This is a genomic window from Leptospira sp. B5-022, assembly GCF_000347035.1.
GTDB lineage: Bacteria > Spirochaetota > Leptospiria > Leptospirales > Leptospiraceae > Leptospira_B > Leptospira_B cinconiae.
Map to the genome: position 1 here is coordinate 57,672 of NZ_ANIJ01000018.1, position 56,667 is coordinate 114,338.

The 56,667-nt window shown below is 40.7% G+C and carries 55 protein-coding genes and 3 tRNA genes (2 of these 58 running past the window's edge); 25 read left to right on the top strand and 33 right to left on the bottom strand.

Translation table 11 applies throughout. The annotated features are described in order from the left end of the window. Positions 1-2,402: the 3' portion of a SpoIIE family protein phosphatase gene (locus LEP1GSC192_RS08205; RefSeq protein ID WP_020769819.1), read on the top strand. It extends 793 nt beyond the left edge of the window; the window shows 2,402 of its 3,195 coding nt (coding positions 794-3,195); its start codon lies off the left edge, out of view; its stop codon occupies positions 2,400-2,402. Positions 2,403-2,409: 7 nt separating this feature from the next. Here LEP1GSC192_RS08205 and dcd read toward each other — a convergent pair whose 3' ends face one another. Together dcd and LEP1GSC192_RS08215 are read right to left on the bottom strand one after the other, a co-directional pair. Beyond that, on the bottom strand, positions 2,410-2,940 hold the full coding sequence (dcd, locus tag LEP1GSC192_RS08210) for a dCTP deaminase (protein WP_020769458.1): 531 nt from the start codon (positions 2,938-2,940) through the stop codon (positions 2,410-2,412). 71 nt (positions 2,941-3,011) lie between these two features. Further along, the gene (locus LEP1GSC192_RS08215; RefSeq protein ID WP_020769651.1) at positions 3,012-3,785 is read right to left on the bottom strand and encodes an enoyl-CoA hydratase/isomerase family protein; all 774 of its coding nucleotides are present in this window, start codon (positions 3,783-3,785) and stop codon (positions 3,012-3,014) included. 124 nt (positions 3,786-3,909) lie between these two features. On the opposite strand from LEP1GSC192_RS08215, the gene LEP1GSC192_RS08220 reads away from it, so the two are divergent. Beyond that, a complete protein-coding gene (locus tag LEP1GSC192_RS08220; protein WP_020769874.1) occupies positions 3,910-4,638 on the top strand; it encodes an IPT/TIG domain-containing protein in 729 nt (242 codons plus the stop codon). Between the two features lie 68 nt (positions 4,639-4,706). Then, positions 4,707-4,907, top strand: a complete 201-nt coding sequence (locus tag LEP1GSC192_RS08225) for a hypothetical protein (protein WP_020769524.1) — start codon at positions 4,707-4,709, stop codon at positions 4,905-4,907. Positions 4,908-4,991: 84 nt separating this feature from the next. On the opposite strand, the gene LEP1GSC192_RS08230 is transcribed toward LEP1GSC192_RS08225, so the two are convergent. The 3 genes from LEP1GSC192_RS08230 to LEP1GSC192_RS08240 all read right to left on the bottom strand — a co-directional run bounded on the left by LEP1GSC192_RS08230 (position 4,992) and on the right by LEP1GSC192_RS08240 (position 8,218). Further along, positions 4,992-5,363: a VOC family protein gene (locus tag LEP1GSC192_RS08230; RefSeq protein ID WP_008589759.1), complete on the bottom strand. Its 372-nt coding sequence runs from the start codon at positions 5,361-5,363 to the stop codon at positions 4,992-4,994. A 99-nt stretch (positions 5,364-5,462) separates the two neighbouring features. Continuing rightward, entirely contained in the window at positions 5,463-6,608 is a 1,146-nt protein-coding gene (locus LEP1GSC192_RS08235; protein ID WP_020769748.1) for a hypothetical protein, read from the bottom strand. Further along, a complete protein-coding gene (locus LEP1GSC192_RS08240) occupies positions 6,608-8,218 on the bottom strand; it encodes an NAD(P)-binding protein (protein WP_369750084.1) in 1,611 nt (536 codons plus the stop codon). Before LEP1GSC192_RS08240 ends, LEP1GSC192_RS08235 begins: the two co-directional genes overlap by 1 nt. A gap of 109 nt (positions 8,219-8,327) precedes the next feature. Between LEP1GSC192_RS08240 and LEP1GSC192_RS08245 the strand changes: the two genes are divergently transcribed. Further along, on the top strand, positions 8,328-9,080 hold the full coding sequence (locus LEP1GSC192_RS08245; protein ID WP_020769534.1) for an HAD family hydrolase: 753 nt from the start codon (positions 8,328-8,330) through the stop codon (positions 9,078-9,080). Here the strand turns inward: LEP1GSC192_RS08245 and LEP1GSC192_RS08250 are convergent, their stop codons facing one another. Beyond that, positions 9,081-9,941: a bifunctional 2-polyprenyl-6-hydroxyphenol methylase/3-demethylubiquinol 3-O-methyltransferase UbiG gene (locus tag LEP1GSC192_RS08250; RefSeq protein WP_020769652.1), complete on the bottom strand. Its 861-nt coding sequence runs from the start codon at positions 9,939-9,941 to the stop codon at positions 9,081-9,083. A gap of 233 nt (positions 9,942-10,174) precedes the next feature. On the opposite strand from LEP1GSC192_RS08250, the gene dapF reads away from it, so the two are divergent. Further along, complete coding sequence (gene dapF, locus LEP1GSC192_RS08255; RefSeq protein WP_020769498.1) at positions 10,175-11,044, top strand: diaminopimelate epimerase; 870 nt, start codon at positions 10,175-10,177, stop codon at positions 11,042-11,044. Here the strand turns inward: dapF and LEP1GSC192_RS08260 are convergent. Then, a complete protein-coding gene (locus tag LEP1GSC192_RS08260) occupies positions 11,041-11,751 on the bottom strand; it encodes a lysophospholipid acyltransferase family protein (RefSeq protein ID WP_020769826.1) in 711 nt (236 codons plus the stop codon). The genes dapF and LEP1GSC192_RS08260 overlap by 4 nt on opposite strands. A 19-nt stretch (positions 11,752-11,770) precedes the next feature. Further along, positions 11,771-12,049, bottom strand: coding sequence for a hypothetical protein (locus LEP1GSC192_RS08265; protein WP_020769868.1), 279 nt, complete (start codon positions 12,047-12,049; stop codon positions 11,771-11,773). A 210-nt stretch (positions 12,050-12,259) separates the two neighbouring features. On the opposite strand from LEP1GSC192_RS08265, the gene LEP1GSC192_RS19930 reads away from it, so the two are divergent. After that, positions 12,260-12,436, top strand: coding sequence for a hypothetical protein (locus LEP1GSC192_RS19930; protein ID WP_020769546.1), 177 nt, complete (start codon positions 12,260-12,262; stop codon positions 12,434-12,436). A 50-nt stretch (positions 12,437-12,486) separates the two neighbouring features. Here LEP1GSC192_RS19930 and LEP1GSC192_RS08270 read toward each other — a convergent pair whose 3' ends face one another. The 6 genes from LEP1GSC192_RS08270 to LEP1GSC192_RS08300 all read right to left on the bottom strand — a co-directional run bounded on the left by LEP1GSC192_RS08270 (position 12,487) and on the right by LEP1GSC192_RS08300 (position 14,406). After that, the gene (locus tag LEP1GSC192_RS08270) at positions 12,487-12,963 is read right to left on the bottom strand and encodes a WbuC family cupin fold metalloprotein (protein WP_020769433.1); all 477 of its coding nucleotides are present in this window, start codon (positions 12,961-12,963) and stop codon (positions 12,487-12,489) included. 298 nt (positions 12,964-13,261) lie between these two features. After that, positions 13,262-13,338, bottom strand: a tRNA-Arg gene (locus LEP1GSC192_RS08280). A gap of 6 nt (positions 13,339-13,344) precedes the next feature. Further along, entirely contained in the window at positions 13,345-13,776 is a 432-nt protein-coding gene (locus LEP1GSC192_RS08285; RefSeq protein WP_020769480.1) for a hypothetical protein, read from the bottom strand. After that, a complete protein-coding gene (locus LEP1GSC192_RS08290) occupies positions 13,730-14,176 on the bottom strand; it encodes a Tic20-like protein (protein ID WP_020769897.1) in 447 nt (148 codons plus the stop codon). The genes LEP1GSC192_RS08285 and LEP1GSC192_RS08290 overlap by 47 nt, the downstream gene beginning before the upstream one ends. A 39-nt stretch (positions 14,177-14,215) precedes the next feature. Then, positions 14,216-14,304: transfer RNA gene (locus LEP1GSC192_RS08295), tRNA-Ser, on the bottom strand. Positions 14,305-14,320: 16 nt separating this feature from the next. Further along, positions 14,321-14,406, bottom strand: a tRNA-Ser gene (locus tag LEP1GSC192_RS08300). Positions 14,407-14,460: 54 nt separating this feature from the next. Between LEP1GSC192_RS08300 and LEP1GSC192_RS08305 the strand changes: the two genes are divergently transcribed. Continuing rightward, the gene (locus LEP1GSC192_RS08305; RefSeq protein ID WP_020769719.1) at positions 14,461-15,648 is read left to right on the top strand and encodes a class I SAM-dependent RNA methyltransferase; all 1,188 of its coding nucleotides are present in this window, start codon (positions 14,461-14,463) and stop codon (positions 15,646-15,648) included. Between the two features lie 71 nt (positions 15,649-15,719). Beyond that, positions 15,720-16,721, top strand: coding sequence for a patatin-like phospholipase family protein (locus tag LEP1GSC192_RS08310; protein WP_020769542.1), 1,002 nt, complete (start codon positions 15,720-15,722; stop codon positions 16,719-16,721). Positions 16,722-16,723: 2 nt separating this feature from the next. Here the strand turns inward: LEP1GSC192_RS08310 and LEP1GSC192_RS08315 are convergent, their stop codons facing one another. From LEP1GSC192_RS08315 to LEP1GSC192_RS08325, 3 genes are read right to left on the bottom strand one after another with little or no spacing between them, the layout of a single operon-like run. After that, positions 16,724-17,176, bottom strand: coding sequence for a hypothetical protein (locus tag LEP1GSC192_RS08315; protein ID WP_020769858.1), 453 nt, complete (start codon positions 17,174-17,176; stop codon positions 16,724-16,726). Continuing rightward, positions 17,173-18,639 (bottom strand): GMC oxidoreductase, encoded by a 1,467-nt coding sequence (locus tag LEP1GSC192_RS08320; RefSeq protein WP_020769816.1) that lies wholly within the window; start codon positions 18,637-18,639, stop codon positions 17,173-17,175. Before LEP1GSC192_RS08320 ends, LEP1GSC192_RS08315 begins: the two co-directional genes overlap by 4 nt. Then, positions 18,636-20,165: a hypothetical protein gene (locus LEP1GSC192_RS08325; RefSeq protein WP_020769610.1), complete on the bottom strand. Its 1,530-nt coding sequence runs from the start codon at positions 20,163-20,165 to the stop codon at positions 18,636-18,638. Before LEP1GSC192_RS08325 ends, LEP1GSC192_RS08320 begins: the two co-directional genes overlap by 4 nt. 135 nt (positions 20,166-20,300) lie before the next feature. Here LEP1GSC192_RS08325 and LEP1GSC192_RS08330 point away from each other — a divergent pair, with 135 nt between their 5' ends. The 3 genes from LEP1GSC192_RS08330 to LEP1GSC192_RS08340 are packed head-to-tail and all read left to right on the top strand — an operon-like array spanning position 20,301 to position 23,405. After that, the gene (locus tag LEP1GSC192_RS08330; RefSeq protein WP_369750124.1) at positions 20,301-21,218 is read left to right on the top strand and encodes an ABC transporter ATP-binding protein; all 918 of its coding nucleotides are present in this window, start codon (positions 20,301-20,303) and stop codon (positions 21,216-21,218) included. Next, complete coding sequence (locus LEP1GSC192_RS08335; protein WP_020769851.1) at positions 21,215-22,282, top strand: ABC transporter permease; 1,068 nt, start codon at positions 21,215-21,217, stop codon at positions 22,280-22,282. The genes LEP1GSC192_RS08330 and LEP1GSC192_RS08335 overlap by 4 nt, the downstream gene beginning before the upstream one ends. A 25-nt stretch (positions 22,283-22,307) precedes the next feature. Further along, on the top strand, positions 22,308-23,405 hold the full coding sequence (locus LEP1GSC192_RS08340) for a quinone-dependent dihydroorotate dehydrogenase (protein ID WP_020769728.1): 1,098 nt from the start codon (positions 22,308-22,310) through the stop codon (positions 23,403-23,405). A gap of 2 nt (positions 23,406-23,407) precedes the next feature. Here LEP1GSC192_RS08340 and LEP1GSC192_RS08345 read toward each other — a convergent pair whose 3' ends face one another. Continuing rightward, on the bottom strand, positions 23,408-24,070 hold the full coding sequence (locus LEP1GSC192_RS08345; protein ID WP_020769519.1) for a hypothetical protein: 663 nt from the start codon (positions 24,068-24,070) through the stop codon (positions 23,408-23,410). An 89-nt stretch (positions 24,071-24,159) separates the two neighbouring features. Here LEP1GSC192_RS08345 and LEP1GSC192_RS08350 point away from each other — a divergent pair, with 89 nt between their 5' ends. Then, positions 24,160-24,654, top strand: coding sequence for a histidine phosphatase family protein (locus tag LEP1GSC192_RS08350; RefSeq protein ID WP_020769853.1), 495 nt, complete (start codon positions 24,160-24,162; stop codon positions 24,652-24,654). Further along, complete coding sequence (gene hpt / locus LEP1GSC192_RS08355) at positions 24,651-25,196, top strand: hypoxanthine phosphoribosyltransferase (RefSeq protein ID WP_020769565.1); 546 nt, start codon at positions 24,651-24,653, stop codon at positions 25,194-25,196. The genes LEP1GSC192_RS08350 and hpt overlap by 4 nt, the downstream gene beginning before the upstream one ends. Here the strand turns inward: hpt and LEP1GSC192_RS08360 are convergent. After that, positions 25,181-25,795 (bottom strand): hypothetical protein, encoded by a 615-nt coding sequence (locus tag LEP1GSC192_RS08360; protein ID WP_020769900.1) that lies wholly within the window; start codon positions 25,793-25,795, stop codon positions 25,181-25,183. The two genes, hpt and LEP1GSC192_RS08360, sit on opposite strands and share 16 nt — an antisense overlap. Between LEP1GSC192_RS08360 and LEP1GSC192_RS08365 the strand changes: the two genes are divergently transcribed. Further along, positions 25,794-26,882, top strand: a complete 1,089-nt coding sequence (locus LEP1GSC192_RS08365) for a hypothetical protein (protein WP_198289308.1) — start codon at positions 25,794-25,796, stop codon at positions 26,880-26,882. The two genes, LEP1GSC192_RS08360 and LEP1GSC192_RS08365, sit on opposite strands and share 2 nt — an antisense overlap. A gap of 5 nt (positions 26,883-26,887) precedes the next feature. Here the strand turns inward: LEP1GSC192_RS08365 and LEP1GSC192_RS08370 are convergent, their stop codons facing one another. Then, complete coding sequence (locus LEP1GSC192_RS08370) at positions 26,888-27,457, bottom strand: DUF1569 domain-containing protein (RefSeq protein WP_020769459.1); 570 nt, start codon at positions 27,455-27,457, stop codon at positions 26,888-26,890. 65 nt (positions 27,458-27,522) lie between these two features. Continuing rightward, the gene (locus LEP1GSC192_RS08375) at positions 27,523-28,770 is read right to left on the bottom strand and encodes a citrate synthase family protein (RefSeq protein WP_020769553.1); all 1,248 of its coding nucleotides are present in this window, start codon (positions 28,768-28,770) and stop codon (positions 27,523-27,525) included. A gap of 74 nt (positions 28,771-28,844) precedes the next feature. On the opposite strand from LEP1GSC192_RS08375, the gene LEP1GSC192_RS08380 reads away from it, so the two are divergent. Next, positions 28,845-29,978 carry a citrate synthase/methylcitrate synthase gene (locus tag LEP1GSC192_RS08380; RefSeq protein ID WP_020769786.1) on the top strand — a complete coding sequence of 378 codons (1,134 nt, stop codon included), beginning with the start codon at positions 28,845-28,847 and terminating at the stop codon, positions 29,976-29,978. Positions 29,979-30,167: 189 nt separating this feature from the next. On the opposite strand, the gene LEP1GSC192_RS08385 is transcribed toward LEP1GSC192_RS08380, so the two are convergent. After that, positions 30,168-31,265 (bottom strand): M23 family metallopeptidase, encoded by a 1,098-nt coding sequence (locus tag LEP1GSC192_RS08385; RefSeq protein WP_020769712.1) that lies wholly within the window; start codon positions 31,263-31,265, stop codon positions 30,168-30,170. Positions 31,266-31,354: 89 nt separating this feature from the next. Continuing rightward, on the bottom strand, positions 31,355-32,269 hold the full coding sequence (locus LEP1GSC192_RS08390; protein ID WP_020769582.1) for an alpha/beta fold hydrolase: 915 nt from the start codon (positions 32,267-32,269) through the stop codon (positions 31,355-31,357). A 115-nt stretch (positions 32,270-32,384) separates the two neighbouring features. Between LEP1GSC192_RS08390 and LEP1GSC192_RS08395 the strand changes: the two genes are divergently transcribed. Then, a complete protein-coding gene (locus LEP1GSC192_RS08395) occupies positions 32,385-32,963 on the top strand; it encodes a hypothetical protein (RefSeq protein ID WP_020769822.1) in 579 nt (192 codons plus the stop codon). 8 nt (positions 32,964-32,971) lie between these two features. Here the strand turns inward: LEP1GSC192_RS08395 and LEP1GSC192_RS08400 are convergent, their stop codons facing one another. Genes LEP1GSC192_RS08400 through LEP1GSC192_RS08410 form a run of 3 tightly spaced genes read right to left on the bottom strand, consistent with a single transcriptional unit; the run spans position 32,972 to position 34,618 of the window. Next, the gene (locus LEP1GSC192_RS08400) at positions 32,972-33,385 is read right to left on the bottom strand and encodes a thioesterase family protein (protein ID WP_036089454.1); all 414 of its coding nucleotides are present in this window, start codon (positions 33,383-33,385) and stop codon (positions 32,972-32,974) included. Positions 33,386-33,395: 10 nt separating this feature from the next. Further along, positions 33,396-33,851 (bottom strand): hypothetical protein, encoded by a 456-nt coding sequence (locus LEP1GSC192_RS08405; protein ID WP_020769529.1) that lies wholly within the window; start codon positions 33,849-33,851, stop codon positions 33,396-33,398. Between the two features lie 50 nt (positions 33,852-33,901). Further along, positions 33,902-34,618 carry a GH25 family lysozyme gene (locus LEP1GSC192_RS08410; RefSeq protein WP_020769801.1) on the bottom strand — a complete coding sequence of 239 codons (717 nt, stop codon included), beginning with the start codon at positions 34,616-34,618 and terminating at the stop codon, positions 33,902-33,904. Positions 34,619-34,872: 254 nt separating this feature from the next. Here LEP1GSC192_RS08410 and LEP1GSC192_RS08415 point away from each other — a divergent pair, with 254 nt between their 5' ends. The 6 genes from LEP1GSC192_RS08415 (at position 34,873) to LEP1GSC192_RS08440 (ending at position 40,284) form a co-directional block, all read left to right on the top strand. Further along, on the top strand, positions 34,873-35,409 hold the full coding sequence (locus LEP1GSC192_RS08415; protein WP_036089457.1) for a flagellar protein FlgN: 537 nt from the start codon (positions 34,873-34,875) through the stop codon (positions 35,407-35,409). 23 nt (positions 35,410-35,432) lie between these two features. After that, on the top strand, positions 35,433-37,343 hold the full coding sequence (flgK, locus tag LEP1GSC192_RS08420) for a flagellar hook-associated protein FlgK (RefSeq protein WP_020769622.1): 1,911 nt from the start codon (positions 35,433-35,435) through the stop codon (positions 37,341-37,343). 32 nt (positions 37,344-37,375) lie between these two features. After that, positions 37,376-38,641, top strand: coding sequence for a flagellar hook-associated protein 3 (locus tag LEP1GSC192_RS08425; RefSeq protein WP_020769503.1), 1,266 nt, complete (start codon positions 37,376-37,378; stop codon positions 38,639-38,641). A 97-nt stretch (positions 38,642-38,738) separates the two neighbouring features. After that, positions 38,739-39,188 carry a flagellar assembly protein FliW gene (gene fliW, locus LEP1GSC192_RS08430; RefSeq protein ID WP_020769770.1) on the top strand — a complete coding sequence of 150 codons (450 nt, stop codon included), beginning with the start codon at positions 38,739-38,741 and terminating at the stop codon, positions 39,186-39,188. Further along, on the top strand, positions 39,189-39,449 hold the full coding sequence (gene csrA / locus LEP1GSC192_RS08435) for a carbon storage regulator CsrA (RefSeq protein ID WP_020769544.1): 261 nt from the start codon (positions 39,189-39,191) through the stop codon (positions 39,447-39,449). Further along, positions 39,400-40,284, top strand: coding sequence for an SHOCT domain-containing protein (locus tag LEP1GSC192_RS08440; protein ID WP_020769549.1), 885 nt, complete (start codon positions 39,400-39,402; stop codon positions 40,282-40,284). The genes csrA and LEP1GSC192_RS08440 overlap by 50 nt, the downstream gene beginning before the upstream one ends. A gap of 174 nt (positions 40,285-40,458) precedes the next feature. Here LEP1GSC192_RS08440 and LEP1GSC192_RS08445 read toward each other — a convergent pair whose 3' ends face one another. From LEP1GSC192_RS08445 to LEP1GSC192_RS08460, 4 genes are all read right to left on the bottom strand, one after another. Then, the gene (locus tag LEP1GSC192_RS08445; protein WP_020769578.1) at positions 40,459-41,619 is read right to left on the bottom strand and encodes a hypothetical protein; all 1,161 of its coding nucleotides are present in this window, start codon (positions 41,617-41,619) and stop codon (positions 40,459-40,461) included. A gap of 238 nt (positions 41,620-41,857) precedes the next feature. Beyond that, positions 41,858-42,541, bottom strand: a complete 684-nt coding sequence (locus tag LEP1GSC192_RS08450; RefSeq protein ID WP_020769449.1) for an SIMPL domain-containing protein — start codon at positions 42,539-42,541, stop codon at positions 41,858-41,860. A gap of 108 nt (positions 42,542-42,649) precedes the next feature. Further along, positions 42,650-43,534, bottom strand: coding sequence for a M48 family metallopeptidase (locus LEP1GSC192_RS08455; RefSeq protein ID WP_036089460.1), 885 nt, complete (start codon positions 43,532-43,534; stop codon positions 42,650-42,652). Next, complete coding sequence (locus LEP1GSC192_RS08460; RefSeq protein ID WP_020769671.1) at positions 43,524-46,517, bottom strand: DUF2339 domain-containing protein; 2,994 nt, start codon at positions 46,515-46,517, stop codon at positions 43,524-43,526. Before LEP1GSC192_RS08460 ends, LEP1GSC192_RS08455 begins: the two co-directional genes overlap by 11 nt. A gap of 210 nt (positions 46,518-46,727) precedes the next feature. Here LEP1GSC192_RS08460 and LEP1GSC192_RS08465 point away from each other — a divergent pair, with 210 nt between their 5' ends. Further along, positions 46,728-50,657 carry a PAS domain S-box protein gene (locus LEP1GSC192_RS08465; protein ID WP_036089594.1) on the top strand — a complete coding sequence of 1,310 codons (3,930 nt, stop codon included), beginning with the start codon at positions 46,728-46,730 and terminating at the stop codon, positions 50,655-50,657. A gap of 3 nt (positions 50,658-50,660) precedes the next feature. Here LEP1GSC192_RS08465 and LEP1GSC192_RS08470 read toward each other — a convergent pair whose 3' ends face one another. Continuing rightward, complete coding sequence (locus LEP1GSC192_RS08470; RefSeq protein WP_036089597.1) at positions 50,661-52,463, bottom strand: methyl-accepting chemotaxis protein; 1,803 nt, start codon at positions 52,461-52,463, stop codon at positions 50,661-50,663. A 61-nt stretch (positions 52,464-52,524) separates the two neighbouring features. On the opposite strand from LEP1GSC192_RS08470, the gene LEP1GSC192_RS08475 reads away from it, so the two are divergent. Together LEP1GSC192_RS08475 and LEP1GSC192_RS08480 are read left to right on the top strand one after the other, a co-directional pair. Beyond that, positions 52,525-53,886, top strand: a complete 1,362-nt coding sequence (locus LEP1GSC192_RS08475) for an alkaline phosphatase D family protein (protein WP_036089600.1) — start codon at positions 52,525-52,527, stop codon at positions 53,884-53,886. Continuing rightward, positions 53,883-54,740 (top strand): alpha/beta hydrolase, encoded by an 858-nt coding sequence (locus LEP1GSC192_RS08480; protein WP_020769494.1) that lies wholly within the window; start codon positions 53,883-53,885, stop codon positions 54,738-54,740. The genes LEP1GSC192_RS08475 and LEP1GSC192_RS08480 overlap by 4 nt, the downstream gene beginning before the upstream one ends. Here LEP1GSC192_RS08480 and mtnP read toward each other — a convergent pair. Continuing rightward, positions 54,731-55,594, bottom strand: coding sequence for an S-methyl-5'-thioadenosine phosphorylase (gene mtnP, locus LEP1GSC192_RS08485; RefSeq protein ID WP_020769841.1), 864 nt, complete (start codon positions 55,592-55,594; stop codon positions 54,731-54,733). The two genes, LEP1GSC192_RS08480 and mtnP, sit on opposite strands and share 10 nt — an antisense overlap. Before the next feature lie 82 nt (positions 55,595-55,676). Beyond that, on the bottom strand, positions 55,677-56,667 hold the 3' portion of the coding sequence (locus tag LEP1GSC192_RS08490; RefSeq protein ID WP_020769705.1) for a methyl-accepting chemotaxis protein. It continues 599 nt past the right edge of the window; 991 of the gene's 1,590 nt are visible here — the last part of the coding sequence; the start codon falls outside the window, past its right edge — the gene reads right to left on this strand; the stop codon is at positions 55,677-55,679.

Sequence of the window (56,667 nt, forward strand, 5' to 3'; positions counted from 1 at the left end):
TCATTTCCAACCGAGATAAGGAGTCTGAATATGATACAAAAAGTATCGTAAACATGGCAAGAGCCTTAGAAGGCGGAAAACAGATCCCGGAAATGCAATATATAGTCCAATGGGAAGGCGGATCCAAGAACGTGGATTATTCCCGCTACGATAATCAGTACGATTTGAGACTTCCCCAATTGGAGATAGACTTTAAGAATACAATCATCTACGAACATATAAAACTACTGGCGGAAGAAGGTTTTAGAAATTCCGTTAAAAAAAATCTAAAAGATACGCACGAATATTTCAGCGGCTATAAGGCTTCTATCCTAAAGTTTTTGGATGATAATCCTAATTTGGAAGGAAAAGAATTAAAAACAAAATTATTAGATCATTTGAATTCATTAAACACCGCAGTATTCGTAACTTCTAACAAGTTGGATTATATCTTTCCCAAAGATTTCTGCGTGGACGGTAGAAATTATCTAAAAGGTATCAATACCAAAGGTGTCATTCCTTTCAAAGAACATCTTCTCCAAAAATGGAAGGAGAAGAACGGGACTTGTACCTTTGATGAAAAGGATCTGTTAATCGGTCATTTAAAGGCGGAAATCCTTTTGTATTTCCGTCCATTCCAACCTGCGTTGTATCGACATTACCGAAAAAGTTTGGATGAACATCAACACTTCGTAACATATATACATTATGATGTGAAAAAAGATGTGGTCAGTGAAGTAGGTTACTCGTATCGCAAATATAGGGAATTTATGCATCCAACTGCGGCCAAACAAACCCTTATTTTGGGCTTAGTTTTGGTGGTTGTATTTTTCATATTCCCTCTCTTCTTCCGACAAAGTTTGATCACTCCGCTGAACAGACTTTTATCCGGGGTGGAAAAAGTTAACTTGGGTGCCTTGGACGTACAGGTTAGAGTAGACTTAAAAGACGAGATCGGTTTCCTATCCGAATCATTCAATAACATGGTGACTTCCATTCGAAAAGCTAGGGGAGAACTCCAAGACTATGCGGAACACTTAGCTACCAAGGTAAGAGAAAGAACCAGAGAACTTTCCGAAAAAATAGATGAATTACAGCGCCTAAAAGTACAACAGGACGGCGATTATTTCCTTACTTCCTTATTGGCAAAACCGCTTTTTTATAATGCGAATAAATCTTCAAAAGTAAGTACTAATTTTATTCTTCGTCAAAAGAAACAATTCGAGTTCAAAGGCAAACGTGCGGACTTGGGTGGAGATCTTTGCGTAACTGGAAATCTTCGTCTCGGAAAGGAGAACGATTATAAACGTTATACCTTCGCCATGAACGGAGATGCAATGGGTAAGTCCATGCAAGGAGCGGGAGGATCGCTTGTCATGGGAGTTGTGATCAACTCTATTCTCGCAAGATCCGCTGCAAATGATAGAGTGTTGGATACCACTCCTTCCGAATTTTTAACCGAAATATATAAAGAGATGCAGTCCGTTTTCAAATCTTTCAACGGATCAATGGTAATCTCTGGGACGTTTATCATCATAGAGGATGAAACAGGCAAATTTTGGTATTTCAACGCAGAACACCCATTCTCCGTTATGTATAGGGATGGTAGAGCCGGTTTCTTAGAAACAGGACTTACTCTTAGAAAGATAGGATTGGATTCCGAATACGAATTTAAGGTCCACTCCGGAAGACTAGAACCTGGTGACGTATTGATCATAGGTTCGGACGGTAAAGATGATTTGGACCTTACTCCCGAAAAAGAAGTCCGTACCATCAATGAAGATGAGATGCTCTTTTTACAAATGGTGGAAAAAGGCCAAGGTGACCTGGAAAGGATAGAGGAAGAGATCTTAAAAGTTGGAGAATTAACCGACGACCTTTCTCTTTTAAGAGTGGAATATTCCCCTGTAGCTTCTCCGGAAAATGACGGAAAGGAAGACGAGCTTTCGGATCCTTTCGATTGGAAGTTCATCTACAAAAAAGCAAAAGAAGATTATATGGGCGGCCGTTTGAGCGAAGCTCTCGGAGCGTTGGAAGGACTGTATAAATCGGATCCTCAGAATACTAAGGTGACTAAGCTACTTGGGCTTTTAAGCTTTAAAGGTAAAAATTACGGCAAAGCAGTAGAGGTCCTAAATAAATATTTGGGATCTGATCCCGACTTGGTAGAATACTGGTATTATCTCTCATTGGCGAATCGCAGGATCGGTAGAATGGACGAAGCCATCTTGGCTGCAAAAAGAATGGAGGAACTCCAACCGGACAATTCCATGAATCTGATCAATCTTTCCGACTTATACCGTCAGACGGAACAATTCGATTTGGCTTTGGAATATGCTCATTTGGCCCTCGAAAAGGATCCGGAAGACGAGAACGCTCAAAAATTAGTAAGACTTATCGAAAGAGATAGAAAAGCTTCTTAATAGAAGTTTAATATTTTCCGTTCTCAAAATCCTTATAAAGCATAGAGGTTTGGATCCCTTTATTGCCTTGGTATTTGCCTGATTTGTATTCAGTGATCTCTCCTTCGACAGTATGGTAGAAGATCTGGCAAATTTCCACATTCGGATAGATGATTAAAGGTTGGATGACGGAAATTTCGAGGGTCCAGAATCCTTTGAATCCAACATCCCCGAAACCCGCAGTCACATGGACATACATTCCTAATCTACCGATAGAAGAACGTCCTTCTAACATTGGGACCAGATTATGTGTTTCAGTGTATTCTAAAGTTCTGCCCAGATAGAGAACTCCGGGTTGCAAAAGTAGTCCGGTCTCCGGGATGATCAGGTTTTCGGAAGGATTGGACTTTTTCATATCCAGTGGACTTTCCGTATAACGAACCAACTCATTATGAAGCCGTAGATTATAAGAGTTTGGATTTAAGTTATTGTCGGAGTAAGGATCTATGATGATATCCTTCTCTAATCTTTTTTTAATTTCCTTACCCGTTAGGATCATTTCGTATTCCAGCTTCCTTGTTTTGCCTATTTTCGGGTCGGCCTTGTGTCTCGCCTCCCTTTTTCGGAGTTCTATCTTCCTTTAAATTCCGGTTTTCTTTTTTCTCGGAAAGCCTTTAAGGCTTCCAGTCTATCTTCCGTTTTTAGGGTTTTATTATAATGTTTTCTCTCTATCTTTAGAGCAGCTTGGATATCTTTTCCTTCTCCTTCTCTGATCGCTTCTTTTGCAAGTCTTAAAGAGATGGGTGCCTTTTCGGAAAGTAGAGAGGCTAATTTTTTTCCGGCTATAAATGCCGAGTCATGCCAGACTGAATTCACAAGTTGAATATCCAACGCGGTTTGAGCATCTATTACGGATGCCGTTAAAATAAGTTCTAACGCTTTTGTTTTTCCAACTCTTCTTGGAAGTCTTTGGGTTCCGCCGGCACCGGGAATAATACCAAGCCCTGTTTCCGTAAGACCTAGTTTTGCTTCGGCGCTCATCAGAATAAAATCACAGCAGAGAGCCATTTCCAATCCGCCACCATATGCATCTCCGTCCAAAGCAGCTATGGTTGGGAATGGAAGATTTTCCAAGGCAAGGAAACATTTTCCGACTTGGTCTAAAAATTTATGTACTTCTTTCTCCGACATATCTGCTCTTTCTTTTAGATCGGCCCCCGCGCAAAATACGGAACCTTCTCCCTTGAGTACCAAAGCTCGGATTTTAGGGTCCTTGCTCGCTCTTTCTACATGGGACATAAGCTGATAGAGTAATTCTCTAGAGATCGCATTCCTTTTTTCGGGTCGATTTAAACTAATTATGCACGTATAATCTTCGATGGAATAAAGAACAGTCTCGCTCATATTTGCCTTCTAAAAAATCTTTCCCGGATAGGCCGGATCTTTCCGATAATTGGGTAGATTCTGCGGTTTTTTAAAAACGGCAAGCAAAAGCGCTGTATACGAACGGTTCTAGGTTAAAGAAAAAATGCGATTTCAGACTCAGATCTTAGCTTTTATGTTATCTCTATCCATTTTCGGACTCGGTTGTTCTACGGGTAAAGACTCGGACCTTGCTTCTCAATTAGGATTGGGAAATCCTGTGATAACCGAGATTGATCCTCCCAGCGGATCTCCTCCTATCGGGTCAAATCCAGGCACAACTGTTACGATTAAGGGCCGTTTATTTTCCGCGGATACGAATCTAACAACGGTTAAATTTAACGGTGTATCTGCAAGCGTCCTAAGTGCGACAAGCACAGAGATCATTACGGTGGTTCCGGCAGGAGCTTCCACCGGTACGTTATTTGTGACTAAAGACGGTCCTGTCTATTGTGATGAGAATAACGGAAGCGCGGCGACGAACTGTTACGGTACTAGGTTCTATATTGATTGTTATAAATCTTTCGACAATTTGTATGGGGATGAGGTCGGGGTGTCTTATCCGGACTCCAAAACTTTCGAAATTACTGGTCAGACCGGGACAAAGGCACTGCGGATCGATCTGAATCCGGAAGGTCCTACCAACGTTAAGATTGCCTGTGATACATATCTGATCTATTCCAAGTTTTCCAAAACCTGTGGTCGGACGGACGTTGGGACTTTTTCGGATACGAATACTTGGGTTTATGAACCTACTTTGACATTCTCCAGTTATTATACCGTGCAGATGTTCGTTACCGCTGGAAAGGGTAACTGCACCGTATCTTTTCCCTAATTTTCAGGGCAAAAAATACTTGGTTTATTATCCGATTTGGATTAGGATCTGAAGGGAGGGAATACTGAATGGCAACAATAACCTCTATCTATCTCGGACTGGCTGAAAAAGCTTCCTCCGATCCGCGCAAAATGCCTAAGGTGGAAGGAATTCCAAATAAACCTTACGAAAACAAGCAGGCGGAAATTTTTGATCAGAAGGCAATGAATCCTAGTTATGCGGGCGATATTTATAAAACTAAGGGAGCATTTGTAGACAAGATCTCCTAACTTTTTTTGGTCCGATTGTCTAAACACAATAAAAAAGCCCTCAAATTGAGGGCTTTTCTTTATTAAGGCCGAAAGTTTTAAGTCTTAATCTTCTTTGTAATTGATCTCTAATATATTACCGGACGGATCCAAGAAATGGAGAAACTCTCCTCCGTCTCTGGCTTCCGGACCTCTTACGATCTGAACTGATTTAGATTCGAGTTCTACGATCGCTTCGGTAAAATCATCCACATCCAATACGAAACTGAGGACAGGAGATTTAACTTCGGTTAAAGAACTTTTAACTCCGTTGGTATTGAGGAGTTTAATGTTCACAGAATCCAAGCCGATGATTGCGAATTCGTTTCCTTTTTCCTCGATCGTCTCGAAATCAAATAGTTCGGAATAGAATTTTACAGAGGCTTCTATATCCCCGGTAGGTATTACAATATAATCGATTCCTTCTACGATGATCATTGAGGTAGATCCTGTTTTCCTTTTTCGTCATTATGAGAAGAAAACCGGGCTTGTCTATCGGAAAACCGTAAGATACTCGTTTTTCAAGTCGAATTGGCTTTATGAGCCCAAATTCCGAATGCCCAGAAAGCCTTCCAGTTCCGAGTTGTTCTTTCCTCCCTTCCATAGGAACCCATCCAAGATATAATGAGTGAACTGGGGAAGAAAGAAGAGAGGCACTAGGATTCCCTCAAGGCCCTGTCCTAATTCCGCTTTTATTACGGAAGAGTTTCCGAATAAATACGGATGCTCCCTCCATACAAAACTATCCCAAAGCCATTCTTCCGAAAAGGCAAGGGCCAATAATACTAACGAAAAGCTAAGGATTGCCAAGGCTCCATTACGAAAACTATTATAAAATACGGAGGGAAGCTCTTTCTTTCTGAAATTGGAATATGCGAATACCAGGGCCATATAAGGAACCCCGTGGTTGATCACATTCGTAAGAGTAAACGCAAAATCGTCGTTTAGTAATACGATACCGACATACCAAACGGAGGCAGTATTTAATAGGAGTAAAAGTTTTCCCGAACTTATTCTTTTTCCTTTAATAGAAAGGTAGACTTGGATCGAAGAGTATCCTATCACCCAAACCCAAAATAGTATGTGAATGAAGTCTGAAAGTGAACGATTCGGATATTGATAAAAGTCGCCTTCCATAAACCATTCGAAATGCCTCCCTCCCGGAATTAGATGCCAGTACAAAACAGGTAAACCGGTCACTATATACAAAGTCATCTTATCTAAGAGAAACGGAATTTTGCTTTCGACTTTAAGTTCCCTTCTCGCATACAGACTCAAAAAACCGTATTGTTGTCTGATAAAATGAAACACCGCTAGATAAGCCATCGCTCCCCAGAAGAATAATTTTCCGAAAGAGTAAAGTACGAGCGCCGATATAAAACATAAAAATGGAACCAAGCTTAGAAGGACTTTTTTCCGATTCCAAACTTCTCTATCCCAATATGCTCTGAACAAAGTGGAATATACATGAGACACATCCACACCTGGGATAAGAAGTAGCCAAAGCCAAGGAGGCAAAGCATTTCCGCTTGTTCTAGAGGAACCAAAGGAAGAATTTTCCGGGAATCCGAAGTAGTGCGCGAGGAGCACAACCATTACGGAAATCAATCCGGGCGTGATAAACCAAGTAAGATCGAATCTTTTGGAGATGATCCAAGGACTAGGAGTTATTTTCTCTTCCATCAACTTCTCTTGGCAACGGTTTGGACTTTTTTAGAAGCTTCGAATCCTCTATACAATGCTTCTTCAAATATGGAAATCCCACTTAGGTCGCAATGAGCGAAATGAATTCCTGATTCGGATTTTGCCAATTTTTCTCTTTCTCCTCCCCAAAGAAAACCGGGAACAGGACGCACCATTGCATGTGCATGGGTCATGATATCGATTCGAGAAACTAAACTTTCAATATTGGGATGAGGCCTTTTTAGATCGGAAAGTATCTCTTCCTTCCAGGTATCCCAGGTTTTAGGAAGAATGGATCTTCTTGAAGCAAGAGTATCTTTTTCTCCAAAGGCAAGATAATAAGTAAGAACTGATTGGGGTCGAAGCGCTCTTAGATCTTGGTGAGTAGATACCACGTAACCGAGAGATTTACTCTTATAAATTACGTTTTCCCAAGCGGGGGGATGTCCTTTTCCTTGGGGTAGTTCGTCTACAAATAGGTTCGCAACCAGCCAAGGAGAATATTCCAATCTTTGTAGAATTGAATCCTTCTCTCCTAAAATATATTTTCGAGTGAAAGAAGGTAGAGCATAGATCACTTGCTCCGCCTTGATGAGCAGATCTTTTTTTGTTTTTATATCGTAAGCATTGATCTCCCAGGTTGCCGAATTCTTACGAATTCTTTCTACAAGACTGGAAGTTCTGATCTTATCCTTAGAAGGCTTTTGTAGGAGCTCTAATAGGAATCCGTTTCCTTCCGGCCAGGTCAGGACCGGAGGAGAATCTTCCTCTTCTCTTAATCTAGAACAGAAATAATGAAGTCCTGCCCAGGCAGAGATATTGTCGGAATTCCCACCGTAATCGTCTCGCGTGCAATAATCGGCATACCAAAGGATCTCGGGCGATTGGATACCTGATGTTTTTAGATAATCTGAAAAACTGATCCGATCTAATTTTAAAATTTCAGGGTCTCTGGAAGAACGATCTATCGGAATGCAGAACGCCTTTTGTCCGTCTCTTCCTTTCTTGTTTTGCCACGAGTTTATAATTTTACGAAATAATAATTCTTGCTCATCAGGTTCTCCTGTTCTTCTCGGAACTAAACCTGCTTGCCATCTTCCTTGGTAAAAGAGTCTTTCTTCCGGATCGAAACATAGATACTTTTCCGGATAGATTGGATTTCCATCGGAGTCTTTACCTTGGACCAGTCCGTTCTCTTCTAAAAATTTCCGGACTAATACCGACTCTGGTCCCGGTTGGGGAAGATAATGTGCACCCCAAGGATATTTTAAGGAATCGGTTTCCGAATATCTGGAGTTGCCTCCCACTTGATTCTCCAGGTCCAAGATCAAATAATCCGAGATCCCGAATTGGGATAGATAATATCCGGAAGAAAGTCCCGAGATACCTCCTCCGGCGATCAGAACCTTTGTTTGGATCGTACTAACGGGAGAAAAATCCGTTCTGACTTGTCTGATCCGATGCCCTGTTTCTCTGTCCGGTCCTAGGATATTTCCTTGGATATTTTTTTTTCTGAATCTAAAATAAGAACCAATCCCCAAAAGGGCTGCGCAGAATGCCAAAGCGGATAGGAATACTTTTCTGGAAAAACGATCTTCGGACATAAACAAACGGATTGCAGATTAGTTTTTAGGTAAGAAGAAGCAAGGAAAAAGAAATTTCCTATACATTTTCCAAAACTCTCCTTGGCTTTCCGATCGGTCCGAGGATTTTAGAGTTATGGCTGTTCTTTTGGATTTGGATAATACGGTTTTCGATTCCGTAGGGATCTATGAGTTTACGATCCGAGAAATGGAAAAAAAGGCAAAGACCCTGGGCTTCTCCTCTTCTAAAGAATTCAAAAAGACTTACGATACTGTCCGAGCAGAAGTTAAAAAAGAACTTCCGAACAATCCGGTCAATCGACTACGCATTCTTTATTTTAAGAAGATGTCGGAACTTCTATTCGGGAGATTGGATCCTTCTTTTGTCCTAAAACTGGACTCCGTTTATTTTGGATTTTTTCTGCAAGGGATCAAAGATTGGAAAAAGAAAAACTTTAAAGAGTTTAAAAGGATTTTGTCTCTGCTCAGAGCTTTACAAGAAGTCCAGGATATAGTCATAATCACGAACGAGTCTCTCAGGACCCAATTGCTGAAATTATCAGTCCTGTTTCCAAAAGACTTTAAATACAAATTAGTCACTTCAGAAGAAAGCGGAGCGGAAAAACCTTCTGCCTTGATCTTTAATAAGGCGTTATTGACTGCCGACCCTAAAAAGTCGTATATCATTGGAGACTCATTACAAGACGATATTGGTGGAGGACTTGCTTTCGGGTTAGAAGCTTTTTATCTGAAAAGTCCCATCTCTTCTTCCAAAACCAAATCAGTTCTGGAAAAGAAATCGTTAGAAGGAAAAGAATATTGGGAATCTCCCGATCTATCCTCCGCTTTAAATTATATCTTAAGTTTGGAAAAAGGGATCGTACTTTGATTACTTCTTTTTCAGCAGAGCAAATAAGGTCAGATTTAGGTTCACTTGCTTGAATGTCAGATACCAAAGCATTAAGGTTCCGTAATAGAAGGCTTTCTTTAAGAAGATCCCTAATTTCGCTTTCGGGCCGGAAACTCCGGACACGGAAGCGATCGGTTTTAGGATCGAAAACTCGACGGAAGAAAATCCGCATTGTTTCGCCAGAAGTCCTAAAGTTTTTTCCGTATAATCGTTAATATGATCTTTTGCTTCTAGGTAATGTCCGCCTTCTTGCATACCTTTTAAAGCAACTTTCAGTTTTGCTTTGAATAGCTGAACAGGGAAATTCGGAGTTTGAACGAACAAAAATCCGCCGGGTTTCAAAAGTCCGAATAAATATTGGATGAGACTATGCGGTTTAGGGATATGTTCGATTACGTCCCAAAGAGTGATGATATCAAAACTTTCTTTCGGAAGGCCACTGTCCTGAACGATACCTGGGAATACTTGTTTGAGACCGTTTTTTTCTCTCGCGAATTTGACCGCTTTTTCGGAGATCTCGTAACCCACAGCTTCCCAACCCGGTCTTGTAGTTCCGATCGTTTTTACGAAGAAACCGAGTCCACAACCAACATCCAAAATTTTCCCTTTAGGAGCCGAAAGAAATTTTCCTATGAAGTCTTTGTAGATCTCTCTATGAGCCACATCCCACCAGTCTAAATCATAACCGGTTTCGTCGTCCCAGTATCCTTCGTAATGTTCGTCTTGCTCATAAGTGGAGAATGCGTGGCTGCAATTCAAACAACGCACGATTGGGATTCCGTTTTCGACGAATAAGGTTTTGTTTTTCTGACTTCCGCAAAGATAACAGGTCTGGTTCAAAAGGGAGTGTCCGTTGGATTGATAGTTTATAGTCCGTCCCAAAACTTAGGTTTTCGATAAGTGTTTGATCACGGGCTTAAAGAGCCAGGACCATAGGGACTGGATCTTATCCTTCGGTTTCAGCCTCTAAATTCCAGTAAAAAACGAAGTCGGTCCAGGCCTTTTTGGATTTTCCAAGGAAGGTCCCATTGGAAGCATGGAAACAACCTCTCAGGTTTAATTAGGAGATTCGTTTGGCTAAAGTACATTTTACCAAGATGGAAGGGATCGGAAACGATTACGTTTACGTGGATGCAACTAAAGACGATTTACGTCTGAGCCCCGAACAGATCCAAAAACTTTCCGACCGTAATTTCGGGATCGGAGGTGACGGTGTGATCTTTATCCGTGCATCCGATAAAGGCGATTTCCAAATGGATATGTACAATGCGGACGGTTCTTCTTCCGAGATGTGCGGGAACGGAATTCGTTGCGTTGGAAAATACGTGTACGATCACGGTCTTACGAACAAAAAACAACCTAAGATAGAAACGGGCGCCGGAATTTTAGAACTCGACCTGAAAGTAAACGGAAGCGGTAAAGTGGAACAAGTTTCCGTGGACATGGGAAAACCGATCTTGGTTCCTTCTTTAATCCCTGTTAAATGGGAAAATGAAAATCCGATCTTAGAACAACCGCTTTCTTTCTTGAGCGGATTGCCGGGTTATTCTTCTTACAATTTGAAATTCAGCGCCGTAAGTATGGGAAATCCACATTGTATTATTTATGTAGAAGATCCGGATCAATTTCCGGTCCGAGAGATCGGTCCATTGATCGAAAATCATACGGAACTATTTCCTCGTAGGGTAAATGTCGAATTCGTATCCTTAAGAGGAAAAGACCATCTTTACCAAAGAACTTGGGAAAGAGGTGCCGGAGAAACATTGGCTTGCGGAACGGGTGCTTGTGCAGTGATGACAGCCTCTCATCTAAACGGTAAGACTGGCAAAGATGTCCGTATCGATCTAAGAGGTGGAACCTTACGAGTGCAATGGTTGGAATCAGGTCATGTGTTAATGACTGGTCCGGCTACGGAAGTATTCAGCGGAGTCGTGGAAGTTTAAGCTTCCGCGTACTGACCTTCTTGTAAGGCGATCATTCTGTTTCTGACCGTATCGGAGAGTTGTTTCATATTCTCCTCTAAGGTGCCTGAAAGAAAATCCCTATGGTCTACTTTTTCTCCGTAGATCACTTTTACCTTTTTATAGATCGCACGCTTTTTGATATCGCAGACTTCTTTTGGCATTCCCATAAAGCTGCGAACGATAGGAGGTATTGGAATATCAGAATAAGATTCCTCTACAGGGATAATGACAGAAGGAAGAATATCCACTTTATTGCGAATGGAAAATGCAGCGAAGCCTGAATGAAAGTCTACCATTCCGGATTTAAAATCGTTTTTGACCATATAGTCATGGCCTTCCGGGAAAATTCCTAAGGTCTCTCCCTTTTTAAAAACCTGTTGGATCATCTTAATGGAACCGATGGAAATATTTCCGTCAATGGACATCGGGATCCCACCCGCGATCTTTGCTAGGTCTCTGAATATAGGAATTCTGAAAGTGTATTCTGCAGCGATCCAGGAAATGAATCTAGGAAAAGTATAAGAAAGAATAAAAGGATCCATATCTGATCTATGATTGCAGGTAAGAATTACTTTACCGTTAGTTACAATATTCTCGGTTCCGTACGCGCTGATATTCACGGCTAGACCAATAAAGGGAGCCACGAAATTTTTGATCCGAAGATATGTTTTTGCTTCTTTCTCCACGGTCAACCTTCCTAAGCGACTATTCTCCTAAGAAAACGCTCCACCATTTTTTATCCTGCCCCGCAGGCTTATTGGAGTTCGGATCTCCATCGGAGGATTTTACCTCTTGTCGGGGTCTTCCGAAATCTTTTTGTTTTCGTTTCGGTTGAACATTCGAGAGATTTTTTTTGATCTCCTCGTATTCCTTCGAAGCGTTGGCATTAGAGCGAATATAATTACGTATATCGTCCCATTGAGGATCGTCTTCATTGCCGTAAGCGGCATAGTTGAACAGATCGATTTGATCGAATTCAGGCATACTTTTCCTTTCCGTTAAGGGGAAGTTCAGAATAGGATCTGATCGGAATCGCCTATAAGCAAAATCCTTTCAAACCATTCGCATGTTTGCCTGGGAAAATACTATGGCAACAGTTTTCGTAAATTTCAAACCGGATTTTCCGATTTCATTTTTAAAAAATCTAGCGAATGTCACTGAATTTAGGACTTCGATTTTCCGAAGGTATAATTTATGGAGAGAGAAAATCTCCCCCCTTTAAACAGACATAATCATAAAGAATCGGAAGAACAAAAAGAAACCGGTACGGCGAAAAATTTAGGCAGGATCATTCCTTTTCCTTCCCCGCCGGGAAGAAATTTGAAAAAGATCCGGGAATTGTACGAGGATATTTTCGATCCGAGATCTTGATCTATATTCGCTGTAGGCTTAGGAGCGACACGGTTAAATTTTTCCGGATTTTAGAAAAGAGATCTGAGAAAATCCAGATATTGAGTTTTTCCATCGCTGTTCTCCGTTGGGGCGAATGCGGCAAACTCTTTGTCAGTGCCGGGATCGTACGGTCCGGATTTCCCTTCGAAACAAATACAGGTTTCCGAAAGGCAGACCAGTGTATGGTACACTCCAGGTAGAATATCTATCCCGTAAATTGGGCCATCCGAACTTAGGATATGTTTCTCCCTGATACTTCCGTCCTCTTCGAATAGAATGAAGCCTAGTTTTCCCTTTAGAACTAGAAAGGTCTCAGGTTTGGGGGGATTTTTGTGACAATGAACTTGGACGTACGTGTCCTTTGTTAGTACGTTCAGAAATCTCTGATACGGTTCTATTAATTCGTGAAAGTTATGGTTCGTTCTTCCCCTAGCGGAAGAGGAAGCAAGTGGAAGGAGTTTATCGAATAACTCCTGATCGATGAGTAATTTATCCGGCCGAGACAAGTTGTAGATGCTGTTCGCAATACGCGATTAAGTAATCTTTGCAGGCTGTGCAAGTATCCGCAGCTCCGCAAGCTTTTACCACTTCGCGATAATCTTGTCCTTGTTGTTTTGCTGTCTCTACGATTTTTTCAAACGTGATTTGAGCACAATGGCACTTTTCCATTCTGGTTCCCGATCTCTTTCTATATAACTATCGTTTTTGAGACTCAGTATTAAAGTCAAGTTTTCTGAGCAAAAATTCAGAATATTTTCAAGATTATATGGGACATAATGTCAGAGTTTATGGGAAAGAGGAAGTTGGTGCGCCCAGAAGGATTCAAACCTCCGACCTTCTGATCCGTAGTCAGACGCTCTATTCAGCTGAGCTATGGGCGCGGGTGATTAAAAGAATTTCTTTTCCAAAAGTTCTAAATGCTCTTGGGGAAGTTTCGGGACCAGTTTTTTTCCCTTGGTGTAATTGTATAGCAGTAAACCGGATAAACCAAGATAGATAATGACTCCTGCTAAGTGTGCAAGATTGGCCAACCAAGGTCCTACAACCGGGATAAAGGAGAAAAGCCAAGACAATACTAAGAATGCGATAAAATACAGAACACCAACAAAGGAAAGTTTTGCATGTCTATAGACTTCCGCTTGGTTGGAGTAGAAAGAAAATCCGATCAACCAGTTGCCGAATAGAGGAAGTGTCACCAAGTAGATGCGAAATCTCTCAGTGTTTATAAAACTCTTGGCTTGGTTCCAATAAGGAGAGAGAAGATCTAGGACTTTAGCCTTGAGTTCTTCTAATTTTGCTGAGTATTTTTCGAACTTCATTTTCTATTTCCGGAAATAATGGTAATACGAACAGTTTGCCTTGATACGCTTGCAAGGCTCCCAAAATTCCATAACCAAATAAAGCCAGCCATGCGACATAGCTTATAAAATCGGTTACAACTGGATTTGCATGTATCCATTTTAAGATGGTGCTTAGGATTGGGAACTCTCTTAAGAACCAAACAACCAAATACAGAAAAACGAATCCTAGGTTCAACTTGATCGCTTGGAGCGCGTGAAACTTGCAGATTTCCTGTTTTCTTCTAAAAAACCAAGGAATGACCCATCCTAAAAAAGGAATATAGGAAATAGCAGCGAATAGATTAGGATATTCTTCCCCTTCTAATAATCGCTTGGTTTCTTCCAGGAATTCCCGGGTGTTGAATCTCTGGTCCGACATCTTCTTATTTCCCGGGGTCAGGTGAGAGTATGGAACTTTCGGAGACGCAGGGATTCGAACCCTGGGTACAGGTTACCCCATACGACAGTTTAGCAAACTGCTCCTTTCGACCGCTCAGGCACATCTCCAGTGTAGTTCCGTCTTCGGAGAAGGTAGGATTCGAACCCACGGTGGGAGTTACCCACGACGGTTTTCAAGACCGCTGCCTTAAACCACTCGGCCACTTCTCCGGTTAAGGATTACTTTACTGACAAGATGGGGGACCCTGTCAAGGTGATTTACCTATGAGTACGGAAAAGAACCATAGAGAAATTTCCGGATTAGTCGTGGAGAAATGGGCGAATCTTGGAACTTGTATTTCTCATGCAGAGAATAAAACCGTATTCGTAAAAGCTGCGGTTCCGGGAGAAACAGTTCGGATCAGAACTGATAAAGAAAATTCTAAACTGATTTGGGGAACTGTAGTATCCACGGAAAATGTTTCTCCGTTTCGGATTGCCTCAGATTGTTCTGCGTTTCCCGAATGTGGAGGTTGTTCTTATCGCCATATTCCGTATGAGGAAGAACTTCGGATCAAAAAAGCGCTTTTGCAGAATTCTTTTTTATATGTTTCCAGGTTGGAGCCTTCCCAAATCCCGGAAATTGAAATTTTAAGCGGACCTTCTAACGGTTATAGGAATACGGCTCAAATCAAAATCGGACTCAAAAAAGGAAAACCGAACGCCGGATTTTATAAAGAGAATTCCAATTCCTTGGTTTTATTTCCCAAAGAAGGTTGTAAACATCTTCCTTCCGAGATGAACGAGTACATCCGAAAGAATTTAGAAAGTAAAAAAACGTTTTCTAAGAAGGGAGATTGGAGACTCCGTTATTCCTTCGGAAAAATTTTGGAATATGATAAACAGGAAGTGAAAATAGGTCCGTATCTCCCCGAAAAATTAGAATGGTCCATCCCGGCAGATGGTTTTACCCAAGTGAATCGTTTTCTTTTGGAAGAATGGATGCTCAAGATCCGGTCTTGGATCCCAAAAGACTGCGGACCTGTATTAGAATTTTATTCAGGAGCAGGACTTATCAGCTTAGCGATCGGTCATTTAGTGACTCGTCTTTCCGGTTACGAGTTGTCCAACTCTTCGGTAAAAGCGGCCGCGAGTAATGCGAAGAATATAGGGTATTCTCACTTAGAGTTCCATACATTGGATCTGAATTCTTCTTTGCCAAAAAAATTAGGTTCTATCGGAGCAAAACTGTGTATTCTAAATCCTCCGAGGGCAGGCGCTTCTTCTTCCTTATTAGATTTTCTGGATGAACATAAACCTTCTCGCGTTATCTATTCCAGCTGTAATCCGGGCACTTTAGCAAGAGATCTTGGGATCTTAAAAAACTCAGGATATAAGCCTAAGGAAATAATTCTTACGGATTTCTTTCCCAGGACTAAACATTTCGAAGTCCTGGTTCTTTTGGATCTCTGATTTTTTACTTTTAGAATTCCGATCCGAAATCGGAAAATGGTCATTGGAGCCTGGACTCCGGGGAAAATTAAATGCCGATCATAGATGAATACGAACTTCCTTCCAGAAAGTCAGACCCTGGATCCAAGTTCGGCGAGGTCCTGCAAGGGATTTGGTTAGAAGACGAGATCTGTTTTGCGATCGCAGGCGGTGGATGTAAGGCATTCTACGGTTTAGGGTTTGGACATGAGTTGAAAAATTGGGGATTAAAACTCAGGCAAGTGTCCGGTGTTTCCGCAGGTGCTGCAATGGTACTTTCATTACTCTGCGAAACGGAAGAAGAATCCGTTTCCTTTTTTGAAAGGATCGTTCGTAAGAACCCTCGCAATTTTTATTTTACTCGTTTATTCAGCGGAGAGAAGGCATTTCCTCATGAGGATATGTATCGTAGGACGATCCGATTCGGAATGGATTTCGAAAAGATCATTCGTTCCGGGGCAAAAGTTTTTATTCATACGATCAAGGCATTTCCGAAAGACGATTCCAATAGGAATACATTTAGGCTCGCTAGATTGATCGCAGAAACCGGAAAAGCGTTCTTAGAGGATGAAAGAGATCGTAACAAAGGACTTTATACCGAAAGGACGTTTCGTGTATTGAGAAATTGGAATATGAAAGAAGTTCTTTTTACGGAGGCGGATTTTAGGGACCCGAGTGTGATCGAACAGATTATCTTAAATTCTTCCTCTATTCCTCCTATCGTTTCTTTTCAGAATCATGGAAAGGAATATTATCTGGACGGAGGGCTCACGAATAACTTACTTCTGGAAGCGTTTCCTCCCAATGCAAAAATTATAGGGATACATTACGAGCAAACAACGATCGTGGGAAAGGACCCTCGCCTTTTGGATCGGTGTTTTTTAGTGACCCCATCTAAACCTTTACCTATTACTTCTTTTGATTATACGAATGCAAAAGGTGTTAGGGAAACTTATGAGTTGGGGAAATCGGACGCATTAAAAAATAAGGATAAGATCCTGGAATATCTCAAAAAAGACTGGGTGAAAAAAGCGGAAAAGTTGCGTAAGAATTAAATTCATTCGGGATCTGAACTTAAATTCGGACGGTAGCAGGGAGAAGCATAGGGATCGTAAAAATAAAGATATTCGATCTTTTTTTGCGAATTTTTCGAATTATAAAAGTCGGTTGAAAGAAGGAAACTGATCAAAAGTTTATCTTCGTAGAATTCCAACAGGTCTAAACGGACTTCACCTAAATACGCATTATAAAAAAATGATGTAGGAATATCGTACAAATTTCGAACAACAATATTCTCGTAAAAATCCTCAGTGTATCGTTCGATCAATCCTTGCAAGTCCACGAAACTTTCCGTCTTTTCCAAAAGTATTGTTTTGATATGATCGGTAATTTTTCTTTTCCAATTGTTTTGGATGAAACGAAAGAACAGGAACGCGGTCGCGGAAAGTAATCCAATCAAAAAACCGGATCTTGAGTATCTGTTTTTTAGTATATGATTGATGACTTTCAAGATCGGGATCCGGAATCGAATAATCTGTCTGCTGTTCTAAGGGAAAGAGCTGCGATTGTTAAGCTTGGATTTGCAGGAGGGGAAGTAGGAAAAGAAGAAGAGCCCAAAACGCATAGATTGCGGATCTTATGATGGACGAGATCTCGATCGACTACGCTATTCCCGGTTGAATTTCCCATAGGAACGGTTCCTTGAATATGGGACTCGGTCGAATTGATGGACTCAGCCAAGGTAAATGAAGAGGCCGAAACTGCCTTTGCGATTTCCGAAGCATATTTTTCCGTGTTTTTTAAGGCAGCTTGCGTTCTCGGATGATGCCCTTTATAAACCACGATAGGTAATTTTCCATTCGAATCCAATTCTATCCTGTTTTGGGATTGTCTGAGATCTTCAAAGATGAATTTAACATTCGCCCGATTGAATCCATTTTTCCACCTATTGCCGCCAAGAATAGGTGCAGTATGATTTTCCACGAGACAGGCAGAGGTTTTTTTTCGTTCCGGAGTATCATAAAACATATAACCTAATCCCGAAATTACGGTACTTCCGTCGAAGCCTGTTATTTGATCCAATTCCATCGAACAATTTATCGAAACCTGTTCATTGATCCCTTTTCCCAATTCCGGAGAATTGTCCCCGGATCTAATTAGTAGAAATGGATTGAAGATAGCGTTTGCTCCTAGTACGAATAAATCGGCAGAAATCTCATATTCTTTTTCTTGATAGGTGATCAGAACGGATTTCGCAATACCGTTTTCGATCCGTAAATATTCCGCTTTAGCCTCGGTTTTCAATATGACACGTGGATCCTCGTAAGCTCCCGATAAACTGTTTGTCACTGTGAATTTAGAATCTATAGGACAAACGTGGCAGACACCCGAATTACAACATTTAGGTCTTTGCTCAATGGAAATGGAAGGTCTTGCACAAGGTGTTGCAATGTAAAGAGAGCCGAATTTTTTCTGCAAAAGTTTATCAAATCCGGAAAGTTTATGCGGTGGTAAAGGATAGGAAGAAGTTTTAGGAAAAGGAGTTTTGGAAGGACCCGAGACTTGGAAAATATTCTCAGCAATGGAATAATAGTTTTCTAATTCCTCATAGGTTAGAGGCCAATCTATTCCGTATCCGTAAATCGATTTTGTACGGAAATCGTTTGGTAAAAAACGTAATGTGTTTCCATACCAACAATTGCTACTTCCCCCGAAAGAAGGAGAATATGTCCATTTTTTATTAGTATCATCGGTTTGTAAGAATGTTTTTGACGGATCGAGTTTTGTCGCAACTACTCCGTTATGTTTTCGGAATCGTCTTGCTTTCCTTTCCGAATGGGATTCTTCATATCCTTTTTCCAGGACTAATATCTTTTTTCCGATGATCTCTTTTTTTTGGAGAATTCTAGTCAGAAAAAAAGAGGAAGATATGCCGCTCCCTATAATTAAAATATCGTAATGTTCCTTCTTCATCCTGCCTTTTTCTCACAAACGAGGATCCAATCGTATCCCCATATCTTTTCTCCTTCGAGAATCTCCTTCGTTTCTTCCGCAAAAGGGGTTTCTTGAGAGCAATTGTAAATTTCGGTAAATTCAGATTGAAGTAATGCCTCTGCGAAAACCGGGAGACTGACTACAAAATCGGGAACCGTATCCAAGACCAATTTAGGAGGGATGGCTCCGATCGCTCCATCGGAACGCTCTTCCGGGATTTTTAAAGGATGGTAGGAAACGGATACGGACGAGCCTAAACCTACCGCATCTATTATTTCTCCTTCAAAGGAATGTCCCAAGGCGCCGATTTCAGGAGCAAGCAAGGTTCCGTTGGGCTTCTTTTGGTTTAAATATTTTCCGATCTCCAAGTAACGTACTATTCTGGAATTGTATGTCAGTTTTCGGTATTCGGAAAGTCCGAAAAGGCCGGCATATATGTCCTTCGAGATCTTTGGCAACGGCTGATATAAGACACCTAAGATGGAAAGTGAAAACAAGGCATAAACAAACCCTTTATTATCGACCTCCTTTATTTTGTGAAAAGCCCAAATTACCGAGAAAGAAAACGGTGCCAAGAAAAGAGGAGTATACCATCTGAATACGAATACACGACCCAGTATATAGATCAAAGGTAAAGCCAGCCCGAAGGCCCAAGCAGAAAGAACGAATCTTGGAGCGGTTTTAAAACCTATCCTGTATAAAATGAAACCGACTAAAAAGAATAAGGCTAGGTAAGCGACTGCTACCGAATAATCTCCAAAAATTGCCAAAACAGGATGGTCGTAAGAGATGGAATAAACGGAAAGTTTGACCATTCCAGCTCTGGGAAGAATCGTTCCGAAATGAAAATACATCCATAGGCTCAAAGCCGAAATAGGAAGGCCCGCGATCAATATCTCCTTTAGATCGGGTATTTTTGGAGAAGGGAATAGGAAAAAGAATATTAGAAAAACGGCAAGTTCGTATCTGAAAAATACGCTTAAGCAGAGTATTAAAAGAGAAAATTTACTTTTTCTTTCTTGGAGATAAATTCCAAACATTAAACAAGACAATGCGGCGGCGGATTCCATTCCCATAAGTACCGTATCATAAATCCAAACGAAAGTCAGCAAAAGACCGGCATATCTTAGAGAGGCATTTATATTCTCTCGTTTTAAAAGTATCCCGAAAATATATATGGTACTGAAAAGCCCAATACAACCTAAAAGAAAAGCGGCATACGTTATGGGAATTCCGGTTTTAGAAAGAAGGCTAAGACAGATCGTCCAGTTCGGGGAAGATGTTGAATTTACTGGATCGTTTAAATTGTAATATGGGAGTCCGGTTTTTGCGAAATTTTCGGCCACTCTATAATGAATATATGCGTCATCAACGATCGTAAAAGGAAAAAGACGAAAAAATATCCAAACAACAAAGGCTACGGAGAAAAAGGAGAAGAGTAAAAGACCGAAGTCTATTTTTACTTTCGGATATTCGATATTTTTGAAACGTAAAACCCTACTCATGAGAAAAAAATAAACGTAATAGGATCGGATTCAATCGCTTTTCTTAGGATTTTTTACCTTCGAAATTTCTTGAACAAGCGGAGCTATCCAACATTTTAAGCCCAAGGTCGAATATTTGTGTCATTAGATTCCTCTATTATCACCGTAAAGAATGTAACTAAAAAATTCAAAGATGTAACCGCCGTTAGCGATCTTTCTCTAGAAATTAAAAAGGGAGAGTTCGTAGGTTTGCTTGGACCGAATGGAGCCGGAAAAACGACTCTGATCGAAATGTTGGAAGGGATCCAATTTCCGGATTCCGGAAAGATCCAAATTTTAGGCACAAGTTGGAAAGAGAGCGAAACTTTTTTAAGAAGTAATATAGGTCTCGCTCTGCAAGAAACAAGATTTATGGATCGGGCCACAGTTTGGGAAACTCTGAAATTATTCGGAAGTTTCTACAAGGCTCCTGAATCTAGACTGTATGAAATTTTAGAACTCACTAGACTTTCCGAAAAAAGTAAATCCTTCGTAAACAGTTTATCAGGAGGCCAAAGGCAAAGATTGGCTTTAGGGGTTTCTATCATGAACAAGCCCGAAATTCTTTTTTTGGACGAGCCAACTACAGGTTTGGATCCCGGGGCTAGAAGAGATATCTGGAAAATCCTAGAGGATCTACGAGCTTACGGAACTACGATGATCCTCACTACACATTATATGGAAGAAGCGGAAGTACTTTGTGACAGGATCATCGTAATGGATAAGGGCCGGATCTTGGACCAAGGATCTTTAACTCACCTTTTAGGAAAATTAGGCGGAGGAGAAATTGTCCGTTTTTCTTTGGAGAATGGAACGGATCCGAGTGGATATCTTCCTGAAAAAGGAAAATTCAAATTCAGTTGGAATTCCGATTCGAAAGAAGGCAGGATCTACGTGGAGAGAATTACGGATTATCTTCCTGCCATGTTGGATTCCTTTTCAAAGTCCGGGATCGTTTTAAAAGAACTAGAGTGTCATAAAAAGACCTTGGACGACTTATTCCTTTCGATGACAGGAAGAGGATTGGAAGAATGAAACAAATCTATCATTTAGTCACGATTCAATTAAAAGAATTTTATCGGGAACCTGGGATCCTATTCTGGGCATTCATATTCCCGATAGCGATCGCAGGCGTGTTAGGACTTGCATTCACTTCTAAAGGGGTGCCTCAAACGAGAGTTGCCGTCATTTCCTCTTCGCATGATGCAAGCGGGCTATCGGCAAAAATCGAAAAAGCATTTTCTAACTCTTCCGGTGGGAATTCCAACGGATTAGGTGTGATCGTTCCTCAGCTGCTTGCGGAAGAAGAAGCGATCAAAGCCCTAAAAAGAGGAGAGATCAATCTTCTCGTGCAAGAAGATGAAAAAGGAAATTTAGAATTTTCCTTCGATCCGAATAATGCAAATGCGCAGAGAGATTATCTCCTTCTTTCCAATGCTCTTTTGAGTATGCAAGGAACAGAACAAGGTAACTCTAATATCCGAAAACTGGATTCGAAAGGAACAAGATATATAGATTATCTCGTACCTGGAATGCTCGCTATGGGAGTCATGAATTCTTGCCTTTGGGGAGTGGGCTGGAATCTCATCGAGATGAGGATGAAAAAACTTTTAAGAAGAATGTCCGCAACCCCAATGAATAAGTTGGCGTTTGTAATGTCTTTCTTCTTCACTCGGATCTTTGTTACGACCGTAGAATCGATCATCTTCTTAACGTTTACATTTACCGTTTTTGAAAATGCCTTTTTCGGATCTATACCGGCTGCACTTTTGATCTTTCTGACCGGAAATTTCGTATTTGCATGTATCGGTATCTTTGTCGGTTCCAGAGCACAAAGCTCTCAGGTAGGGAATGGGCTCGTGAACGCTTTCACCTTTCCGATGATGGTCCTTTCCGGGATCTTCTTCAGTTATAAAAACTTCCCGGATATCGTACTTCCGTTCATAAAACATTTACCTTTGACCTTGATGGCGGATACTTTGAGAGCCATATTTATAGAAGGGGCAGGACTAACGGAAATCGTTTATCCCTGCGCGTTTATGGTCGTGATCGGATTTTTCTTCTTGGGTGTTGGGCTTCGTATATTTCGCTGGTCTTAAACACTTCAATCTACAAGGAGAACGGATGAATTCTGAATGGAAACAATGGGTTTATGAGAAAACCGCAAAACCTTTCTTCTTAAGCATTCATCCTGAATCCGCTCACTATCTTGCCCAAAATCTACTTGGGCTTTCTAAAAAGCTTCCGTTTGTGTTTCCTGTTTTGGAATCGCTAATGACCTACTCCAGCGATCGTTTGAAAACAAAGGTCGCAGGGATCGAATTTGCAAATCCAGTCGGACTAGGCGCGGGCTTTGATAAGACTGGAGAATTATATCCGTTTCTTTCTAGATTAGGTTTCGGTTCGATTGAGATCGGAACGATCACAGGCCAAGCACAACCTGGAAATCCAAAGCCTAGGATTTTCCGATATGCCGAAGACGAGGCTTTGATCAATCGAATGGGATTTAATAATCCCGGAGCGGATGCTGCCGAAGAAACCATCCGAAAACAGAAAAAGAACTGTGTAAGAGGGATTAACGTAGGCAAAACAAAAATTGTCTCGGAAGAAGACGCGGTAGATGATTACGTATATTCTCTAAAAAAACTCACCGCCCATGCAGACTATGCGGTGATCAATATCTCTTCTCCCAATACTCCCGGTCTTAGGAATTTCCAAAAGAAGGAAAACTTTACCAAGTTGATGGAAGGCATCCGAAGCGGTTTAGGCGGAAAATTTCCAATCCCTACTTTTGTAAAATTTGCTCCCGATATGGAAAAAGAAGAATTGAAGGGCCTGCTGGAACTCTTACCCGACTCTAAATTATCAGGTGTCATTCTCACCAACACAACAATAGACAAATCGGTCTTATCCAGATACCCGAACGTAGAAAAAGAAGGCGGAGTTTCCGGAAAACCGCTTCGCCAAAGGTCCACAGAGTTTGTTCGCTATGCCTACTCTATCTTACAGGGAAGTCTTCCTATCATAGGAGTCGGCGGGATCGACTCGGGAGAAGCAGCCTTAGAAAAAATTTTAGCAGGAGCTGACCTAGTCCAATTATATACAGGCTACGTTTACAACGGACCATTTTTGCCTGTTAGAATATTAGAATATCTAGATGGAATTCTGAAAAAAGTCGGAGCGAGGTCGATCGGCGAATTGGTAGGTAAGAATAAGATTTGATCTTATTCTTCTGGGATTTTACATTTTCCTTTTTCGTCCCATTCCGCTTTCCAAACGGCGGAGTTTTGCTCCTTCACCAATCGAATTACTATGTCGGAACAAACCGTTTTAGAACCGTTTTCGGAAATTTCGAAGTCTCCCTCGTATCTGAACCAAAATTGTTCTTTATTGGGAGTCAGATTCTGTCCGAATTCCGGTTCCGTTAAACGAATTGAATCTACCGATTTGGATCTTCCTTTCTCTTCTAAGATCGCATCTTCTACAATTTGGTAAAGTTCGTCTTTTGTAGGCGGTTCCTTTCCTGGTTCCGTGACAACTACAGATCTTGCCATTCCGATGTCGGAGAAGACCCAACCTTTTTCTCTTATGAATTGATAGATCACTCCAACCGGAGTTTTGGTCGTCTGGCCTTCTTTTTTCCGACTAGTAACGAAGAAGGAAAATTTATATCTGAGATCTGCAGGTGCGTTCTCTTCCGGAGATTCTTTCTCTATCAGCTTAGGCTTTCCTACCGCTTGAACGGAGAGTATTCTGTCTCCTGGGAATTTTTTAGACCATTGATTTTGTAATTCTTTTTTAGCCTTTTCCTCATCGGGAGTTCCAGCAATTTGTGAAGAAAGGTTTGTGGCAAAGGATATTAATAGGACCACCCCGATAATATACATCTTTGACATAGCTCATGAGTTTTATCGTCGGGAAAGATCCTTGTCAATGAAATTCCAGATTTGAAGCTTTATCGCGGAGGAGAGGATTTTTGAAAGAGATTCATCTCATTAGACATTCTAAATCCGATTGGAGCGATACTCATTTAAAGGATAAGGAACGTTCTTTGTCTAAGAGAGGTCGTAAAAACGCGCGATTTTTAGGAAAATATGTGAAGAAGGTTTCCTTTGTTGCGGATGTCGCCCTTGTTTCGCCATCCGTCCGAACTTCTGAAACTTGGAAGATAATACAGAGTTTTCAGAATATTACGAATGATACAAAGATTATAAGTGAAATATATGAGGCGGAGTATTCCGACTTACTTAGGATTTTAAGAGGTCTACCTTCTAAAATTAACAATGTAGTTTTGATAGGTCATAATCCGGGAATGGAAGATCTTGCGAATTATTTATTATTAGGAAATAATCCCGACTCTCTTTTCGAAAAATTTCCCACTTCTTCTTTTATAAGTTTAGTGACGGACCAGAAAGATTGGGCGGATCTGGGAAGACAAAGTTGCAGACTCAAAAGGTTTTGGATCCCATGAAGAATAATACTTCAAATTTTAATAATATACCGTTTCAGACATTGTTTAACGAAGAGATGATCTCTTCTAGAGTAAAAGAATTGGGTTTGCAAATCGCAAACGATTACCAAGGCAAAAATCCCGTTTTTGTATGCGTTCTAAGAGGCGGGATTTACTTCTTCTCCGATCTGACTAAAGCGGTTCCCATCCCGATAGAATTGGATTTTATACAGGCAAAATCTTATGTTGGAATGGAATCTTCCGGAAACGTAGAATTAATTAAAGACTTGGATTCGGAGATCTCAGGCAGAGATATTCTAATTGTAGAAGATATCGTGGATACGGGCCGTACACTGAAATTTTTGATCTCTCATATTCTATCCAAAAAACCGAAGTCACTGGAAATCGCTTCTTTGTTATTTAAAGAAGGGGGAGAGGCAGTCGGATATCCGATCAAATATATAGGCTGGAATATAGGAAAAGAATTCGTGATCGGCTATGGGCTGGATTACGACGGCAAATTCAGGAATCTACCGGGAGTATTCATTTATTCCGAAGAATGAGAAACATTCTCCTGCTTTTTGATCAGAGTTTTTAATCCAATGATGGAAGTTTCGAGATCTTGGATCTTCGGTAAAAACTTCTCCCCGTCCAAAAAACCTTTCCCTTCATTCCTGCCAAGTTCGGAATAGATTTCTGCACTCAGATCATGATAGGCCTTTTGCAAACTGATAAAGGACGATTCTAAATGTCCGGGAGAGAGAGCCTTTTTCTTTACCTTATACTTGCGGAATAAAGAAAATCCGAATTTAAACACTACGAAAAAGTAAGCGGGAAGAAGAAGTGTGAGTGCAGTCTTTATGACAGCAAAAATTTCCCAAGACTCGGAAATCGTGTGACTTAAGAAAGATCTAAGTCCTGAGATAAAAACCACAGAGATCGTATAGTTCACTCTTGGCGTAGATGGAGATAAAGTATTGATAACGTATAATATAGGCAGGGAAAGTATTAAAACCAAGACCAAATCGACAGGAAAGAGATTTGAAATCAAATCCAGAAAATGAACGATGGCCTTATAGGTTCTCACCAGGTCGTCCACGGATTGGTTTAACCTGTCAAAGTCCGCCTTTAGATTGGAGAAAAACTGGGTGATCTGGTTCATTAATTCGCTCCCTAGAATTCCAGGATGGGAAAAGAGAACAGCCCTGTCTCGAAAGCTGCAAGAACTTTCCTTAACCAAAAAGCTCTTCCTGATATATTCCGTTTTCGCGTTATACTTTCTATTATATCACGAAGCACATCTCCCATTGTTATGGATGATCGGTCTGGCTTTGATCGGCTACCTTGTATCCGGTATCCTTTTTTGGGGTATCGTATTCGCATTCCGAAAACTAGAAACTAAGATCGTTTTACCCGCAATTTTTGCGGAAGTAGGTATTGAAAGACCCACGATCAAATTGGTTCCATGGGCGGAAGCTTCGTTTTTCGCTTTTTCAATATTGGCCTGTTTACTTACGGGATTTTTCGAGAATAGATCCGGTATTCTTTTCTTTTTGGTTTATGCCGTCGGAGTTTTAAGTACTAGATTTATTGAGAACAAAACATATTATAAAATTGGATTATTAGGAATGGTGGTTTTAGCCGCCGGTCTAGTCAGTTTTAAAAGTTTGCAGAAGGCTGAGATTTTCGTGGCCTACTCCATGTTCAAACCAGATTTCGAACAAAAGGATCTGAGTCGTTGGAATTACAACGAGGAAAATCGGACCTTACATAATGAAGATCTAAAGCTCAGTATTCTTTTACCCGAAGAGTTTTACTTTCATAATCCTCAGAATTTGAATTTGGAAGATAAGACAGGTATAGGACAGATTGCTGGTATCATATCTTCCAGTGACTCTGATCCGAATCGTTATCCTGTAATAAGGATCTTTTTTATTCCATTCCGATTTGACGACGAATCAGAACTACTTTCGCAATTCAAAAAATTTTTGGATCTTCAATTACAAAGGGGAGATATCCAAGAATTGAACGAATTAGAAAGAGAAATTTTTGAAGATAGATTTTTTGGGACCTTTTGGACATTCTACGATGTTCTCAGGCCGAGATATGCAAAAACCGGAATGTTCTTTTTAGCAAAACATAAACAACCTTATAGTCTGGTCTTTATTATAGACGAAAGTTTGATCAAAGGAAGAAGGCACGAAGAATCCGTGGAAAAGATCCTGACTAGCGTAAAGATAGAAGAATAGAATTCCTAACCGATCGTTACGTAATCTAAATGATTCGCTATATGCATTGAATGAGCGAGTTCATATTCTTGTTTTGTGAGTTTGCCGTACGCAAAGTGCGGAGCAAGTTCCCCATTATAATTGGAGAATGTTGAGATCGCCTTTTTTAGTTCCAAAATACTTTCTGAAAGCGGAATACCCGCTTGTAAAACATCCGCACCGGGGATCGGTGCATTTAGGTCATGGGACATCTTTCCCTTTCTAGAAAAATTCCAAAAAGCGATTTTACCAAGAGTGTTTTGAAATAGTTCGGATTTATTTTCCGGATACCCTTTTATCGAGTAGTAAATACTTTGAGCACAGTGCAACAACACTTGGCTCGGATCCCAATCTCCATAGGGAAGGACTGTTTTTGCTTGAAGTAATTTTGCGAGTTCGATTTCCACTTCGGAGAATTTTGAAAATTGGATCCCTCTCTCCTTTATTCCATAATGAACACTCGCGCAAGAATCCAATAAAGTTCCGGAACTTGTTAGAATTCCGATAGCCGCGGCTTTCTGAATAAATTTTTTCCTGGAAAAATTAACATCCGACATTAAAGCACCCCTACTCCTATCTTTCTATTAACTAATGCGAAGGATTTGGTGAGTCAAGGATTTGATTATTCTTGGGGAGGGTTTCCGATATACTTCGCTCTGGGGCGGATCAAATTTCCGGATTCATATTGTTCCATAGCATGAGCTAACCAACCCGCGGTTCGACCGATCGCGAAAATTCCGATGCCGGCACCTTTGGGTAATTTGAGCATTTTGGAAACCAGTGCGAGTCCTGCATCGATCGTAGGATAATCTTCCAAGAGTTCTTCTATCTGTATTATGAATTGTAGATATAATTGTGCATCCGGATCGTTTGGAAAAGATCTAGATATCATTTCGATTAACTTTCTACCTCTAGGATCTCCTTTTTTATATAGAGGGTGGCCAAAGCCCGGGATATTTTCTCCATTTCTTAATTTTTCTTCTATGAGTTGTTTATCTTTCTTTTTATTTCCCGTTACTTGGGCAAGAAGAAGAATCGCTTTCTCTGTGAGCAACCCATGTTTAGGTCCGGATAAAGCGGCGAGTCCCGCGAGTACTACTTGGTAAAGAGAAGCTTCACTAGAAGCTACACATCTTGCGGTAAAAGAAGAAACATTCAACTCATGGTCGGCGGAAAGGATCAAAGCCGCTTCTAAAAGTTTTAGTTTAGCTAAATAATTCGGATCTTCTTTTTTTCTAGAAGGATTCCAACTACTTAAAAGTGTTTCTGAAATTTTTCCTTCCGATCCAGTTTTGCCGGAAGAAAATAGAGTTAGATATCTTAAGATAGAAGAAGAAGTTTTTTTGAAAGTTTTCGTATCTTTACGGAATGCCTTTGCATCTTCATATTCTAAAAAAGGAAGTAAGATCCTAGAAATATCTAAGATAGGCCGACCCTCTAATAATTTTAGGATTTTAATACATTCTTCGGATAATATCGGCCAATCGGATTCGAATGGATTTATTTCTTCCGCTTCCCAAAGTAAACAAGCTACATCCTCAAAACCTTCGTTCTCCGAAAGATCTAAAACGTTTTTACCCCTGTAGAAGAGGGAGTTTTCTCCGAGTAATGTGATAGAAGATTCTAATACCGGTTGTCCTAAGGACAAAGCCGTTTTGGCGGTCTTTCCAGGCTGGCTTCTTTCTTCTCTTCTGAGCAATAATTGTTCTATATCTTCTCTTCTATAACGTTTACTTCTATCCTTATGGCCTCCCGACTCGGAATGCAGTAAGCCGCGACTAACGTATGAATATATGGTTTGTACCTCTACTCCTAAGGCAGAGGCGGCTTCATCCGCGCTTAAGAACGGTTTTTTAGTAGAAAAAGCCATATATTGACAATATAATCAACATTGACTAATATTTGTCAACCCGCTAAACTCGAATGGAAAAAAGGAGAAATAGAATGTTAGTCTCTGAACAGGAAAAAGAGAAAAATTACAGCCCGGGTTTAGAAGGAATACCTGCAGCAAGGACCAAACTTTCCCAGGTCGATGGGAAAGGAGGAAGGTTGATCATAGCAGGTTATGCTGTGGAAGAATTCGCCGGAAAGGCAGTCTTTGAAGAAACTATTTTTACACTTTGGAACGATAGAAGGCCAATGCCAACCGAAACCAGTTTGTTCTCGGAGGAACTCAGATCTTCCAGAAGATTTTCGAAAGTGATACGAACCATTATAGAGGAAGCCGTATATGCGAATCTTCCGTTAATCGATATTTTACGGATCGGATCCGCGGCTCTTTCTTTAGGTTCTCAAAAAGAAGATCCCAGAAAGGATGCGATGGCAGTTCTTTCCACATTTCCTTTGATCGTCGCGTGGGCTTTCCGTTTACTGAAAGGCCAAGCTCCCGTTCTTCCTAGACAAGACTTGGACATTGCGGCAAATTTTCTCTACATGCTGAATGGGAATGATCCCGATCCAAGAAACGTTCGGGCTTTGAATACGTATCTGAATACGGTTTGCGACCATGGATTGAATGCTTCCACATTCGCAGCGAGAGTGATTATCTCCACCCAGTCCGATATGATCTCGGCGGTAACAGGAGGATTGGGTGCACTAAAAGGGCCTTTGCATGGAGGAGCTCCGGGGCCCGCGTTAGATACCGTATTTGAGATAGGAGCGAAGGAAAATGCGGAGAGGGTGCTGAGAGAAAAATTAAAGCATAACGAAAGACTAATGGGATTCGGGCATCGGATCTATAAGGTCAGAGATCCTCGTGCGGATGTTCTCGCAAAGGCGGCGAAAATCCTATATGATACGGATGAAAAAAGAGAGTTTTATGATCTTGCGATGTACGTGGAAAAAACAGCATTGGACTTGTTGAAAGAATACAAGCCGGACCGAGTGCTCGAAACCAATGTGGAATTTTATACTGCGTTACTTCTTCATGGTTTAGGATTCCCGACCGAGATCTTTACTCCCGTATTTGCAATGGGAAGAGCGGCAGGTTGGACAGCTCATTGTTTCGAACAAATGCAGGAAAGAATATTAAGACCGGATGCGATCTATACGGGAGAAGATGGAAAACTTTGGAATTAGAGCCTGTCTCAAAAAAACTTTAAAATAGTCTTGGAGTGAGTAATTTGCTTTGCCTTCCGCTTGCAAGTTCTGTGCAAATTTCCGGGTGGCTTTGCTCTCAAGCAGAACTCACTCTAAGAAATCGTTTTGTATAGGGCCTTTGATATAGCTGTCATTATCGGGAGATTATTTCTTTCCCGTATAAACAGATCATTTTCTGGAGATTTTATTTCTACCCTCAATTAAATCCGTTTGAACAACGGAAAGAGGATCGATCATCGTTCCCAAAACTCTAAGCCCCAAATGTAAATGAGGTCCGGTGGACATACCTGTCGATCCGATCCTTCCGATCAAATCTCCCTTCTTCACTTTATCTCCAGTTTTTACTAAAATTTCCGATTGGTGCATGTATAAGGAATACAATTCCAAACCGTGATCAATTACCGTGAAGTTTCCTTCATAATACATAGGTCTTGCTAAGATCACTGTACCGTCATTGATCGCATAGATCGGATCTCCTATACCACCTTTGAAATCGGAACCGCCATGAGGACGGCCTTTCTCTTTGTTGTAGATCCTACGTTTGTAAAAAGGGCTATTTAAGATCGGGTTATGAACAGGATATTCGAAATCGGATTCTACCTGAAGATCGGACTTAGATTGGAATGCCTTTGCCTTCGCATCGGAACATTCTTTGATGAAAGCTTTTGTTTCTTCCGAAAGTTCGTCGCTAGTATACTGTTTGTCCATGGTAAGATGGGAAACTTTAGAAGTTGCAAAGTAAGTCTTTTGGACCGGAATCTCATACTTTTTGGAATCGTTTTTAGTAAAAAGACGTTTCTCTGTTAATTCCAAAACTCCATAAGATTTTGAAAATTCGGGAGAAATAGGAAGAAATGTGAGGATATAACCTTCTTTTTGCGAAAATGGGATCTCTTGTCCCTCCCAGTTGATCATAAAATTTCCGAGTTTATCTAAAATTTTAGGTAAAGGTTTTATTTTTAAGAATAGAAGTTCTCCTTGCGCGAACTTTCTTCCTGCAATAGAAAAAGAAAACAGTTCTTCCTGCTTCTCTACGATCTCACCTTTTATTCTTTTTCGTGTTTTCTTTTCGGAGACTACCTGCTTTGGTTTCCCTTCTTCTTTCTTCTTTTCCGATTTAGAATTCAAGACCACCTGATTCAGTTTGGGAAATACGGAAGCCTTTTTAGGTTCTTCCTTTTTCTTTTGCTCTTTTGCAAAATTTAGCGAACTAGAAAAAAGGACTAAGGACACAAATATGAGGATATTTTTTGAAAAACTACACATTGGAAAAAACAGTCCGACCAACGGGACATTCTTATAATCGGATAAGACGTATATTGATATAGAAATATTTTTCCAAAAATAGGAAGAATCTATTCTTCCGATAAAAACGAAACAAGTTCCGGATTTAAAATTTCAGGGATCTCATGATGGATCCAGTGAGTACCTTTAGAAAAGAAACGAACCGAAGCATTTGAAAATAATTCCAAGGTTTCTTCCGCCATTTCCTTCGCTAAAAATCTGTCTTTTTCTCCCCAGAAAATCCGGGTTGGGACTTTGATCTTTCTGGTTCGGATCAATTTAGGAGGATTTTTTACCGCTGCCCGATACCAATGCAGCATAGACTTCACACATCCAGGGATTGCCCATGCTTGCTTATAAAGTGAGATTTCTTCGGGGGAAAACGCACCTTTCATGGAGGTTTTTGTTAGGGACCTTTCTAATTTTCTAAAATTCAATCTGGAAAGTAAGAATTCAGGCAACCAAGGGATCCGGAAAAATAGAATGTACATACTCTTTTTTCTTTGGGATTTATCTGAAAGTATTTTTCTTTTCATGATCGTAGGATGAGGGACATTAAGAATACAAGCTTTTCTAAATCGTTCCGGAAATTTCGAAAGAGTCCAATATGCTACCGCTCCTCCCCAGTCATGAGCGATAATATCCGTTTTAGAAATTCCATACGCATCTAAAATCGAAACGATGTCTTCCGATAGAATATCCAATCCATAGTCCGAAATGGATTTAGGTTTTGAACTTCTTGCATATCCTCTTTGATCCGGAGCGATCACTAAATATCCAAGCTTTGCAAAATAGCCGATTTGGTTTTTCCACGCGTAAGAAAATTCCGGAAACCCGTGTAATAACAATAATGGTTTCCCGTTTTTAGGTCCTGACTCTAATAAGAAAAATTTTTGTCCGTTTGTATTCAAATATCTGGACCGTACTTCCGGAAAATCGGAAGGAAACGGAAAGGTAGAGTCCTTTTCTTGTAATTCGATAGACATGGTAGATGAATCTATAATGTATTCGTCTTTCTTTCAACTAAGAATACTTTTTGCGAACATAAACGATCGTTTATTTTTTACTTGAGAGAATATCTGAAAGTTTTATATTTTCAGAATGTTATTCAAGAATCGATTTTTAGACGGTATTGAAAGAGGAGAAATCACTATCGCTTTTAGAAATTGGAGAAGACCAAGCGTAAAGGAAGGTGGGACTCTTCGAACCCCTGCCGGGATTTTGGAAATTATAAAGGTGGAAAGATATTCAATTTCTAAGATAAAGAACATTGAAATCAAAAACGCCGGTTACGAATCTTTGGAAGATTTGCAAAAGGATCTATATTCTAAAATTCCCGGGGAATTATATAAAATTGAATTTAGACTAGTTGGGCCTGATCCCAGAATTAAATTAAGGCAGGAAACTTTCGATTCGGATCAAAATTACGAAATACTTAGGGCTCTTTTGGATTCTTGGGATAAAAGATCCAAACATGGTGTTTGGACAATTCCTCTCTTAAAATTAATCCGCAAATATCCTTCCATGAAAGCCGGAGATTTATCCTCCAAAATTGGAATCGAAAAAGAGGAGCTTAAACTTTTAGTAAGAAAACTGAAAAATCAAGGTTTAACCGAAAGTTTAGGAACGGGATATAAATTATCTCCTAGGGGAGAATCCTTTTTAAAAAAAATATACTAAATGTATCTTTATAGATATTCCGCTAATTTTCGATGTACATCGTTCGGCCAATCGGTTAGACTTAAATTATTAAGAGAAGCGAATCCATGTAAAAAATCTGCTGAACATCTTCTTTCTTCCTCACAAAGTGCTTCCACATGGATCAAGATATTCTGGCGCCTAAGGCGTTTTACTTTTACTCGAAATTCTAAGATATCTCCCAACTTTGACGGTTTATAAAATTTCGCTACGATCTTCATAGCCGGAATACCTTGATGATCCCGGCTTACCATTTGCGAAAATCCGAATTCGATCCCTTCTCTAAACCAGTCTTCTATCGCTTCCACGAACAAATTAAAGTATTGAGGTGTGAATACAACTCCTCCTGGGTCGCAATGTTGCATCCGGATGATCTTGTTTATGGTATAAATTTTATTCGACATATCGGATTCTTCAAAGAAACAAAGGAAAGACTGTTTTAGAGCGGAGAGCATGTCCACAAATCGAGAATGTAGTAAATCGATAGTCTTTAGCAGCCTCCGATTCTACTGGAGGGTTATCGCTAGTTACATCGCATTGATCCTGAGATACCCTTATAATACAAAGATAAACATCCGTCTCGTTTAAATATTGATATTCGGTACATCCTCTTTCCCAATGGGGTTCCGTACATGAATCGGTCATCATACTTAAATAGCTTACTTGATAATTAAAACCGGATTGGGTAAAAGTCTCGCATCTTTGAGCTAATTCATTTACTGCGGAGAATAATAGAATATGAGCATCTTTATGAAATATTTTAGATGGATTGCCTTTTTCTTTCTCTTCGTAGTATTCTTGAGGAATAGAACAATATGAAAGGAAGAGGGTTGTGAGGACGATCGCAGATTTATAAAAATATCCTTTCATGCCGTCCTCCTGAAGGGTAGATAGAAGTTATGCCCAACTCGGAAGAATATCTACAATTTTTTCAGAAAAAGATCGTCACCTTTTAGGACATTTAGATCTACCGGACCTTCTACTCCTTTAATTTTTGCTCTGCTATGATACTGCCATATAATCCAATTCCTTTTAAAAGAAGAAGGAGGATGCCCGAATATATCTCGGATCCAAACGGGATATTCAAGAAAGTCGTCCTTCAGATATAGATCTATAAATTCGTACGTAAGATATAATATGGGTTTCTTTTTATAATGATTTTCTAAAATGTTTAGAAAGTCGGAGATTTCCTTTTTTACATCCTGCATTGGTGGCCTTTCTTTACAATTTCCAACAAACTCTAGGTCCGCTACAGGAGGTAATGATTTCGGATCTTTTGGTACGTAAGAAATAAAATTCTCTGCCTGCTCCTTTCCGGAGCGGCACAAAGTGAAAAAATGGTAAGCCCCTACTCGGAGTCCTATCGAACTTGCCTCTTCCCAATTTCTGGAGAATGACTTATCCTTCCAATCACCGCCCTCCGTTGCTTTGATATAAACGAATCGGATTTTATTTTCAGGGATCTTCTTCCAATCGATTTTTCCTTGGTGATTAGATACATCAATTCCGCGAATCGGGTACTGTGTTTCGGAAGGATATACAAACCATAGAATTCCCTTATCGAGTGCAAAATACAAACCGAGAGAACACAGTAAGGACAGAAGTATAATCGGGAGAATTATTCGAAAGATTTTCATTTCAGTTTTCTGGCTAAGAAATCCTTAAGAATGCAGCTTTGAGACAATCCTTTTCTAAAATCTAGGATATCCAACACGATGTTCGTTTTAAAAAATTATGTCTCTTTCTTCAGGTTATCAGACTCGGCAAATTACCTAGCTTACTTTAAATAATTCCTACTGATTTCACTTCTCCACTTTTGCGTCTCGGAATTTCCAAAAAAACCCCTCATAAAATTCCGGATTCCGCCGAAACAAAGAACAGGGACCGGACAATGATATTAAATAAAGAGGAATGGTTGGATCGGGTGTCTTCTCTTTTCGAGGAAGAAATCCGACTGTACTCCGAAATCCTGGGGTTAGAGAAAGAAAAAACGGAATCGATCACGAAAGCGGACGGAAGAGCTTTGGAAACGATCTCTAAAAAGACCTACGAATTGATCGTCCATGCAAGCGAATTGGAAAGAGTTCGTATGTCGGCTATCCACGACGTTTATACTTCAGGTAATTTAGGAATTCCTAAAGAAGGTGAACTTACTCTTACTGATTTTTTAAATAAGATAGACCGTGAATCCGAGCACAAATTGAAACAACTCGGGACCAGATTAAAAGATACGGTGCATAGGCTGAAAGATAAGATCAAAGCCAATGACAAATTGATCCGAACCAGACAGGAATTTTTGAAGGCCACAATCGACGCGATGCGAACGAACGCAAACAGCGGAGAAGTCGCAGTTTACGAGGACGAAAATCCGAGCACAGTCAGGAACAAGAAGAAACGTTCCTCTGTGTTAGTAAACGCGTCCGCCTAAGGATTGGATAGGAGGGAAGAAGTATGGGATCCACATTCTCCGGATTAGAAATAGGTAAAAGAGGCCTTGCGGCTCATCAGCAAGCATTACAAACAACCGGCCATAATATTTCAAACGCGGATAATAAACATTATTCCCGCCAAAGAGTTGTTTTGCAAGCTACGGATCCTCTGTACGAACCTTCTTTGAATCGTGCTCACGTACCCGGTCAGATAGGCCAAGGTGTAGAGATCGCTTCCATTGAACGTGTAAGAGATAATTTTATTGATGATAGAATTATTGAAACATCAGGAGTGAAAGATTATTGGGCCGCAAAGAACGAATATCTCTACCAAGCTGAGAATATTTTTAACGAGCCTAACGGTACTACTCTTAGGACCTTAATGGATAAATTCTGGTCTTCTTGGGAAGAACTTGCGAATTATCCGGAAGATAATGCACATCGTTCCGTGGTTTTGGAAAAAGCCCAAGGTCTCGGAAGCAGAATGGAAGATGTGTATCGTAAACTTTCTCAACTGAGAGACCAAGCAAACCGCGAGATTGAAGCTCATGCGCTTCATTTGAATACGATCGGAGAAAATATCCGTACCTTAAACGAAAGGATCGCAAAGTCGGAAGCCTTGGGTGATAAACCGAACGATCTTTACGACAAAAGAGACGCTCTTTTACAAGAACTTTCCGGTTTGACAGATATTACGATCGGTAGGAGCGACGAAGACGAGCTGATGGTATTTATCGGCCAGCAGATCCTTGTCCAAGGCGGTAAGCTCAACCGTGTAGATATATTAGGAAATCCTTCTAAAGACGGTCTATTAGATCTATATTGGAAAGTAACGGGTGATCCGGTCCTTCTCCGCAAAGGAAGACTGCAAGGTTTGATCGAAGTTAGAGATAAAATTTTGGGCGAGAAGATCGACCAAGTGGATGCTCTTGCGATCAATGTGATGGATGTGATTAACGAGATCCATAAAGACGGTTTCGGTCTGAATGGAAATACGAATCAGAACTTCTTTGATATTCGTTCATTAGCTTTGAACACTTTCGGTGAATACGATTCAGACGGCGACGGTCAGAATGATATTACCGCTATCTTTAGAGTTACCGGTAAGAACACTCTGGATCCGGATCGTCCGATCGGGATCAGCGGAACTATGACCTTCTTAAAACCGGATGAAAAAGAAACTCAGGTTTTAATTCCTTATTCTGCAAACGATACATTGAACGGAATTATCAAACGTATCAACGCTTCTAAAGTTGGGGTTGTGGCTTACATGAATCACGACAACCAATTGGCGTTCAAAGCGACTGTCGCGGAAGATACTCCTAAGAAAAATTTCATTCTTAGACATATCGAAGATTCCGGGGAATTATTGGTCGGTCTGACCGGAATGCTGATGGCTTCCGGACCTTCCGGTGCTTACGATTACAAACGTCTGGGTGAGATCACCAAACTTCAATCTAAGCCGGAAGACATCACTTTATCTCCTCATTTTCATCCTTCTTCTCACTTTAAAGTGAACGAGCATATTGCGAATAACGTAGCAAATATCGCCGCAGCAAGAGGAAAGGATGTAGGTGGAACAGGCGATTATAATTCTCCCGGAGGTCATAAGGACGGAAGGAACGCTCTTTTAGTAGCTTCTTCCCTCAGAAACAATCCTGTGATGGTGGATTATTCCAAAACTACGGATGATTTTTATAATAGTCTGATCTCAAAACTTGCGACAGAAGCAAGAGAATCAAAACAAGAATTCGGGATCCAATCGGACCTCATGACCGAGCTTGAAAATATGAGACAATCGGTAATGGGTGTAAGTTTGGACGAGGAAATGGCCAATATGGTCCAGTTCCAGCACTCGTATAATGCGTCTGCGAAGATGATCAACACTATGAATGAAATTCTAGATACGATCATCAATCGTTTGGGCGCGTAATTCCGCCGGAATAGCAAGGAGGCGAAGCCATGATGCGGATCACTAACATGATGCAAAATAACACTTTGGTGAGGACTTTGAACCGTCACCAGTTGTCCTTGGACGAAACCCAAAACCAATTGGGTACAGGACAAAGGATTAGAACTCCTTCCGATGATCCGGGAAGAGCGACCAACCAAATGTTCTTCCGGTCTAGGATGAACGAGTTGGATACGTTCCAGGCGAATATTGACGACGGTTTCGGAAGATTACAACAGATCGACGGTGAATTGGATAGAATTGGAAATTTATTCCAAAGAGCAAGAGTTCTAGCGGTCCAAGCTTCCAACGGTATTTACCAAGGTGATAAAGGTTTCGAATTAGAAGTCGCTGTCGGTAAAGAGATCGATGAATTGTTAAGAGCGTTAGTCGATATTGCGAACACAAGAGATGCCACAGGAAGACCTCTTTTTGGCGGACATGTGATCGAAAGACCTCCTTTTGAACCGATCGAATCCAAGATCAAAGGACTCCAAGGATTGGAATTAAAGAACCAATACATCGGAGTGGAATATCGTGGAGATATCGGAGAGCAGATCAGAGAGATCGAAAAAGGCGAATATATTCCTGTTACAATTCCCGGAAACAAAGTGTTTTGGGGAACTAACATGAGCGTTACCAGTCGCGTGGATAACTCAGGTTTCGTTGCAGTCTCCGATCAAAAGTTCAAGATCGACGGAGTGGAGATCCAAGTTTCTGCCGGTGATACCATCGATGATATCATAGACAAGATCAATAACTCTCCGATCGAAGCTAAGGCGAATAAACTCGCGCAGGACAATATCAGTCTTAGTTCCACTGCACCCCACCAGATCTGGTTGGAGGATGTGGACGGAGGAACTGTTCTTAGAGATATCGGTCTGATCGACGCAGGTAATTCGGAACCCCCAAATAATTACAGCAAGTCGGCAACCGTTACCGGACTTTCCGTATTCGATGTGCTCATCCAATTCAGGAACGATCTCATCCAGAAAGACCAAGAAAGAATTTCAGGCCGTGATATCCAAGACTTAGATCTTGCTTTAGAAAATATTCTTCGTTATAGGTCCATAGTAGGTGCAAGGATGAATCGTATGGAGGAGCATTCTCAACGGGTTTCCTTCGATAAATCCTATATGACGGAGTTACTCGCCAAAAACGAAGGAATCGATTTCCCGGAAACTATCATGAACTTGAAGTGGCTGGAGACGATCCATCAATACGCACTTAACGTTGGTTCCAAGGTGATCAAACCCACTTTGATGGACTTTCTAAGATAAGAATTAGATTTCCCGAAATTTAAGTCGGGGAATTCTTCTTGTAGTGATTTGAAAAAAGTATAAACTTAGAGCGATGCTCTGAAAAACAGGTCGGTCGATGATTGAGATCCAAAGCAAACCTTTCGGAAAAATAAAAGTTTCGGAGCGACAACTTATCAAATTTCCGGAGGGACTTCTAGGTTTCGGGGGATATAAAAGTTTTGCCCTGATCGAAGAAGACGAAGAATCGGTATTCAAATGGTTGCAGTCCATCGACGAGGTGGATCTTGCTTTTGTAGTAATTCCTCCTTCTTTATTCAAAAAAGAATATAAACCCATTTTGAGCCAGGAAGAACTTTCCCAAATCGGGTTGCAGGATGTTTCGGAAGCTTTGACCTTAGTCATTGTGACGATTCCTAACGACGATCCTGCATCTATGACTGCAAACCTGCAAGGTCCAATTTTGATCAATAAGAAGGATTTGACCGGTCGCCAATTCGTATCACGTAACGAGGTTCATTCCGTTCGTGAAAGAATTTTGGAAAGCGCTACTGTGGAGATGTCCTAAGTGCTCGTACTAGCTAGGCGTACAAATGAATCCATTATCATAGGTGACGATATAGAAATCGTTATCGTAGATATCAAAGGGGATCAGGTAAAGATCGGGGTCAAGGCTCCTAAAGAAGTTTCCGTTCACAGAGCGGAAGTATATCGTGAAATCCAGGCTGAGAATAAAAAAGCCGCCGGTGCGAAAATTAAGCCGGAGGAATTGGGAAAAATTGGCAGCATGCTTAAAAAAACCGATTCGGGCAAAAAAGAAAAATCTTAAACTTCTAAGTTTCTTTCTAACCCTTCTATTTACGATTTCCTGTTTGTCTTCCCAAAGAAAGGGAATGGCTTCCTCTTCGGATTCAATCGTATTATATTATCTTAAAAAAAGCTCGGATACTCCACCCTTCTTACAAGCGGAGACTTGGTTGCCGATTGCCACTGGAGTTTTGACCGGTGCGGGACCTGACCAATTGGATAAGACGGAATTCCTTTCCAGGTGGGAAAAACTTTTTAAATTCACGGGTGTTGCGGATACTGGAGTCCTGAATTCGGAACCGATCCGATTATTTACGGAAGAAGAATCTTCCCGCTTGGGGGAATTATTATACCAAGCGGAAGCGGAGATTCCCGACGGGCTTCCGCAAGCGTACCAAGTCATTATTAAGAGGGAGGATCCGATCCGCCCTGGACTCAGGATCAGAAGAACGGTTTTTTATATTAGGAATAGTCCGGAAGGAATTATATTAGAGTTTTCTGAAATAGGACAGGTGCTTGATTTTCAAACCACTTATTCTTTTCGGGACTGGACCTTGATTCCGATTGTAAAGCCGGAGCCTTCTTCACGTAATTCCATTTATCTCCCTGAGATCCGTCCGGAAGGTTTGGATTATTTCAGTTTTGAAAGCGAAGGAGAGGAGGCAAGGAACCGTATCCTTGTAAAAAACGGTTTTTGGACTGGGAATCCTTCCAAGAAGAATGTCGGAACTCCTACAAAGAAAATCCCTAAAACGATTGAAGACCGGCTCAGGACTTTACAGGAACTTTTGGATAAGGGATTGATCTCTAAACAGGAATACGAAAAAAAGAAGGCTGAAATTTTAAAAGAGCTTTGATATAATAAGACCAGGAAACTTTCCAGCTTCCGGGTTTTATCGTTGAGAATATTATAAGAGCCTGTCCCAAAAGGTCCAGGCTCCTGAAGCCGGCGTTGTGGACTATAGTCGCTTCGCTCTTGAAGCCGGCATTGCGGACTATAGTCGCTTCGCTCCTGAAGTCCGCATTGCGGACTATAGATTCTTAACTAATCCTACGGTCCCTCCGTAGTTTCCGAATTGTTCGTTATCTGTAGTCGAACTTAAGTTAGGAACAGTACCTGCTTCCACGACCTGTCCTCCGGAAATGGAAGGACCTTTTACTTCTCCTACGCTGAAATAGGTAAGTTGGTAGAATCCACCGAATCTGATACCGAATGTTTCGAAAGGTTTCAGTACAAATCCTGTTTCAAAAGTCATGGTAAATCCGGAAGCTCCAGCAAAGAACCCGTCCTTGGACTTGAATGCGTTGAAGTCTAGACCGTTATACGCACCAGCAGTCGATCCAGTATCTATACCTAACTGAGCGGAGCTCAAGGACAAAGTTCCCCAGAAGAAGCTTGTATCACCTCGGAAGTACCAGTTCATCCAACTCCACATAGGAACTGCGACACCGTAATCTAAGGAAAGTGTGGTAATATTGTATCTAAGATCTCCGAATCCGATCGCATATCCTGACATTCCGTCCGAACTTCCGGAGCTAAAGCCTGGGAGCTTAAGTCCAAAATTGGAATAGTCTCCACTAGTTTTACCTTGTCCATAACCGATGGAAAATTCGTAACTTACGTTATTCGAAGTGTTTAAATTGAGAGGTCCCCAACCGTACTTTACTTTCCACTCGTTGGTGGTAGTGGTAATTTTATCTGTAGTATATCTATTAGAGGTACTCGTTGTTGTAGTCTCGGTCACGGATTTTTCCCCTAAAGAAGCAACGATACCAATGAAAGTATTATCAGATAACTGATGGGAATATCTGATCTTTGGAAATCCACCGCTTGGAGTCGTTTTGCTATCTTCTTTGAAGAATTCCGGTGTTCCCCCCAAAGCACTTCCGGCGATCCTGACACTATTTAAGATTCCATTAATAGATTGAGGTCCGCCTTGGTTCAAGCTTCCAGCTACTCCATCTAATTCTAAAATATGTAATAAACCATTTCCGAATGCACTTCCACTACTTGAGGGAGAATAAGAAGAACCTGTGCCTCCGATCGGAGTTTGGTCCTGTGGTGGTGGCTGTTGACTGTTGTTAGTAGGTTGATTTTTAGGCTGCCTTTGATTGTTCGGATTTCCTGTTTGTCCGAACAAGGAAAAGCAGACTAGATAGGCTGCTAGTAAAGCTAGAATCTTTTTTGTCATGAGGTGCCAGAGTAATAATTTTTTTCCCAAAACACCAATTAATGAGGAAGAGAGCAAGACAAAAAACAAAAGACCGGAGCGGCCCCCGAAAGGGCCGCTCACGTAGTGAGAATAGTGAAGAGAATTGGATATATGTTAACTATTTACCGGGTTATTGGTACTTAGGTAACAATCCATAAATACCATACCCATATAACCGATTGAAAAGACAGATTTTTTTCACTTATTTGCGGATTTTTTAATAAGAAACTTTCAATAGGATTTTTGCTTCGCGAAATAAATTTCCAGCCTCGATGGGAGTCGCAGATTTTCCACTCATGGTTTGAAAACCATCCATGACAGGAAGCGGTTCGGAAATTTCTTGGAAGTCGGCTCGTATCTCTACAAATTCCTTAAATTTCAAGCCTAATGCGGAGAGAATAATATCCGCTTTTTTGCGAGCATCCTTTGCTGCTAGTTGTAAAGCTTCTTGAGAAGCCTTCTCTAAATTTGTATCCGTTGCCTGCAATCGGATGCCTATGATTTGATTTGCTCCATTCTGTATAGACTCATCGATTAGTTTGCCTGCAGATTCTACTTTAGCTCTTATTAAGATTGTATTGGACGCTACATAACCCTTGATCTGCCTCGCGCCGGATTTAGGATATTCGTATATAGTTTGCAGACGGATTGCCTCCGTTTGTAAGGAAAGTAAGGACTGTTTTTTGAGATATTTTACGAGAGAATCAGTCTTTGCTGAAGTTTTCTCATGAGCTTCTTCGGCAGTTTTAGATTCCGTTTCTACTCCGATACGTATTTCCACAAGTTCCGCAGGAATTGCAACTTTAGCGAATCCGCTAACGATCAGGACTTTTTCTTGTTCTGAAAATGCGGACCCGAAACTTGCGAATAATACTATGCACCCGAATAATATCTTTTTCATAAAAACTCCGAAAATAGGACCTTTTTCCGTTCGGGAAAATTCCCAAAGGTTCCGGATTTTTAGGATTTATTCCAAGTTATAAAAATTGAAATTTGTAAGAAGAATAACTCAGTACTTTACGAATTCTTTATCGAGTTCGTCCTGATAACGGCTGACCCGTTTTTTCAAGTTTTTCTTTCCTAGATAATATTTGCCTTCTTCTTCTCGTTTCGCTTTCTCCGTAAATTTTTCGGAACGATGAGAAAGATAAGGATGGGTCATAAAATATTCTTGGATGGGCGAAGAAGCATTTTCTTTTCCACCGCTTTCTTCCTGTAACTTTAGGAAGGTCCTTCCCATTGCGAATGGATCGTAATTTTCCCTAAGCAATAGATCATAACCGTAAGAGTCAGCCTCATCCTCCTGGTTCTTACCGAACGAAGGTTTTAAAAGTAAGGCTGCCGTTAGGTCGGCTAACTCTCCTAGAGTGGAAGCTCCGATCTTCTTCGCCAATAACTCCCCTCTGACCATATCCATGCAGTGAGAAAGTTCTACATGACCGATCTCATGGCCGATCACTGCCACCAATTCCGCTTCTGAACTTACCATAGAAAGAAGTCCCTTTGTTACGAATAAGATCCCTCCCGGCATTGCATAAGCATTCGGAATGGAAGAATCCATAAGGAAGATCCTATATTCGAATCCTTTATTTTTTTCGATCGTGAGGTTCGAAACCAAACTTCTCAAATAGACCAGATCCGGATCTTTTTCATCCGCATAGGATTCATAACGTAATGCTATGGAATCTCCTAACTTCTTTTCGTCCAGATCGCTGATAGGCATCAGTTTTGTAAGGGAACGATCGAATACTTTGATCGGTTTTCCCAATAACTGGAATGCAGGAGAAAGAGTGGCTGGCATTTCTACATTTGCTTTACTTCTTACAGCCAAAAATGAAATGGCAGCTCCTGCTAGTAAAAGTATAACGAAGAATAGTAATCGATTACGGAGCATCCGTTTTCTCCTTATTTCCGAATTTGCCATAAAGGGTGTTCATCAGAATGAGTATCCCTCCCACTCCCAAAAATACCAGAGCGCGAGTGATTGTAGATGACTGAGAAAGATCCCAGAAGATCAGACGTAATAGACATACGATCATTGCTACCAAAGACACATAACGGAAATGTTCTTTTTTCAGAATGAGTCCCATTAAAAAAACGATGAACACTTCTACCATCCATAATAGGGTCAATAGAGAAGAATCAAAACTCCAGAAAAGGAAGAATGCCCCCGCCGCGAACAAAGGATAGAATATGATACTGTCGGATCTTTGGTCCAGTTTTTCGGAAAGTTGACTGATTTTTCCAGGATAACCTTCCTTTTCCATTCCTTGGAACGCAGGAAGAAGTTGGAACCTCACTAAGTATACGATCTGCAATAAGATCCCGACGAGCCCCCCCAACCATTCTTGATTCGCCCAATATTCGGAAGGGGTCAGAGCAGAACTGGAAATGAAGGCTACATGGATACAGGAATACCAATAAAAGCAGAGAGAATAAAATCTGAATCTGGAAATTTCCCAAGAAGTTTTTAGACCGATCTGATCTAAAAAAAACGCCCAAACGACCCAAGCTACAGGCAGCCATGTATTCGGGATTTCTAATGCGATAATTGCGGTGATAAAGATCGCAGTAAGTTCCCAGAATAATGGCAAAAGGGAGTTCCAATAATTCGGAGTTTCTTTTTTAGGATTCGGACTCTTGGCCCAGTAGATAAACGCTCCGATTGCTAAGGCTTGTATCAGAAATCTGATCTTGAAAATACCGACATATAGTTCGGATTGCAGATGAACTAGAATATGAGCTCCTAAAAACAATCCTACGAATACTAAAGCGAAAAATTGCCAGACCGGCGCCGCAGAGTTGATGGAAGATTTCCAAGTATTCTCCCATTTTTTCTCTCTTTCCGAGAAAAAGTTTTTGGTTTCCAAATATACCAGGGAAAGAAGAAGCCAAAGTATTCCCGGCAAAAATGGAGAAAGACTTTGAGTGCTCCAATACGCTAAGAATACGATATGTAAAGAAAGAAGGATCGCTCCCGGCGACGAAAAATATCCGGTCTTATCCGGACCCAACTTCACTTTAGAAAGAGGGATCATTAAGAAACAGAATAGGATCGTAGGAAGGTCCCTTAATAACACTTCCCATCTTTCTAAAGAATAAATTCGATAGATCACTTCGAAATGTAATGCGGCAACAAAGAAGAAGATCCCGACTCCCAAACCGTTCCAATTCCTGTTTTGTCGGATTACCAACAAAAGAATTCCGAATACGGGAAGATACAACTCCGAATGTCTCCAGTCGATTAATTGGAAACAAATAGCTGACGCCAAAATTCCGGAAAAAATCCCTGCAGGGGAAATCCTGTCGTCTCCACCTATTCCGTAAATATCGTCGCTCGCAGTAATCGTTTCCCTATTCCGAAACTCATCATAAAATTGGATCAAAAAACTAAGCAGGATCATTGCAATCGTAGTGATGACAATAGGCCAAGTCCCAAGATTCAAACCGTCGAAGAATTTTATGATCAGAAGAAGAATATATTGGATCCAAGAAAGATGAAGAAGTACTGCTCCGATATTCTTGAGTAAATTTTCTTTTTCTTCCGAACTGACCACGAAGAAGATGCAGAATAATAAAGAAACATATACATTGATCAGGAAGATATCCACTTCCCATCGACTGAGTAATATTATACCTATGGAAGCTAGAGCTAAGGACACTAGCGTATCGGTGAGATAGAGCCAACGTATGTTTAACTTTTCGCGGGCGGTTCTTGCCCAAAAAAATAATCCGATAGAAACTGTGATCAATACGGGAGGATTCCATTTAGAGCCTGTGGAATATACGGATAAACCTAAGCCGATCCCCGCCCAAACGATTAGATGAGTGATAAAAGGAAGGCGCTGGATACTTCCGGAAGTATATATTTTTCTATAATGAGCTAAGATAGATGGAATTCCGACTGCAAGAGTCCCTAAGATCCCCCAGGTTCTTGATTGAGAAGAACTTAGCAGATGAAGTTGTTCCGAAAAATGTCCTTTATAGAGATAATTTAAAATTAAAAAGGAAATCGCAGTTTGTATTAAATGAAATTCCCATTTGCTTCTGTAAGATAGAAGCACGCTGAAAGCGGAAACTCCCACCGCTAAGAAGAAGATCAAAGTGCTTAATGGAAGAATTGCCAAAGAGATCAAACTCAATACAATATGAAGACTTGCAAATTTTTGTTGGGAAGTTTGCCATGCAAGTCCTAGATTTACAAGAATTCCGCAAATAACCAATATAAGCGCGTAAAATTCGGACTCAATCCATTTCATTCCCGGAACGGAAACCGCTGCGATACATGAGAATAAGATAACTGCACCCGAACCGCTTCTGATCCAATATCCGATTTGTACCCAAAATTCTTTTTTGACTAGGAGAATGGAAGCCGCAAATAAACCTGCGCCGATCCCTAAGACCATTAAAAATCTGAGGAATGGGGACATGTTCAGAGCAGCATAAATCCCTAAAAATCCAACGCCCATTACGAGTATGATCGTTCCTAAGATACCGGTCCAATTATTCGCGATCTGCTTCTCGAATTTTTCCCAAGCTTCCGATTTTTTAGTTAGAGATTGAGGCTCTTGTTTTATAATAGTTGGAGGTACAACTGCCGCCGGTTTTGGGGTTTTTGCAACCTGCTTAGAAGAAGGGAGTTCTTTCCTAGTCTCCGGAATTGTCTCTTTTACCAAGATAGGCTTTTCTTCTTTGATGGAAGGTTTTTTCTTTTCCACCTGAGTTTCCGGAAGAATAGAAGGTCCTCTTTCTTTTAGCCGATCCTCTAGATCTTGGATTCTTTCCAGAAGTCCGTTGATCTTAGATAATAAAACGAATGGAATAATAAGGTAGAATATGCCGACGAAAAATGCGAACAAACCGATCAAAAAATACATAGGCGGAATGAGTTCAGCATAAGCGATTCCGTTGTAAATTTATTTTTACGCCGTTTTCTTGGCCAGTTCAGGTAGGTCTTTTCGAGTAACGTGTCCCTAAGTTCGCAACTTTCTTGCATTTTGGAAAAAAAATGAACGTTTTAGAAAAGTAGTTTCTAGCGTTCTTTAGTCCATTAGTATTTGAGAGCTCATTCCATTGGTGATAAAAGTTTGGAATCTTCCCTTTCACAGCTCAATATTCTCAGGCAGTTTTTCGAAAGGATCGGGGACGGAATTCTCGTATTCTCTTCAGCCGGAAATCTGATCGAGGCGAATCCGGCCGCATTACAGATCCTGGGTTATTCTTTCAAAGAGCTAAAAGAGATAGATTTCAATCTGATCTCCGATATAAGGAACGGGATCTTTCAGAGTCTTAAAAAAGAAGAAAAGACCAACTGGTATTTAGGTTATTTTTTACTTAAGAACAAAGAGATTAGAACATTTTACTGCCAAGGTTTTAAGATCCAAGGAGAAACGGAACCCGAATCTACCACTTGGATTCATATTCGGTCTCCCAAACAACAAAGCGAACTTTCTAAAGAAGATATAACTCATCCTGAGATTGGTTGGAGAGCGTTAGAGAAATTTTTCGATATGAATCCTTTGCCTATGGCGATCACAGAGATCGACACTGGCAAATACCTAAAGGTTAACAAACAATTTTGTATTCAGGTAAAATATTCTGAAAATGAAATTATAGGAAGAAGTGCTTTAGAATTGGGATTTTGGAGCTCCGCGGAAACCAGGGCAGATATAGTAGAAGCTATTAAAAGAGAAGGATTTGTTCGAGATGTAGAATTACGTTTTACTAATAAACTTGGAGAGGAATTTTGGGGTCTTTTTTCCGCTCATCCGATCGAATATGCGGGTTCTTTAAAACTTCTTACGATCACAGTGCCGATCACGGATCGAGTAAGAGAAGAAGTAGAAAAGCAAAGACTTCTAGACGAACTGAGGGAAAATCAAGAGATCCTAAAGCAGATTATCAAACTAAATCCTACTGCGATAACATTGTCCAAATCCGACGGAACCTATTTGGACGTAAACGATCTCTTCTTGAGTTTGATCGGAAAGTCCAAAGAAGAGATCGTAGGTAAATCTCCCGTTGATCTGGGGGTATATTACGATCTAAGTGATAGGGAGATTATCCGGGGACTTTTGATGCAAAAAGGTGCGGTAGATAATTTGGAGGTTAAGATGGGGACCTCCGATGGAAAGATCCGCTCTATTCTGTTCTCCGCTAGAGTTATAGAAGCCGGCGGTGAAAAAAAGATCCTAGCGGTAGGTCACGATATTACCCACATTAAAGAGGCCCAGGCAGACTTGGAAAGTCTTGCTTCAGAACTCGAAAAGAGTAAGGAACTTTTCCAAAGATTGTTCCAATTAATCCCTTCTTCCGTGGTTCTTACCGATTTGATTTCAAGAAAGATCATAGATGTGAACGAAAGATTTTTGGAATTCGTAAAACTGAAAAGATCGGACGTGATAGGAAGGCTCACTACGGATATCAAGGTCTGGGATTACGATCCCGATAGAAGGGCCGAAATTTATAAACAGTTAGATGAGAAGGGCGAAGTAAGCAATATAGAAACCGTTTTCAGAGCCTCGGACGGAACGGCGATACCTGTTCTATATTCCGGAAGGATCGTAAAATTGAACGGAAGACCCCATGTAATTTCTCTCGCAACGGATATTAGAGAACGTTTAGAAGCGGAGGAACAGACCCGAAGATTAAACGCGGAGGTCCGACACAATAAAGAACTTTTCGAAAAAATTTTCCAAATGAACCCGGCTGCAGTTTCTCTTTCCGATCTGGAAACCGGCACTTATAAAGAGGTCAACCAAGCGTATTGTGATCTGATAGGATACACAAGGGAGCAAATCATAGGTAAAACTTCCGTAGAATTGGGTGTGTTAAAAAGTAAAGAGGACCGGGCAAAGATCAAAGCGGAACTTGAAAGTTCGGGATGGACAAAGAATATAGAATTAGCCATAGGTCATGCTGACGGATCGGAACGTTACGGACTTTGTGGAAATAGAATTTTCAAAATGGGAGGTCGAATGGTGCTCTTGTCTATGGTAATAGATATTACGGATAGAAAAAGAGCGGAGTCCGAAAGAGATAAATATCTAACTCAATTGGAAGAGAGTAAAAATTTATTCGAAAAGGTATTCGAATTGAATCCTGATACCATCTGTATTTCCGATTTGGAAACGGGTAAGTATATCAGTGTAAATTCCATGTTTTACGATCTGTTCGGCTTCACAAAGGAAGAGGCGATCGGAAAAAACTCGGTAGATCTGGGAATTTGGTCTGATCCTAATCTCAGACATATACTAGTAGAGAAGATGAAAGAGGATGGGATATTAAGGGATATTGATATACCTTTTAAACGAAAAGACGGAACACATATTGATTCCATCTTTTCCGGCCGTATTGTAAATCTGATGGGAAGACCTGCAATAGTTGCAATCACAAAGGACAATACTGCGGCAAAGGCGGCGGCTAAAGAAAAAGAAGAAGAAAATTCCAAACTTTCGGAACAGGCAAGAGTTCTTTTGAATATGGCGACCAATCCGGATTTTGCTTCCGGTAATATTCCCGCCGGTTTGAATAATTTAGTAAAAATGTGCACGGAAACATTGGGATGCGATCGTGCTTCTATCTGGCTTTTTTCGGATAAGGAAAAAACTGTTTGGTCTTTGGTCTCCGGATGGGACCAAAAATTCCAGTCATATATGGATCCTGCTTCAATGGATCTAAAACAACACCTTAATTATTTCAACGCAATCAAGACGGAAAGGTTCGTAGATGCGTATGATGTGGTAAACGATCCAAGGACTTCCGAGTTCGCGGAAACTTACAGTATTCCTCTCGGCATCAAATCTCTACTGGACGCTCCTATTTTTTTAAGAGGAGGAATTTACGGAGTCCTTTGCTTAGAGCATAGAGGATCTCTTAGGAGATGGAAAGGATACGAACAACAATTCATAGTCACTGTTGCGGAACAAGTCACACAGTTATTATTGAATTCTGAAAGGAGGGAAGCAAAGGAAGAATTGGAGCATGCAGTTCAAGTTCGGACTTCCGAACTAGCTTCCGCTTTGGAAAATTTAAAAAAGACCCAGGACCAACTTATTCTGTCCGAAAAAATGGCCGCACTTGGGCAGTTGGTCGCGGGCATTGCTCATGAGATCAATAATCCGTTGGGGGCGATTTCCGCATTGAGCGGAGAATTGAGAGCTTATTTAGATTCTTCTCCGGAGCGTTTGAAAAAATTGGGCCCATTTTTTGCGAAAGCGGAACCGAATTATATCAAACGATTATCAGAATTTATTCGCGCAGGGATCTCCCGTAAAGAAGTTCAAGTTTCAAGGGAAGAAAGGAGGGAACTTCTCAAAAAATTAAAGAATAAGCTAGGCGAACTAGGGTTCGAAAATCCTTATGATTTAGCGGATAGATTGATGGATGTAGGGCTTTATCATTCTACTGAAGAATTCCCTGAAATTTTTGATGCCAAAAAACATCTTGTCCTTTTGGATTTTGCGATCGAAGAGATCCAAACTTATAAGAATGCCGCTTCTATTCGACTGGCAGTGGATAGGACCTCAAAAATAGTTTATGCCCTTAAAAGTTTTGCTCATATCGATTCGGGAGAAGGTAAGATCGAGACGGATCTCGCGGAAAATATTGAAACTGTCCTTACTATTTATCATAATCAGATCAAAAACGGAGTTGAAGTTGAATTAGACTTCCAGTCAAGACCTATCATATACGCCTATCCGGATGATTTGATACAAGTTTGGACAAACTTAATTTATAATTCTCTGCAAGCGATGCAGTTCAAAGGAAAGATCAAAATTTCCATTTTGGATTCCGATACGGATGTTTCCGTTTTGATCTCGGATAACGGTCCAGGTATCCCTGCGGATATTAAATCCAAAATATTCGATCCTTTTTATACCACTAAAGCTCCCGGAGAAGGAAGCGGATTAGGTTTGGATATTTCCAGAAGGATTGTTTTAAAACATGGAGGAAGGATCGAATTTAATTCCAAGCCGGAAAAGACGGTATTTAAAGTAATTCTTCCTAAGAGCTGAAGTTTAGGTCTTAAAAAATTCCACTTCTTTTTTCAAAGAGTTTGCCTGTTGGGCAAGTTTCTCCGCAAGAGAGTCGATATCATTCACTATCCCATTCAAAAATTCGGTAGCTTCCGAAATACTTCCGATCGTTTTAGAAAATTCTAAAGAAGTTTGGGATTGTTCTTTTGTGTGATTTCGGATCTCTTCTGCGGATCGGATCAATTCAGAAAAAGCATTCTTAACCTGAGCACTCGCCACCAACTGCGATTCGGATAAAGAAGAAACCTGCAAAATCCGGTCGGAAGTGTTTTGGGCGGTATCTCCTATTCTTCTGAAAGCAACTTCTGTATTCTCCAAAACTTCTCTTCCTGAAGTCGTTGCCTTTACTGCTTCCACTAATGTTGCCCGGATCCGTTTTGCATTTTCTTGGGTCTGTTCTCCCAATTTGGAAATTTCCTGAGCCACTACCGCAAAACCTTTGCCTGCTTCTCCGGCCCGGGCAGCCTCTATTGCTGCATTCAAGGAAAGAAGTCCTATTCTATCGGTAATCTCATGGATCACATTCACACTAGCTTCCATTTTGGCGGTATTGGATTCAATCTCCGACATCGCATTCCGCGTTGATTGTAATGCGGACTCTCCATTAGAAGTCTCTAATCTCATTCTTTCCGCGTCATTTTTCGTATCCATAAGGGAAGTATGGACATTACGAATTCTATCTTCGAGTTCCGCTAGAGATGCCGTAGCTTGTTCAACCGTACTAGACTGGCTTTCCGCTCTAGCTGATGTGGAATGAATGGATGCTGCGATTTCTTCCACCCCTGAACTCATTTGTTCCGTGGAGGCTGCTTGCTCTTGCATCTTTATGGAGAGATCTTTTGTTTTTCCTTCTAAAACTTTCGAACTTTGGGAAAGTTTTTCGGATTCTTTGATAACGGTTTTGACAACGATCCTAAGTCGTTTTACGAAATCGTTCAACATCTTGCTACTTCTTCCCAGCTCGTCCGTTGAAAGCATAGGCAGTTGGATTTCCAACTCCCCTTGGGACATTTCCACAAAAGCATTCATCATATTTTTGGAATTCCTACGAATACTGGCTGCCAGTAGATAGGAAGAAATAGTAAGAGTAATTACCATAAAAAGTATGGTGAGAGAAAGCGCCAAAGTAACATCTCCCAATTTTAACCAACCTGAGGTCTCTTCCACAAGGAGGTAACCGAAAATCACGACAGGTAATAGAGCGATGGATGCGATCGTAGAAATGATCCTAACGAAAATAGACACTTTACGAATGTCTTTTTCTTCTAAAGGTAATCCGTTCAATCTGTCCGATTCCAATACTTCCGAGAGTACTGATTCGGTTAAAAAGAAATGAGAAATTCCTAAGGTAGGATAAATGATCAGGGGTAATAACAAGAATGGCGCTGATTCGAAAAATTCGGGAATAAAGAATAGATGCATCAATTTCCAAGCTGCAGGAATTCCGTAACTCCATTGTACGATATAAAACCCGGTATTTAGAAGCGGGAAATTCAGAAGTTTTTTCTTAACTTCCACTTTTCCTTTTGTGTTCAATTTTTCCCAATTATTGGGTTCCAGATTGGATAAGAGTCTTCCTAAATATAGGAATCTAAGTGTGGGGAAAAAATAAGAGGTGGTCAATACGACCGTAGAGGATCCGATCAAAGCGATCGCCTTATTGAAATCATACGCTCCGGCAGCGATAATGAATAGAACAGCCAGAGGGACGGCGAGAACCGAAGTTAAAAGTTCCAGGCCTAAGGTCAGTCTCCATCTAAGTTTTCTAGATTCTCCCCTTGTCATTTCCGTTCTTTCCCTTTTTTTGATTTGAAAGAAGCCTTGGGCTTCCAGATATTTCATGACAATGAGACGCAGATTGCTTTTATCATCCACCTCTTTGTTGATTTTACTCTTTGGATTCTTTTACATCGATTTTGAAATTTATGGAAAAAGTCAGTCAGCCGACACAACTTCGCCTTCTAGTATTCAATCGGGGCCGATGTTAGGTTACTCTACTCATAAAGAAGTAAAAATATGGGTCCAGACTAAGAGTCCTTCTAAAGTTTATGCGAAATATTTTATTTCCGGTAACCCGGAACAAAGTCACAATACTCGTGAAGTAACTACGGAACACTATAAGGGGAATGTTGCACATCTGATTGCGGATGTATTGGAACCGGGAAAAATATATGAATATTTAATTTATATCAATGGAAAACGCCAAGACCCCAAGTCTGAACAAAAGTTTAGGACACAACCGATTTGGATAGGAAAGCCGAGTGGACCGCCGGATATCAAATTCGCTTTGGGGAGTTGTGCATTCGTAAACGATCCAAAATACGACACTCAAACAAAACCTTATGGAGGAGAATATTTTATCTATCAATCCATCTCTGCTCGAAAACCGGATTTTATGATTTGGATGGGAGATAATGTATATTTAAGAGAACCGGATTGGGAGTCCAGAACTGGATTCATTTATCGTTATACGGAGCAGCGATCCTTGTCGGAACTGCAACCTTTGCTCGCGAACATTCATCATTATGCGGTCTGGGATGATCACGATTGGGGGCCGAATGATGGTGATGCATCCTTTTGGATGGGAGCGACAGCGGAAGAAATTTTCAAACTGTTTTGGGCCAATCCGAACTATTCGAAAAAAGGGATATATGGATCCTTCACTTGGGGGGATGCTCAATTCTTTTTGATGGACGATCGCAGCTTTAGGACTGCAAACGATAATAAAACAGGCCCAAGATCATTCTTCGGAGAGGAACAATTGGATTGGCTGGTCAATAGCTTAGCATTCTCCAAGGCTACTTTTAAGTTCGTAGTAGTAGGGGGTCAGGTCTTAAATCCGTTATCCGTTTTCGAGAATTATTCTACTTATGCGGAAGAAAGGGAAAAACTTCTTTCTAAAATTTCCAAATTAAAGATAAAAAATCTGATATTTTTGACCGGTGATAGACACTTTACGGAATTATCATATATCGAGGAAGGATTCGAATATCCTATATACGATTTTACCGTTTCACCATTGACTTCTTCCACTCACGCACCGATTACCGAAAAAAATCCTTTAAGGATCGAAGGTACTTTTGTAGACGATAAAAGGAATTTCGGAACGATAGAAATTACAGGTCCTTTAAAACAAAGGAACTTAGTATTTAGAATTTTTGATTCTTCAGGAAAAGAACTTTGGTCCAGGGAAATTAAGGCCAAATGAAAATCCAAACGTTTATGTTATATCTTCTTTCGGTCATATTTATCCTCTTTCTTGGACTTTTCGGCTTATTATATTCTAACCAGGACAAGTTAATCTTCTTCCCGGAAATTCTACCCGAGGATTTTCGTTTTACTTTTCCATACAAATTCCAGGAAGTCTCTTTGGAGTTGGAAGACGGAGAGAAGATATTTGGGTTATTCTTCCCTGCGCAAGGCCCTTCTAAAGGTACTGTTTTGTATTTTCATGGCAATGCGGGAAGTTTAAGGAGTTGGGGAGGAGCAGCCGAGGATTTTGTCCCGAAAGGTTGGGACCTTCTCATGACCGATTATAGAGGTTACGGAAAAAGTAGGGCCAAGTTAAACGAGAAGGGAATGTACCAGGATGCTGAACGTTGGTACGAATATTTGAAAACCGATAAATTGAAGAAGGAGAACGAGATCATTCTTTACGGAAGATCTATCGGAACCGGGGTTGCAGTGGATTTGGGAACCAAGACAAATCCCGGCCAAATTATATTAGAAACTCCTTATACTTCTTTGGCCGACCTGGCAAAAGAATATTATCCGTTTGTGTCTGAATGGTTTTTGTCTTATTCACTCAAATCGGAAGATAAGATAGGAAAATTGCGTTCTCCTATTACGATCATACATGGGAACGAGGACGAGATCATACCTTTCCGTCTGGGAAAAAAATTGTTTAAAACCGCTTTGGAATCGGGAGTAAAAACGGATTTTTTAGAAATAGAAGGAGGAAATCATAATAATCTTTCTTTATTTCCAGAATACCAAAAAGGATTGGAAAAAATCCTAGAATCAGTCCATCTAAACCGAAAAAAGTCAGGCTCTCAGAGATAATCTGGGAATAAAACTTTCAGTTTTGCGACCGTGTCCGGATTCCTGCGTTCAGGAGCGGTGATGATGGAATATTTAGTACTATTCTTCAGACTTAGATCGTCTCCATTTCCAAGATCCGGGATTAAGGCACTCAAAAGTTTTTTGGCATTCTCCGCATTCTTTCCTAGATTTGCCATCACCATTTCCGCAGTGACCGCTTCTTCATTCTCTCTCCAACAATCGTAGTCCGTGGACATACAGATCATTTGGTAAACGATCTCCGCCTCTCTTGCAAGTTTAGCTTCCGGAAGTACACTCATATTAATAATATCTCCTCCCCAGGAACGATACATATGAGATTCCGCTCTTGTTGAGAATAGAGGTCCTTCCATACAAACCAAGGTTTTGTTTTGGTGGATAGGAAGATTGATCTTTAGAGCCGCCTTATTAATTCTATCGCTCAGATTTTTGGAAAAAGGGTCGGCGAATGGAGCATGAGCCACCACACCCTTTCCGAAGAATGTGGATTCTCTCCCTCTGGTCCTGTCAATAATCTGGTTAGGAAGAACAAAGTCCAAAGGTTTGATCTCTTCCCTCAAACTTCCGACGGAGCTGAAAGCTACGATCTCTTCTACGCCTAAAATTTTGAGTGCGCAGATATTCGCTTTCATAGGGACTTCGTGAGGCATGATAAAATGTCCCACTCCGTGACGAGGGAGAAATGCGATCAGTTTGTCGTGGATCTTTCCGATCTTGATCGTGTCGGACGGTTTACCCCAAGGTGTTTCCGGAAGGACTTCTTCGACAAGTTCCATTCCATCCAGACTATAGAGACCTGTGCCTCCGATAACTGCAGCTTTTACTTTGGTCCCCATATCCCCCTCTCCTCTTGCCCGGAATAAATTCCATATATCGAAATATGGGTCCGATTGTAAAGAAGAAGGAAATGAAAAGGTCTTAGGAATTACCGCTCAATATTTTTAACTCGGAAGCCTTTGTTTTGATCCGATCAATCTCCGAATTTAAGTTGGCTGAATCTTCGTTGATCTCATTAATATCTTTTTCTAATTGGGACATGGTTCGGATCATTTCTTTTTGGCCCAAGGATTGTTCCTTTTCAGACTCATAGATCTCACTGGAAACAGATTTGATACTTTCCAATTCACTTAAGAATTTACGAATAATATTTGTCTGCTCTAAGTAAAGTTTGTTCATCTGAACGATCCTATCCGAAGTTTCCAGGATCTTGAATTTTTGTTTTTCGGTTAGATCTCCCGTTTCCGCCGAAGCACTTTTTGCTTCTTGGATAAAACTTTGGGACTGTCTTACGATCGTAGAGATGGACTTCGCGTTTTCCGAGGTAAAGTCTGCGAGTTTACTAACTTCGTTTGCGACTACCGCAAATCCTCTTCCTGCTTCTCCCGCTCTTGCTGCTTCGATAGACGCGTTTAATGCGAGAAGGTTCGTTTTATCCGCTATCTCTCCCATGATCTGGTTAATCTGATCCACTTTGTCAAAGGAACCGGCAATGTCTGCCAGATATGATTTGGTCTTTTCGGCAGCGATGGTCACATTCTCCATATCCGCTTTATTATCATTTGCGAATGAGGAAAGTGCTTCGCTATAGCCTGTTATATTAGAAACTATATCTCCTAACTTTTTGGAATCGTCCACAAGCTCGTTCAAACTTGTGTTTTGTGATTCAATGGATCTAGAAGTATTTGTAGACGCGGCTGAGAGTTCTTCTAATACCGCATTTACCTCTTCCAAGGCTGCTGCTTGGGATTCCATTTTTTCTCCCATACGATTGATAAATTGTGCAAATTTTACGATAGAATCTTCCAAACTGATCGCAGAATCTTTGATGATCGATTGATTCTCGCTTAGTTTTTCGAGGAGATCTTTGGAGTCGGAATAGAGACGGTTTCCTTCCTCCGTCAGTCTTAGA

What these genes read in the sequence shown, in the direction of transcription:
- LEP1GSC192_RS08305 (WP_020769719.1), top strand. Translation starts at nt 14,461, where the DNA reads ATGAGTACGGAAAAGAACCATAGAGAAATTTCCGGATTAGTCGTGGAG.
- dcd (WP_020769458.1), bottom strand. Translation starts at nt 2,940, where the DNA reads ATGATCCTAACGGGTAAGGAAATTAAAAAAAGATTAGAGAAGGATATC.
- LEP1GSC192_RS08310 (WP_020769542.1), top strand. Translation starts at nt 15,720, where the DNA reads ATGCCGATCATAGATGAATACGAACTTCCTTCCAGAAAGTCAGACCCT.
- LEP1GSC192_RS08450 (WP_020769449.1), bottom strand. Translation starts at nt 42,541, where the DNA reads ATGAAAAAGATATTATTCGGGTGCATAGTATTATTCGCAAGTTTCGGG.
- LEP1GSC192_RS08460 (WP_020769671.1), bottom strand. Translation starts at nt 46,517, where the DNA reads ATGTATTTTTTGATCGGTTTGTTCGCATTTTTCGTCGGCATATTCTAC.
- LEP1GSC192_RS08455 (WP_036089460.1), bottom strand. Translation starts at nt 43,534, where the DNA reads ATGCTCCGTAATCGATTACTATTCTTCGTTATACTTTTACTAGCAGGA.
- LEP1GSC192_RS08285 (WP_020769480.1), bottom strand. Translation starts at nt 13,776, where the DNA reads ATGAAGTTCGAAAAATACTCAGCAAAATTAGAAGAACTCAAGGCTAAA.
- LEP1GSC192_RS08480 (WP_020769494.1), top strand. Translation starts at nt 53,883, where the DNA reads ATGAAAATCCAAACGTTTATGTTATATCTTCTTTCGGTCATATTTATC.
- LEP1GSC192_RS08225 (WP_020769524.1), top strand. Translation starts at nt 4,707, where the DNA reads ATGGCAACAATAACCTCTATCTATCTCGGACTGGCTGAAAAAGCTTCC.
- LEP1GSC192_RS08475 (WP_036089600.1), top strand. Translation starts at nt 52,525, where the DNA reads ATGAGACGCAGATTGCTTTTATCATCCACCTCTTTGTTGATTTTACTC.
- LEP1GSC192_RS08470 (WP_036089597.1), bottom strand. Translation starts at nt 52,463, where the DNA reads ATGACAAGGGGAGAATCTAGAAAACTTAGATGGAGACTGACCTTAGGC.
- LEP1GSC192_RS08410 (WP_020769801.1), bottom strand. Translation starts at nt 34,618, where the DNA reads ATGAAAATCTTTCGAATAATTCTCCCGATTATACTTCTGTCCTTACTG.
- flgK (WP_020769622.1), top strand. Translation starts at nt 35,433, where the DNA reads ATGGGATCCACATTCTCCGGATTAGAAATAGGTAAAAGAGGCCTTGCG.
- LEP1GSC192_RS08290 (WP_020769897.1), bottom strand. Translation starts at nt 14,176, where the DNA reads ATGTCGGACCAGAGATTCAACACCCGGGAATTCCTGGAAGAAACCAAG.
- LEP1GSC192_RS08385 (WP_020769712.1), bottom strand. Translation starts at nt 31,265, where the DNA reads ATGTGTAGTTTTTCAAAAAATATCCTCATATTTGTGTCCTTAGTCCTT.
- hpt (WP_020769565.1), top strand. Translation starts at nt 24,651, where the DNA reads ATGAAGAATAATACTTCAAATTTTAATAATATACCGTTTCAGACATTG.
- LEP1GSC192_RS08325 (WP_020769610.1), bottom strand. Translation starts at nt 20,165, where the DNA reads ATGAGTAGGGTTTTACGTTTCAAAAATATCGAATATCCGAAAGTAAAA.
- LEP1GSC192_RS08245 (WP_020769534.1), top strand. Translation starts at nt 8,328, where the DNA reads ATGGCTGTTCTTTTGGATTTGGATAATACGGTTTTCGATTCCGTAGGG.
- LEP1GSC192_RS08395 (WP_020769822.1), top strand. Translation starts at nt 32,385, where the DNA reads ATGTTATTCAAGAATCGATTTTTAGACGGTATTGAAAGAGGAGAAATC.
- LEP1GSC192_RS08370 (WP_020769459.1), bottom strand. Translation starts at nt 27,457, where the DNA reads ATGTCGGATGTTAATTTTTCCAGGAAAAAATTTATTCAGAAAGCCGCG.
- LEP1GSC192_RS08345 (WP_020769519.1), bottom strand. Translation starts at nt 24,070, where the DNA reads ATGTATATTATCGGGGTGGTCCTATTAATATCCTTTGCCACAAACCTT.
- LEP1GSC192_RS08380 (WP_020769786.1), top strand. Translation starts at nt 28,845, where the DNA reads ATGTTAGTCTCTGAACAGGAAAAAGAGAAAAATTACAGCCCGGGTTTA.
- LEP1GSC192_RS08360 (WP_020769900.1), bottom strand. Translation starts at nt 25,795, where the DNA reads ATGAACCAGATCACCCAGTTTTTCTCCAATCTAAAGGCGGACTTTGAC.
- LEP1GSC192_RS08230 (WP_008589759.1), bottom strand. Translation starts at nt 5,363, where the DNA reads ATGATCATCGTAGAAGGAATCGATTATATTGTAATACCTACCGGGGAT.
- LEP1GSC192_RS08335 (WP_020769851.1), top strand. Translation starts at nt 21,215, where the DNA reads ATGAAACAAATCTATCATTTAGTCACGATTCAATTAAAAGAATTTTAT.
- mtnP (WP_020769841.1), bottom strand. Translation starts at nt 55,594, where the DNA reads ATGGGGACCAAAGTAAAAGCTGCAGTTATCGGAGGCACAGGTCTCTAT.
- LEP1GSC192_RS08340 (WP_020769728.1), top strand. Translation starts at nt 22,308, where the DNA reads ATGAATTCTGAATGGAAACAATGGGTTTATGAGAAAACCGCAAAACCT.
- LEP1GSC192_RS08215 (WP_020769651.1), bottom strand. Translation starts at nt 3,785, where the DNA reads ATGAGCGAGACTGTTCTTTATTCCATCGAAGATTATACGTGCATAATT.
- LEP1GSC192_RS19930 (WP_020769546.1), top strand. Translation starts at nt 12,260, where the DNA reads ATGGAGAGAGAAAATCTCCCCCCTTTAAACAGACATAATCATAAAGAA.
- LEP1GSC192_RS08415 (WP_036089457.1), top strand. Translation starts at nt 34,873, where the DNA reads ATGATATTAAATAAAGAGGAATGGTTGGATCGGGTGTCTTCTCTTTTC.
- LEP1GSC192_RS08220 (WP_020769874.1), top strand. Translation starts at nt 3,910, where the DNA reads ATGCGATTTCAGACTCAGATCTTAGCTTTTATGTTATCTCTATCCATT.
- LEP1GSC192_RS08400 (WP_036089454.1), bottom strand. Translation starts at nt 33,385, where the DNA reads ATGTCGAATAAAATTTATACCATAAACAAGATCATCCGGATGCAACAT.
- LEP1GSC192_RS08390 (WP_020769582.1), bottom strand. Translation starts at nt 32,269, where the DNA reads ATGTCTATCGAATTACAAGAAAAGGACTCTACCTTTCCGTTTCCTTCC.
- LEP1GSC192_RS08375 (WP_020769553.1), bottom strand. Translation starts at nt 28,770, where the DNA reads ATGGCTTTTTCTACTAAAAAACCGTTCTTAAGCGCGGATGAAGCCGCC.
- LEP1GSC192_RS08265 (WP_020769868.1), bottom strand. Translation starts at nt 12,049, where the DNA reads ATGCCTGAATTCGATCAAATCGATCTGTTCAACTATGCCGCTTACGGC.
- LEP1GSC192_RS08405 (WP_020769529.1), bottom strand. Translation starts at nt 33,851, where the DNA reads ATGAAAGGATATTTTTATAAATCTGCGATCGTCCTCACAACCCTCTTC.
- LEP1GSC192_RS08235 (WP_020769748.1), bottom strand. Translation starts at nt 6,608, where the DNA reads ATGGAAGAGAAAATAACTCCTAGTCCTTGGATCATCTCCAAAAGATTC.
- LEP1GSC192_RS08425 (WP_020769503.1), top strand. Translation starts at nt 37,376, where the DNA reads ATGCGGATCACTAACATGATGCAAAATAACACTTTGGTGAGGACTTTG.
- LEP1GSC192_RS08320 (WP_020769816.1), bottom strand. Translation starts at nt 18,639, where the DNA reads ATGAAGAAGGAACATTACGATATTTTAATTATAGGGAGCGGCATATCT.
- fliW (WP_020769770.1), top strand. Translation starts at nt 38,739, where the DNA reads ATGATTGAGATCCAAAGCAAACCTTTCGGAAAAATAAAAGTTTCGGAG.
- LEP1GSC192_RS08445 (WP_020769578.1), bottom strand. Translation starts at nt 41,619, where the DNA reads ATGACAAAAAAGATTCTAGCTTTACTAGCAGCCTATCTAGTCTGCTTT.